At 71.3% G+C, this 44,312-nt stretch carries 40 protein-coding genes and 1 pseudogene; 22 read left to right on the forward strand and 19 right to left on the reverse strand.

Annotation, left to right across the window (positions count from 1 at the left end):
- The first annotated feature begins 239 nt into the window (after positions 1 to 239).
- Positions 240 to 797 (forward strand): hypothetical protein, encoded by a 558-nt coding sequence (locus AB0J66_RS20855; protein WP_364662886.1) that lies wholly within the window; start codon positions 240 to 242, stop codon positions 795 to 797.
- 47 nt (positions 798 to 844) lie between these two features.
- Entirely contained in the window at positions 845 to 1,633 is a 789-nt protein-coding gene (locus AB0J66_RS20860; protein ID WP_364662889.1) for an alpha/beta hydrolase, read from the forward strand.
- A gap of 156 nt (positions 1,634 to 1,789) precedes the next feature.
- Here the strand turns inward: AB0J66_RS20860 and AB0J66_RS20865 are convergent, their stop codons facing one another.
- On the reverse strand, positions 1,790 to 2,641 hold the full coding sequence (locus AB0J66_RS20865) for an AraC family transcriptional regulator (RefSeq protein ID WP_364663005.1): 852 nt from the start codon (positions 2,639 to 2,641) through the stop codon (positions 1,790 to 1,792).
- Positions 2,642 to 2,726: 85 nt separating this feature from the next.
- Between AB0J66_RS20865 and AB0J66_RS20870 the strand changes: the two genes are divergently transcribed.
- Entirely contained in the window at positions 2,727 to 3,692 is a 966-nt protein-coding gene (locus AB0J66_RS20870) for an acyl-CoA dehydrogenase (protein WP_364662891.1), read from the forward strand.
- Between the two features lie 79 nt (positions 3,693 to 3,771).
- Here AB0J66_RS20870 and AB0J66_RS20875 read toward each other — a convergent pair whose 3' ends face one another.
- The 3 genes from AB0J66_RS20875 to AB0J66_RS20885 form a co-directional block, all read right to left on the reverse strand.
- Positions 3,772 to 4,371: a TetR/AcrR family transcriptional regulator gene (locus AB0J66_RS20875; protein ID WP_364662894.1), complete on the reverse strand. Its 600-nt coding sequence runs from the start codon at positions 4,369 to 4,371 to the stop codon at positions 3,772 to 3,774.
- 35 nt (positions 4,372 to 4,406) lie between these two features.
- Complete coding sequence (locus tag AB0J66_RS20880; protein WP_364662897.1) at positions 4,407 to 5,639, reverse strand: MFS transporter; 1,233 nt, start codon at positions 5,637 to 5,639, stop codon at positions 4,407 to 4,409.
- 89 nt (positions 5,640 to 5,728) lie between these two features.
- Entirely contained in the window at positions 5,729 to 6,334 is a 606-nt protein-coding gene (locus tag AB0J66_RS20885) for a TetR/AcrR family transcriptional regulator (protein ID WP_364662900.1), read from the reverse strand.
- Positions 6,335 to 6,395: 61 nt separating this feature from the next.
- On the opposite strand from AB0J66_RS20885, the gene AB0J66_RS20890 reads away from it, so the two are divergent.
- Both AB0J66_RS20890 and AB0J66_RS20895 read left to right on the forward strand, forming a co-directional pair.
- Positions 6,396 to 9,452, forward strand: coding sequence for a glycoside hydrolase family 38 C-terminal domain-containing protein (locus AB0J66_RS20890; RefSeq protein WP_364662903.1), 3,057 nt, complete (start codon positions 6,396 to 6,398; stop codon positions 9,450 to 9,452).
- A gap of 24 nt (positions 9,453 to 9,476) precedes the next feature.
- A complete protein-coding gene (locus AB0J66_RS20895; RefSeq protein WP_364662906.1) occupies positions 9,477 to 9,944 on the forward strand; it encodes an SRPBCC family protein in 468 nt (155 codons plus the stop codon).
- Positions 9,945 to 9,984: 40 nt separating this feature from the next.
- Here the strand turns inward: AB0J66_RS20895 and AB0J66_RS20900 are convergent, their stop codons facing one another.
- Both AB0J66_RS20900 and AB0J66_RS20905 read right to left on the reverse strand, forming a co-directional pair.
- Positions 9,985 to 10,929, reverse strand: a complete 945-nt coding sequence (locus tag AB0J66_RS20900) for an alpha/beta hydrolase (protein ID WP_364662908.1) — start codon at positions 10,927 to 10,929, stop codon at positions 9,985 to 9,987.
- Positions 10,926 to 11,717, reverse strand: coding sequence for an alpha/beta fold hydrolase (locus AB0J66_RS20905; protein WP_364662911.1), 792 nt, complete (start codon positions 11,715 to 11,717; stop codon positions 10,926 to 10,928). The genes AB0J66_RS20900 and AB0J66_RS20905 overlap by 4 nt, the downstream gene beginning before the upstream one ends.
- A gap of 122 nt (positions 11,718 to 11,839) precedes the next feature.
- Between AB0J66_RS20905 and AB0J66_RS20910 the strand changes: the two genes are divergently transcribed.
- Positions 11,840 to 12,592, forward strand: coding sequence for an SDR family NAD(P)-dependent oxidoreductase (locus AB0J66_RS20910; RefSeq protein WP_364662913.1), 753 nt, complete (start codon positions 11,840 to 11,842; stop codon positions 12,590 to 12,592).
- Between the two features lie 44 nt (positions 12,593 to 12,636).
- A complete protein-coding gene (locus AB0J66_RS20915; RefSeq protein WP_364662916.1) occupies positions 12,637 to 15,450 on the forward strand; it encodes a BTAD domain-containing putative transcriptional regulator in 2,814 nt (937 codons plus the stop codon).
- Here AB0J66_RS20915 and AB0J66_RS20920 read toward each other — a convergent pair.
- From AB0J66_RS20920 to AB0J66_RS20935, 4 genes and pseudogenes are all read right to left on the reverse strand, one after another.
- Positions 15,447 to 15,920: a cupin domain-containing protein gene (locus AB0J66_RS20920; protein ID WP_364662919.1), complete on the reverse strand. Its 474-nt coding sequence runs from the start codon at positions 15,918 to 15,920 to the stop codon at positions 15,447 to 15,449. The genes AB0J66_RS20915 and AB0J66_RS20920 overlap by 4 nt on opposite strands.
- A gap of 80 nt (positions 15,921 to 16,000) precedes the next feature.
- Positions 16,001 to 16,840, reverse strand: coding sequence for a carboxypeptidase-like regulatory domain-containing protein (locus tag AB0J66_RS20925; RefSeq protein WP_364662922.1), 840 nt, complete (start codon positions 16,838 to 16,840; stop codon positions 16,001 to 16,003).
- A gap of 170 nt (positions 16,841 to 17,010) precedes the next feature.
- The gene (locus tag AB0J66_RS20930; RefSeq protein WP_364663008.1) at positions 17,011 to 17,235 is read right to left on the reverse strand and encodes a hypothetical protein; all 225 of its coding nucleotides are present in this window, start codon (positions 17,233 to 17,235) and stop codon (positions 17,011 to 17,013) included.
- Between the two features lie 113 nt (positions 17,236 to 17,348).
- Positions 17,349 to 19,073 (reverse strand): annotated as a pseudogene (locus AB0J66_RS20935) (MMPL family transporter); the annotation flags it as partial.
- A gap of 133 nt (positions 19,074 to 19,206) precedes the next feature.
- Between AB0J66_RS20935 and AB0J66_RS20940 the strand changes: the two are divergent.
- Genes AB0J66_RS20940 through AB0J66_RS20950 form a run of 3 tightly spaced genes read left to right on the forward strand, consistent with a single transcriptional unit; the run spans position 19,207 to position 21,466 of the window.
- Positions 19,207 to 19,698, forward strand: a complete 492-nt coding sequence (locus tag AB0J66_RS20940) for a hypothetical protein (protein ID WP_364662925.1) — start codon at positions 19,207 to 19,209, stop codon at positions 19,696 to 19,698.
- Between the two features lie 5 nt (positions 19,699 to 19,703).
- A complete protein-coding gene (locus tag AB0J66_RS20945) occupies positions 19,704 to 20,831 on the forward strand; it encodes a histidine kinase (protein WP_364662927.1) in 1,128 nt (375 codons plus the stop codon).
- On the forward strand, positions 20,828 to 21,466 hold the full coding sequence (locus tag AB0J66_RS20950) for a response regulator transcription factor (protein WP_364662930.1): 639 nt from the start codon (positions 20,828 to 20,830) through the stop codon (positions 21,464 to 21,466). Before AB0J66_RS20945 ends, AB0J66_RS20950 begins: the two co-directional genes overlap by 4 nt.
- A 64-nt stretch (positions 21,467 to 21,530) precedes the next feature.
- Here the strand turns inward: AB0J66_RS20950 and AB0J66_RS20955 are convergent, their stop codons facing one another.
- Genes AB0J66_RS20955 through AB0J66_RS20965 form a run of 3 tightly spaced genes read right to left on the reverse strand, consistent with a single transcriptional unit; the run spans position 21,531 to position 23,281 of the window.
- Complete coding sequence (locus AB0J66_RS20955) at positions 21,531 to 22,040, reverse strand: GAF domain-containing protein (protein WP_364662933.1); 510 nt, start codon at positions 22,038 to 22,040, stop codon at positions 21,531 to 21,533.
- A 26-nt stretch (positions 22,041 to 22,066) separates the two neighbouring features.
- Positions 22,067 to 22,381: a hypothetical protein gene (locus AB0J66_RS20960; RefSeq protein ID WP_364662935.1), complete on the reverse strand. Its 315-nt coding sequence runs from the start codon at positions 22,379 to 22,381 to the stop codon at positions 22,067 to 22,069.
- 60 nt (positions 22,382 to 22,441) lie between these two features.
- Complete coding sequence (locus AB0J66_RS20965) at positions 22,442 to 23,281, reverse strand: response regulator (protein WP_364662938.1); 840 nt, start codon at positions 23,279 to 23,281, stop codon at positions 22,442 to 22,444.
- On the opposite strand from AB0J66_RS20965, the gene AB0J66_RS20970 reads away from it, so the two are divergent.
- The gene (locus AB0J66_RS20970; protein WP_364662941.1) at positions 23,229 to 23,687 is read left to right on the forward strand and encodes a crosslink repair DNA glycosylase YcaQ family protein; all 459 of its coding nucleotides are present in this window, start codon (positions 23,229 to 23,231) and stop codon (positions 23,685 to 23,687) included. The genes AB0J66_RS20965 and AB0J66_RS20970 overlap by 53 nt on opposite strands.
- Here the strand turns inward: AB0J66_RS20970 and AB0J66_RS20975 are convergent.
- The gene (locus AB0J66_RS20975) at positions 23,641 to 27,285 is read right to left on the reverse strand and encodes a SpoIIE family protein phosphatase (RefSeq protein WP_364662944.1); all 3,645 of its coding nucleotides are present in this window, start codon (positions 27,283 to 27,285) and stop codon (positions 23,641 to 23,643) included. The two genes, AB0J66_RS20970 and AB0J66_RS20975, sit on opposite strands and share 47 nt — an antisense overlap.
- 327 nt (positions 27,286 to 27,612) lie before the next feature.
- On the opposite strand from AB0J66_RS20975, the gene AB0J66_RS20980 reads away from it, so the two are divergent.
- Positions 27,613 to 27,918: an antibiotic biosynthesis monooxygenase gene (locus AB0J66_RS20980; protein ID WP_364662946.1), complete on the forward strand. Its 306-nt coding sequence runs from the start codon at positions 27,613 to 27,615 to the stop codon at positions 27,916 to 27,918.
- On the opposite strand, the gene AB0J66_RS20985 is transcribed toward AB0J66_RS20980, so the two are convergent.
- Complete coding sequence (locus AB0J66_RS20985; RefSeq protein WP_364662948.1) at positions 27,919 to 28,341, reverse strand: hypothetical protein; 423 nt, start codon at positions 28,339 to 28,341, stop codon at positions 27,919 to 27,921.
- Positions 28,342 to 28,455: 114 nt separating this feature from the next.
- Here AB0J66_RS20985 and AB0J66_RS20990 point away from each other — a divergent pair, with 114 nt between their 5' ends.
- The 3 genes from AB0J66_RS20990 (at position 28,456) to AB0J66_RS21000 (ending at position 31,690) form a co-directional block, all read left to right on the forward strand.
- The gene (locus tag AB0J66_RS20990) at positions 28,456 to 30,666 is read left to right on the forward strand and encodes a penicillin acylase family protein (protein ID WP_364662951.1); all 2,211 of its coding nucleotides are present in this window, start codon (positions 28,456 to 28,458) and stop codon (positions 30,664 to 30,666) included.
- Positions 30,667 to 30,731: 65 nt separating this feature from the next.
- Positions 30,732 to 31,439 (forward strand): MFS transporter, encoded by a 708-nt coding sequence (locus tag AB0J66_RS20995; RefSeq protein WP_364663011.1) that lies wholly within the window; start codon positions 30,732 to 30,734, stop codon positions 31,437 to 31,439.
- Positions 31,439 to 31,690 (forward strand): hypothetical protein, encoded by a 252-nt coding sequence (locus tag AB0J66_RS21000; protein ID WP_364662953.1) that lies wholly within the window; start codon positions 31,439 to 31,441, stop codon positions 31,688 to 31,690. Before AB0J66_RS20995 ends, AB0J66_RS21000 begins: the two co-directional genes overlap by 1 nt.
- Here AB0J66_RS21000 and AB0J66_RS21005 read toward each other — a convergent pair.
- Positions 31,675 to 32,430 carry a hypothetical protein gene (locus AB0J66_RS21005; RefSeq protein ID WP_364662956.1) on the reverse strand — a complete coding sequence of 252 codons (756 nt, stop codon included), beginning with the start codon at positions 32,428 to 32,430 and terminating at the stop codon, positions 31,675 to 31,677. The genes AB0J66_RS21000 and AB0J66_RS21005 overlap by 16 nt on opposite strands.
- A 77-nt stretch (positions 32,431 to 32,507) precedes the next feature.
- Between AB0J66_RS21005 and AB0J66_RS21010 the strand changes: the two genes are divergently transcribed.
- Positions 32,508 to 32,969, forward strand: coding sequence for a DUF427 domain-containing protein (locus AB0J66_RS21010; RefSeq protein WP_364662959.1), 462 nt, complete (start codon positions 32,508 to 32,510; stop codon positions 32,967 to 32,969).
- Position 32,970: 1 nt separating this feature from the next.
- Here the strand turns inward: AB0J66_RS21010 and AB0J66_RS21015 are convergent, their stop codons facing one another.
- On the reverse strand, positions 32,971 to 35,685 hold the full coding sequence (locus tag AB0J66_RS21015) for a glycoside hydrolase family 2 TIM barrel-domain containing protein (protein WP_364662962.1): 2,715 nt from the start codon (positions 35,683 to 35,685) through the stop codon (positions 32,971 to 32,973).
- A 417-nt stretch (positions 35,686 to 36,102) separates the two neighbouring features.
- On the opposite strand from AB0J66_RS21015, the gene AB0J66_RS21020 reads away from it, so the two are divergent.
- Positions 36,103 to 36,861, forward strand: a complete 759-nt coding sequence (locus AB0J66_RS21020) for an alpha/beta hydrolase (RefSeq protein ID WP_364662965.1) — start codon at positions 36,103 to 36,105, stop codon at positions 36,859 to 36,861.
- A gap of 11 nt (positions 36,862 to 36,872) precedes the next feature.
- Here the strand turns inward: AB0J66_RS21020 and AB0J66_RS21025 are convergent, their stop codons facing one another.
- Positions 36,873 to 37,286 (reverse strand): MarR family winged helix-turn-helix transcriptional regulator, encoded by a 414-nt coding sequence (locus AB0J66_RS21025; protein WP_364662968.1) that lies wholly within the window; start codon positions 37,284 to 37,286, stop codon positions 36,873 to 36,875.
- A gap of 56 nt (positions 37,287 to 37,342) precedes the next feature.
- On the opposite strand from AB0J66_RS21025, the gene AB0J66_RS21030 reads away from it, so the two are divergent.
- Both AB0J66_RS21030 and AB0J66_RS21035 read left to right on the forward strand, forming a co-directional pair.
- Complete coding sequence (locus AB0J66_RS21030; RefSeq protein ID WP_364662971.1) at positions 37,343 to 38,122, forward strand: alpha/beta fold hydrolase; 780 nt, start codon at positions 37,343 to 37,345, stop codon at positions 38,120 to 38,122.
- 109 nt (positions 38,123 to 38,231) lie between these two features.
- Positions 38,232 to 40,613, forward strand: coding sequence for a ricin-type beta-trefoil lectin domain protein (locus tag AB0J66_RS21035; RefSeq protein ID WP_364662973.1), 2,382 nt, complete (start codon positions 38,232 to 38,234; stop codon positions 40,611 to 40,613).
- 73 nt (positions 40,614 to 40,686) lie between these two features.
- Here AB0J66_RS21035 and AB0J66_RS21040 read toward each other — a convergent pair whose 3' ends face one another.
- The gene (locus AB0J66_RS21040) at positions 40,687 to 40,986 is read right to left on the reverse strand and encodes an antibiotic biosynthesis monooxygenase (protein WP_364662976.1); all 300 of its coding nucleotides are present in this window, start codon (positions 40,984 to 40,986) and stop codon (positions 40,687 to 40,689) included.
- A gap of 451 nt (positions 40,987 to 41,437) precedes the next feature.
- Here AB0J66_RS21040 and AB0J66_RS21045 point away from each other — a divergent pair, with 451 nt between their 5' ends.
- The 3 genes from AB0J66_RS21045 to AB0J66_RS21055 all read left to right on the forward strand — a co-directional run bounded on the left by AB0J66_RS21045 (position 41,438) and on the right by AB0J66_RS21055 (position 44,168).
- Entirely contained in the window at positions 41,438 to 42,178 is a 741-nt protein-coding gene (locus AB0J66_RS21045) for an SDR family oxidoreductase (protein ID WP_364662979.1), read from the forward strand.
- Between the two features lie 53 nt (positions 42,179 to 42,231).
- On the forward strand, positions 42,232 to 42,861 hold the full coding sequence (locus tag AB0J66_RS21050; RefSeq protein ID WP_364662982.1) for a TetR family transcriptional regulator: 630 nt from the start codon (positions 42,232 to 42,234) through the stop codon (positions 42,859 to 42,861).
- A gap of 116 nt (positions 42,862 to 42,977) precedes the next feature.
- Positions 42,978 to 44,168 carry an MFS transporter gene (locus tag AB0J66_RS21055; RefSeq protein ID WP_364662984.1) on the forward strand — a complete coding sequence of 397 codons (1,191 nt, stop codon included), beginning with the start codon at positions 42,978 to 42,980 and terminating at the stop codon, positions 44,166 to 44,168.
- Positions 44,169 to 44,312: the final 144 nt, after the last annotated feature.

A 44,312-nucleotide genomic window follows, 5' to 3' on the forward strand; every position in this document is an offset into this window, starting at 1 on the left:
CCGCTCTGCGCCGGTCCACCCGCGCTCTTCCTCTCCACCGCTCCAAGCGCGCGCTCTTCCTCTCCGCCGCTCGAGATCGCGCCGACCCCCTCTCTCGCCGCTTGATCACCGCGTCAGAGAGAACGTTCGGTCTTGACATCTCGACCGCGGCCGGTCATCGTTGGTGGCGACAGAACGTTCGTTCTTGCGAGGTGCTCGCGGGAGGGCCGTTCGTTTCCCGCAGCACCGAGAGGATGACCATGACCGCCATTGCCGCTCCTGCCATCTCCACCACGGCCGCCGCCCTGCGCCGGCTGTACTTCGCCCGCGCCGCCTTCGCCCTGGTCTGGGCCGGCGTGACGTTCGCGGTGGCCGACGAGCTCACCCCGCTCGCCACCACGCTCCTGGTGATCTACCCGCTGGTCGACGTGGCCGCCGCGATCATCGACGCCCGCGCGTCGCGCTCCACCGGATCGCCGGTTCTGCTGTACGTCAACGTCGCGGTCAGCCTGCTCGCCGCGGCCGGCCTGGCCCTCGCCGGTTCGTCCGGCATCCCGGCCGCGCTGCGCGTGTGGGGCGCCTGGGCGGTCGTGGCCGGTCTGGTGCAGCTGTTCGTGGGTGTGACCCGCCGCCGGATGGGCGGCCAGTGGCCGATGATCATCAGCGGTGGCCTCTCCGTCGTCGCCGGCTCGTCGTTCGTCGCGGCCGCCTCGGCCACCGACCCCGCCCTGACCAACGCGGTCGGTTACGCCGTCCCGGGCGCCATCTTCTTCCTCATCGCCGCCGTCCGCCTCGGCCGTACCGCCAAGGAAATCTGACACGCCAGGGAGCCCTGGCTGCCAACTATCGAAAGGTTCGATCTGTCATGCGTATCCGTCTCACCCGCCGGGCCGCCGTCGTCGGCGCCACCAGCCTCGCCCTGCTCGGCGCGGCCGCCGTCCCGGCCGCGGCCATGACGGCCGGCAAGTCCAAGACGCCGAAACCGACCGTCGTGCTCGTGCACGGCGCGTGGGCCGACTCGTCCAGCTGGAACCCCGTCATCCAGCGGCTGCGCCACGACGGCTATCCGGTCCAGGCGATCGCCAACCCGCTGCAGGGCCTGACCAGCGACACCGCCTACGTGACGAGCTACCTGGCCACCATCAAGGGCCCGAAGGTCCTGGTCGGCCACTCGTACGGAGGCGCGGTCATCACCAACGCCGCCACCGCCGTGCCCGACGTGAAGTCGCTGGTCTACATCGCCGGTTTCATCCCGCTCAAGGGTGAGACCATCGGCGAGCTCGCCGCGCAGTCCACCCCGGCCCTGCCACTGATCACCACCCCGGTGCCCGCGGGGGCCGAGGTCATCATCGACCCGGCGAAGTTCCGCGAGGCCTTCGCCGGCGACCTGAGCCAGGACGAGGCGGCCAACCTGGCCACGGCCCAGCGCCCGGCCAACACCAGGGCGGTCACCGACGCCAGCGCGACCGAGGGCTTCCGCACGATCCCGTCCTACGCGCTGCTGACCCGCCAGGACAAGGCCATCAACCCGGCCCTGCAGCGCAAGATGGACACCCGCGCCCGCGCCAAGGTCACCGAGGTCAACGCCTCCCACGCGGTCATGCTCAGCCGCCCCGACGCCGTCACGAAGATCATCGAGCAGGCCGCGCGATGAAAGCTCGCGCTCGGACGTGCGTGAGCCCCACGTCCTGAGCGCGGAAGAGGCGGCGGCCCGCTCGGTTCCCCCCGGAGCGGGCCGCCGTCGTCCCGGCTTTCCTCCCGAGGGGCCTCGCCGTCATGCCGCCGAGATCCCGTTGACCGCGTTCCTTCTCTAGGCGGAGCGGAACCGGCCGGGCGCCACGCCGTAAGCGCGGCGGAAAGCGGCCGAGAAGGCGAATTCCGTCGAGTAGCCGACCTGCCGGGCGATGGCCGCGAGGGGGGCCGGGCTGTCCCGCAGCAGCTGGGCGCCGAGGCTCATTCGCCGGTCGGTCAGATAGGTCATCGGGGGAGTGCCGATCGCGGCGGTGAAGCGGCGCTGGAAGGTCGTGCGGGACATGTCGGCGACGGAGCTGAGCTGGTCGACGGTCCACGGGTGCCCGGGCTGACGGTGCATGGCGTGCAGGGCGCCGGCGATCCCCGGATCGGTGACCTGCGGCCGGTCGGGCAAGTGACGCAGCATCTGCACGACGATCAGGTCGATCAGGGCCGCCCGGGCGGCTTTTGTGCCCGGTTCCGGACGGTCGAAGTCCGCTTGCAGCATCGCGATCAGCGCACTGAGCTCCGGATGCCGGTCGTAGTCGGGGGTGAAGCTCACCAGCCCCGGCAACTGCCGCAGCAGCGGCGGGACCCGCCCGTTGTCCAGCCGGTAGGCGCCGCAGAGGAACTCGAAGTCGGCTTCCCCGTGCGGGGCGGGCGGCTCGACCGTGAAGTCGGGCAGGTCCCGGAGATCACAGGGCCGGTGGGAGAGGCCGTGCACGACACCCGCGGCGGTGAAGATGACATCGCCCGACCGTACGGAGACGGGGTCGGCACCCTCCCGTACGAGCCAGCCCTGGCCGCGCAGGATCACGTGGAAACCCAGGACGGCCAGGACGGGGAAGCGCAGACCCCAGGCGCCCGACTCGGTGATGCGCCGTCCGTCGGCCCGCAGGGAACGGGCACTGGCGATCACCTCCGTGATCATGTCCACGCCGGCCATGGTACGGCGGCGTATGGCATCGGGCCGGGCACGCATGGCCGGGGCGGCGCCGCGCTGGTTCCGTGGGGGCGTGACATCACCACTCGTCGAGACTCTGTCCGCGTACGCCGCGGAAACCGAACAGCAGCGCCGTCCCGCCGCCAAGAGCCTGATCGCCGCGCGCGAGGCCGGCGCCTTCGCCTTGCACGATCGCAGCGCCACCGAGGCCGTCGAGCTGCTCATCGAGATGGGCCGCGGCTGCCCGTCGACCAGCTGGGTCGCCGGGACCTGCCTCACCAGCAAGATCTTCATCCGGAGAGTGCTGGGCGAGGTCGTCGACGCGGACGTGCTGGCCTGCGGATCGGGCACCCCGGGCGGGCGGGGCGAGCGGGTCTCCGGCGGCGTGCGGGTCACCGGTCGCTGGGCCAACGTCTCGGGCTGTGAGGACGCGGAGTGGGCCGGGCTCGCCATCGTGGTCGACGGGACGCCGTCCTGGGTGCTCATGCCCCTGCGGGATCTGCGGGTCGAGCACACTTGGGTGGCGGCCGGCATGCGGGGCACCGGCAGTCACACGGTCGTGGCCGAGGACGCTCTGGTGCCGCCGGAGCGGGTGGCCCCGCTCGACTTCTCCGCCCTGGCCGGCGACATGGTGCTCTTCGGTCTCACCGCGCTCGCCCCGGTCGTCGGCGCGACGCTCGGCGCTCTGGACGTCATAGCCGCGATGTTCGCCTCCGACCGCAAGCCGTACATGTCGGCCCATGCCCGGATGGCGGACTCCCCGTCCGCGCGCCTCTGGCGGGCCGAGGCGACCCGGCTGGCCCGGCGGGCCGAGCGGGCGGCGCTCGAACTGGCCGCGGCCGGTCCCGGTGATCACGGGCTGGCCATGTCCGGGGCGGCGCGCGACTGCCGCTCGGCGATGGAGCTGCTGCTCGATCTGCACGGCGCGAGTGGCTTCGCGGAAACCAATGCGCTGCAGCGCTTCTGGCGCGACGTCGCGGTGGCGAGCCGCCACCCGCACGTCAACGCGTTCCTGGCCGCCGACCGGCTGGCGGCCTGACCGGCGGCGGGCTCGCGCCCGGCCGTGGATGGGCCACCCGCAGCGTCAGCGCGTTCGTGGCCGCCGGCCGGCCGGCGGCCTAACTGGCCGCCTGGCGCTGGCCGTGGATGCGGACCAGGCCCTCGATGCCGCGCAGGAAGGTGTCGACGACCAGGTCGGGGTCGAAGAGGCAGCCGGCGGCCATGGCGCCGTCGCGGAGCATGACGAAGTGGCGGGCGGCGGCGTCGGAGGAGTCCTCGGCGACCTGGGCCATCAGCGTCGTCAGGGTGTCCAGGAACCACTGCCGGTGGGCGATGATCTGCTGGTGCACGGGGTGGTTGACGTCGGGGAACTCCGCGGCGGCGTTGAGGAAGGCGCAGCCGCGGAATCCCGGTCGCTTGATGCCGGCGGCGATGCTGTCGGCGATGGCCAGCAGCGAGTCGGCCGCGGTGGTGTGGGCGGCGATGGCCGCGGTGATCGCGGCGCGGTCCATCTGGTGCACTTCCTGCAGGTAGGTGACGACGAGGTCGTCCTTGCTGGGGAAGTGGCGGTAGAAGGTGGCCCGGGTGACCTTGGCCTCGGCGATGATGCGGTCGACGCCGACCGAGTGGATGCCGTCGGCGTAGAAGATCTGGGTCGCCGTGGTGAGGAGCCTCTGACGGGCTTCGGAGGGCCGGGTCTCGGTTGCGGTACGAGCCATGGGTCCATCATAGCAGGGAGAACGTTCGGTTTAGTTCACCGAACTTTTCGGACCCGGGTGACCCCGAGGGCGCCGAGGATGCCGAAGACGGCCCCGCCGATGAACAGGCCGGGATAGCCGAAGGCGGCGATGACGCCGGGGGCGGCGATGGGGATGAGCGACTGCGGCAGCGACTGGGCGAGGTTGGCCACGCCGAGGTCCTTGCCCGCGTCCTGTTCGCTTGGCAGCACGTCGGCGATGAGGGCGAGCTCGACGGCGAAGAAGGCCCCCACGCCCGCGCCGAGGATGAACTGGCCGAGCAGCAGGACCGGGATCGTGGCGGAGACGGCGATGACGGTGAGGCCGACGGTGGCGATCAGCGAGGACAGGATGACGAACGGCTTGCGCCGGCCCAGCTTGTCGGAGAGCCAGCCCAGCACCGGGGTGACCAGCAGCAGGCCGACCGCGTTGACCAGCACGGCCTGGAAGACCATGGTCGGTGCCTCGTCGTCGCTGACGTTGAACTCCGCGATCAGGAAGTACGTCAGGTAGCTGGTCGCGGTGAACTGCGTGGTGTTCAGGAAGAACCGGGTCAGCCAGGCCCAGCCGAGATCGGGGTGGCGGCGGGGGTTGAAGACGAACGATCCGAACAGGGCCTTGGCGTCGAACTTGTCGACCGGCCGCTCGGTGCGGACCTTGTCGCGGATCGGCGCCACCACGGCGAGCATCAGCACGACGCCGAACAGGCTCGGGATCAGGCTCTGCAGCGGGCCGATCGGGAAGAGCTGCACGAGGAAGGTGGCCCCCACGCCGCCGACGTTCTGGGCCAGGCTGATGAACGAGGCGACGCGTCCGCGCCGATGCGGCTCGACCTGATCGGGCAGCAGCGCGATGAGGGCGGCCAGGGACAGGTTGAGGCCGATCTGGGCCACGCTCCAGCCGAGCAGGACCACCGGCACGGTCGGCGCGAACGCGATGACCGCGATGCCGGCGTAGCCGATGGCGGCCCCGCTGAAGATCCACGGTTTGCGCATGCCGAAGCGGCTCATGGTCCGGTCGGAGAGCCGCCCCGCGAGGGGGTTGGTGACGAACGAGAAGAACGCGCCGACGCCGAGCACGAGACCGAGGTTGGCCGCCGCGCCGTCGACGTCGAGCTCACGCAGGCGCAGGGCGATCGTGACGGCCAGCGGGGGCACCAGGGCGATCGACCAGCCGAGCAGGGCGAGGGGGATGGCCGCGACGGCGTACCGGGATCGCGGGGGCGCGTCTGGGCGCGACAAAATGGACACGGCGGAATCCTCTGAGCTGAGGGAATGCGGCGATGACGGGCCGCGTGAGCGAACCGTAACACCGAATTGTTCCGCGTGGAACTTTTTCTTTACCCGGCCGGCGCGAACAGGCTCTCGAGCAGGGCCATGCCCGCCTGCATGTCGGCTCCGGGGTCGATCAGCCATTGCGTGGACAGGCCGTCCAGGGCCGCGATCAGCAGCGCGGCCGAGGTGTCGAGCGGGATGTCGGTGCGGACCCGGCCCTGCTCGCGGAGGAACTCCAGCAGGCTCAGGGCTTGCCGGCGCAGCGTCCGGTAGCGCTCGCGGAAGAACTCGGCCGAGTGCTCGTTGCCGGGCTCGAGCGCGCGGGCGACCATGCTGTGCCGAAGCGCCATCAGCCCGGGTGCCTGCTGGGCGTAGCTCGCGGCCATGGCGGCGAAACCGGGCTCCCGGTCGTGGCCGCTCTCCTGCGCCTCGGCCAGGGCCTGGCGGTCCTTCTCCCGCAGCACTTCGAGGAAGAGCTCCTCGCGGGTGTCGAAGTAGCGCCGCAGCGCGGCGTGGCTGACCCCGATGGCCTCGCCCATCGCGCGCAGCGAGGTGCCCTCGAACCCGAGGTCGGCGTAGACCTCGACGGCGCGGTCGAGGATCTGCTGCCGGCGAAGGATGCCCTTGGGGTAGCGGCCCCGCGAGCCCGTGCCCGACACCGAGGAAACCATGCCCCCACCTTAGAGAACGCGAAAAGTTCCGAGTGGAACTTTTTGGTGCTACGGTTCCGGCATGCATGACAACGACGGCCAAGCGCAGCTGCGCATCGGCAATGTTCTGAGCACCCGCCTGGGACCGCGCCTCTACCGCCGGGTCTGGCCGCTGACCGTGACCGCGTGGGAAGCGCCCGGCGAGCCGGTCCCCTTCGCCGAGGCGGTCACCCAGCCCTACGAGCCGTTCGCGGCCGGGCAGCGGTGGAGCAAACCGTGGGGCACGACCTGGTTCCACGTCACCGGCGAGGTGCCACCGGACTGGGGCGGCACCGGCACGGCCGTCCAGATGCTGGTCGACATCGGCTTCAGCGGGCTGCTGCCCGCCTTCCAGGCCGAGGCACTCGTCTACCGGCCCGACGGCACGATCGTCAAAGGCATCGAGCCGTTCAACCACGTGGTCGACCTCGACCCGGCCGGCGGCGCCCGGATCGACTTCTACGTCGAGGCCGCCTCCAACCCGAACATGCTCGAGCACTTCTTCGCGACGACGCTGGCCTCGGCGGCCGGGGGAGCGCCGCTGCCGTCCGGGTTCGCCTCACCCCGCCGTACCGACGTGACCCACCTGGGCGACAAAGCGACCGCCGGCACCGACCCTGTCTACACGCTCCGCCAGATCGCCCTCGTCGAGCGCGACCTCGCTGTGGACGCGCTGCTGCAGGACGCCGCCGCCCTCATGGGCCTCATCCAGCAACTCGACGCCGACTCCCCGCGCCGGGCCGCCATCCGGCACGCGCTCGAGCGGATGTGCGACGTCCTCGACCCCGACGACATCGAGAACACGGTCACGGCCGCCGCCGGCGAGCTCCGGACGGTCCTGGCCTCGCCCGCCCACCCCAGCGCCCACTCGATCGTCGCGGTCGGGCACGCCCACCTCGACTCGGCCTGGCTGTGGCCGACCCGCGAGACGGTCCGCAAGGCGGCCCGGACGTTCTCGAACGTGCTGACCCTGATGGACGCCGACCCTGATTTCGTCTTCGCCGCCTCCAGCGCGCAGCAGTTCGCCTGGGTCAAGCAGTTCTACCCGGAGCTTTTCGAGCGGATCCGGGTCCGGGTCCACGAAGGACGTTTCATCCCGGTCGGCGGGATGTGGGTCGAGAGCGACACCAACATGCCCGGCGGCGAAGCGCTGGTCCGGCAGTTCCTGCTCGGCCAGAAATTCTTCCTCCGCGAGTTCGGCGTGCTGTCGCGCGAGACCTGGCTGCCCGACTCGTTCGGCTTCACCCCCGCGCTGCCGCAGATCGCGCTCGGCGCGGGCACCGACAGCTTCCTGACCCAGAAGCTCTCCTGGAACGACACCAACCGCATGCCGCACCACACCTTCCTCTGGGAGGGCCTCGACGGCAGCCGGATCTTCACCCACTTCCCACCCAACGACACCTACGGCTCGGACCTCGGCGCCGGCGATCTGGCCAAGGCCCAGCGGCAGTACGCCGAGAGGGGCGCCTCGAACGTGTCGCTGACCCTGTTCGGCTGGTCCGACGGCGGGGGCGGCCCCACCCCGGAGATGCTGGCCGCGGCCCACCGCAACCGAGACCTCGAAGGCGCCCCGCGGGTCACCCTCGGCTCCCCGGCCCAGTTCTTCGACGAGGCCAAGCGGACGCTGCCCGACCCGGCCGTCTGGTACGGCGAGATGTACCTCGAGGGCCACCGCGGCACGTACACCAGCCAGGCCCGCACCAAGCAGGGCAACCGGCGCAGCGAGCACCTCCTGCGCGAGGCCGAGCTCTGGAGTGCGACCGCGGCCGTACGCGGGCTGGCCGACTACCCGTACGAGGAGCTGGAGTCGATCTGGGAGACGGTCCTGCTGCAGCAGTTCCACGACATCCTGCCCGGCTCGGCCATCGCCTGGGTGCACGACGAGGCCGAGGAGCATTACCGGCAGATCGCCGTACGCCTCGAGAAGCTCATCGGCGCCGCGCAGCGGGCCCTGGCCGGCAGCGGCACGGAGAGCATCGTCTTCAACGCGGCCCCGGTGCCGGCCGGTTCCGTCGCCGCGTTGGGCGCCGATCCGCATGCGGCGGGCGCGGCCGTCCGGCCGGGCCGGTCCGACTCCGGCTACGTCCTGAGCAACAGCCGCATCGCCGCCCGCTTCGACCCGTACGGCCTGCTGGTCTCGTTTGTTGATCTTTCGGGGCGCGAGCTGATGGCGGGGGCGGCGGTCCTGCAGATCTTCCGCGACATCCCGAACATGTTCGAGGCCTGGGACATCGACCGGTCCTACCAGCGGTCGGTCACCGAGCTGCGTACCCCCGACGCGGTCGAGATCGCCGACCGGTCGCTGGTGGTCACGCACACCTACGGCAAGTCGTCGATCGTCCAGCGCTACTGGCTGGCCGAGGACGGCGCCGAGCTGCAGATCGAGACCACCGTCGACTGGCACGAGCAGGAGAAGCTGCTCAAGCTGGCCTTCCCGCTCGACCTGCGGGCCGACCAGGCCGCCTCGGAGATCCAGTTCGGGCACGTGCTGCGCCCGACCTACGTCAACACCTCGTGGGACCACGCCCGGTTCGAGACGGTCGCCCACCGGTGGGTCCACGTGGCCGAGCCCGGCTTCGGCGCGGTGGTGGCCAACGCGTCGACCTACGGCCACGACATCACCCGGACCGTACGCTTCGACGGCGGGACGACGACCGTGGTGCGCGAATCGCTGCTGCGAGGCCCCAAGTACCCGGACCCGCAAGCCGATCAGGGCCTGCACGTCCTGCGGACCGCCCTCGGCTTCGCCACCGAGGTCGTCGACGCGGCCGCGGCCGGTTACCGGATGAACCTGCCCGCCCGCACGCTGGAGAACGCCGCGCACGGCGTCGAGCCGGTCGTGACCGTCTCGGCCCCGTCGGTCCTCGTGGAAGCGGTCAAACTGGCCGAGGATCGCAGCGGCGACCTCATCGTCCGCCTGTACGAGGCGGCCGGCGCCCGCACCCGAACGACGGTGCAGCCGGGTGTCGCCTTCACCACGGCCCGAACGACCGATCTGCTCGAGCGCGCGTCCGGCCGTACCTGGTACTCGCCGGAGAGCATCGAGCTCGAGCTGCGCCCCTTCGAAATCGTCACCCTGCGGATCACCCCGTTCCACTGATCACCGCTGCCGTAGCGTGGGGCGATGACTCGTTTCACCGTCGTGCAGGAAGTCCAGGCGCCGGCCACGGACACCTGGGCCGCCCTGGTCGACTGGCCGCGGCACGGGCAGTGGGCGCCGCTGACCGCCGTCCGGGTCCTCACCGACCGCCCGGACGGGGTCGGCGCCACCTTCGTGGCCCGCACGGGGGTGGGCCCGCTGGCCTTCGACGACCCCATGACCGTGGTCGCGTGGCAGCCCCCGGCCGGCAATGCGCCCGGCGACCGGCTCGGGCGCTGCGAGGTCGCCAAATCGGGCCGGGTCGTGCACGGCCGGGCCTGGTTCACCGTCACCCCACTGCCGGGATCCCGCTCGCGCGTGGTCTGGTTCGAGGAGGTGACCGTCTCGCCCCGCCGGATCACGGCGGCTTTGGGCCCGCTGCTCTCGATCGCCGGCAAGCTCGGCTTCGCCCAGACGTTGCGGGCCTTCGCCCGCGACGTCGAGCGGTCCTAGTGGGGTACCGCGCCCAGTTGTAGGGCGAGGTACCCCGTAGTCAGCGCAGGAAGGTCAGCAGGATCTGGGTCATCTGCCGGGGGTGTTCCTCGTAGATCCAGTGGCCCGAGTTGGCGATCACCTTGCCGGTGACGTGGGTGGCGTACTGGTCCACCTGGGTCTCGAGCGTGCCGCCGAGGCTGCCGCTCGCGCCGACGGCGAGCACCGGCATGGTCAGCTTGGTCTTCTTGCTCGCTTCGGTGTCCTTGACGTCCTTCGGGAAGGCCCGGAACCACTCGAAGCTCGCCCTGAGGTGGGCGTCGTCGCGTAGGTAAGAGGCGAATTCCTTGACGCTGCGGGGGTCGACCGCGCCCTTACGGATCTCCAGCTGGTCGATGAAGCGGTCGACCCAGAGTTCTTCGCGTCCGTCGACGATCTGCTCGGGCAGGCCGTTGGTCAGGCTGAAGAAGCCGAAGTTCCAGACGCTGGCGCCGGTCGCGTTCAGCGCCGGGGCCTTGTAGATGCTGTCGTCCGGGATCGGCGCCTCGCTGAGGACCAGCTTGCGGACCTCGGCCGGGTAGGCGGCCGCATAGGCGTAGGACACCATCGTGCCGATGTCGTGCCCGACGAGCCGGATGCCCTTGTTGAGCCCCAGTTTGACGAGCAGGCCGTGCAGATCGGCCGCCATGGTCTTCTTGTCGTAGCCGCCGGCCGGGGCGTCGCTCTTGCCGGCGCCGCGCAGGTCGGGTGCGATGACCGTGTAGTGCTTGGCCAGCTCGGGCAGCAGGTCGCGCCACTCGTACCAGGTCTGGGGATAGCCGTGCACCAGCACGAGGACCGGGCCGTGGCCACCGCGCGCGTAGTTGATGCCCACGTCGCCGACGCGGACCTTGCTTTCGGTGAAACCGGCCGGGACGCGGGGTTCGACTCCGGCGTGCGCCGAGGCGGCCGGGAAGATCAACGTGCCGGCGACCGCCACCGCGGCCAGCATTGCCCGAAACTTCACAGTCCCTGCTCCTTCAGCCAGGTCAGCGACGTGTCGGCGACCTCGCGCCAGCCGCTGTCGATGGTCAGTGAGTGCCCCTTGGCGGGGAAGTCGACGATGTCGGTGATCGAGTGCGAGTGGCGGTACTGCTGCAGCGTGGCCCGCACGACGGTCTCGGGCACGGTGTGGTCCTTGCCGCCGGCCATCAGCAGCAGCGGGCCGCGGGACTCGTTGCCGGTGTCCACCTTGGCCGGCGAGTGCGGGTTGAAGTTGGCGGCCGCAGCCTCGAACAGGGGCCGGCCGGGCGCCGGGATGGACCAACGGTCGTACAGCGCCTGGGACTCCGCCTCCTCGAGGGCGTTGCCGAAGGCGTAGCGGAACTGTTCGGCGGTCAGCGACACCGCCTTGTGCTTGTTGGTGGGATTGCGCAGCACCGGGAAGCCCGACCGCAACGTGGACAACGGCAGCGGCAGCACGCCCTTGATCTGCGCCGCGTCGATCGCGACCGCGGCCACCGCCCGGTCCTGGCCGAGCAGCTTCTGCGCGATCATGCCGCCGAACGAGTGGCCGACGAGGATCGGCTTGCTGTCCAAGCCCGCGATGATGCCGGCGTAGTGCTCGACGACGTCGTCGATGCCGTGCCCGGCGAGCAGGTCGGGTTCGGCCCGGGTCGCCTCGACGGTCGGCTGGTCGCCGGGCCAGCCCGGCGCGACCGGCTCGTACCCGGCCGCGGCGAACAACTCGATCCAGGGTTGCCAGGACGTGGCGTGCAACCACAGACCGTGGATGAAAAGGACTGGTACTGCCATGGTTCTTCCTTCCGTTCGGCGGTGGCCTCACGGTAGGAAGATCTTGTTGACAAGCAGTGGTCATCCGGTGTTGTTGCGCCCGGCCGCACAGATCGCCCACACGAGCGTCCTACGTTCTCGGCATGAGCAGGGAACGGGTCGCGGTGGTCACCGAGGCGACGACCGCCCTCGGCCGGGCGATCAGTCTGGCCTTCGGCCGGGCGGGGTACGCGGTGATGGGCTCCGGGCGCAGTAACCGGGCTGGTGAGGCGGTGATGCGCTCGATCCGTGACCGGGGTGGCCGAGCGGCATTCCACCCCACGGACCCGGACAGCGAGGAGGCCGCCGCCGCTTTCTTCGCCGTGGTCGCCGCCCGCTACGGCCGGCTGGACGTGGCTGTCAACAACGGCGGTGCCGCTCTGGACGAGGGGCGGCTTTTGGACGTACGCACCGACGCCGTCGAGCGGATGTTCCGGCTCAACGTCCTGAGTGTCTTCTGGGGCATGAAGTATCAGATGCGGCAGATGCTCGCCCAGGATCCGGCCGGTGGGGTGATCCTCAATCTGGCGTCGTCGGCCGGGCTCGAGGGCGTCCCGTTCTCGGCCGGCTACGCCGCGACCAGACACGCGGTGGTCGGCCTGACCCGGTCCGCCGCTCTCGAGTACGCCGGCGACGGCATCCGCGTCCTCGGTTTCGTGCCCGCGTCCGTCCGGCCCGCCCCGCCGGCCGGCGTATCCCTCGCCTGGGCCCGGGACAACCCACAGATAACCGGCTTTGGCCCGGTAAATCGGCACGATTGGCTGGACGGAACGGCGGCCGCTGTCGTTCGTCTCGCCGCGCCGGAAGCGTCCTTCATCACCGAAACCGTCGTCCGCATCGACGGTGGCCCTGCGTGAGGCCCGCGCGCGGTACGGTGACGCGCAGATCATGAGGAGGATCGGTGGCCGCGGAAAAGATGTGGTTCTCCATCCTGGGGCCGGCCCGCGTGTGGCGGGACGGTGACGAGGTCGAGATCAGCACGCCGCAGCACCGGGCCCTGCTCACCGTGCTGCTGATCGCCGCCGGCCGCCCGGTCGGCATGGCCGAGCTGATCGACGTGACCTGGGGCGACAACCCGCCCGGGACCGCGGTCAACGGCATCCACCGCAACATCGGCATGCTGCGGCGCGTGCTCGAGCCGGCGCTGGCCGCCCGCGAGACCGGCCGCTGGCTGGTCCGCGGGGGCAGCGGCTACCGGCTGGCCGTCGACGCGGACTCGCTCGACCTGCTGCGTTTCCGCGAGCTGATCGAGCAGGGCCGCGCGGCCCGCTCGGTGGACCCGTTCGTCGAGGCGCTGGCCCTGTGGCAGGGCTCGCCGGGCGCCGGCTCCGGGCCCGAGGTACGGGAACGCCCCGCGGCCATCGCCATTGACCGGGAATACCAGGCCGCGGCCACCGAGGCGGCGGACATCGCGCTGATCAGCGGCGCCGCCGAGCGGGCCATGGCCACGGTGCGGCAGGCTGCGGATCTGCATCCGCTGGACGAGGCGCTGCAGGCCCGGGTGGTGCTGCTGCTCGGCAGCGCGGGCCGCCAGTCCGAGGCGCTGGAGGTGTACCGGGAGGTCACCCGCCGGCTCGCCGAGGAGCTGGGCGTCGACCCGGGCGAGGAGCTGCGAGCGGCCCAGACCCAGGTCCTGCGCCAGGCCGTTCCGTCCCGGCGGCCGGCCGCGCCCGTCCCGGCGACTTCTGCTCCGGCCGCGTCCGCTCCGGCGGTGGCGCCGCCGCGGCAGTTGCCGCCCGATCTGGCGGCGTTCGTTGGGCGGCGGGCCGAGCTGTCCGACGCGTCGGTGCTGGCGGCGGCGCCGGCGGGGGCGGCTCCGGTCATGACCATCAGTGCCGTGGGTGGCATGGCGGGCATCGGCAAGACGACCCTTGCCGTGCACTGGGCGCATCAGGTCGCCGACCGCTACCCGGACGGGCAGCTCTACATCGATCTTCGGGGTTTCGGGCCGTCGGATCAGATCATGGAGCCGGGTGACGCGCTGGCTTATCTGCTCACGTCGCTGGGCATGGATCCGGCGAAGATACCCACCGGTCTGGCCAACCAGACCGCGGCGTTCCGCAGTTTGGTGTGGGGACGCCGCATGTTGCTGCTGCTGGACAACGCCCGCGACGAGGAACAGATCCGGTCGTTGCTTCCCGGCTCACCCGGCTGCCTGGTGATCGTGACAAGCCGGCGTCACCTGTCGGGGCTGGTCGCCGTCGAGGGGGCCGTTCCCATCACGTTGGGTCCGCTGGATGCCGCGGATGCCCGTGACTTTCTCGGACGGCGGCTCGGTGCTGAGCGGATCGCCCGGGAGAGTTCGGCGGTGGAGGCAATCGTCGAGCTCTGCGGCGGCCTGCCCCTGGCGCTGGCCATCGTGGCGGCGCGGGCGGCGCTGCGCGGGCCGCGCATTCCGCTGGCCACGCTCGCCGCCGAGCTGCAGCGGTCGCGCGGTCGCCTGGACGCCTTCACCGGCCCGGCTTCGTCGATCAACGTGCGGGCGGTCTTCTCGTGGTCCTACGAGCGGCTCAGTGATCGGGCGGCCCGCATGTTCCGGCTGCTGCCCGTCCATCCCGGACCGGACGCCGGGATGCCGACGATGGCCGGCCTGGCCGGCATTTCCATGGAGGCGGCGGCCGAGGCCCTGGCCGAGTTGCTCGACGCCAGCCTGATCGGCGAGGGCGCCCCGTCCCGCTATCGCAGTCACGACCTGCTGCGGGCCTACGCCGCCGAACTCGACGACGAGCAGGACGAGCGACCGGCCGCCCGCGAACGCCTCCTCGACTACTACGTGCACACGGCCTACGCTGCCAACCGTCTGCTGCGCCCGTATCGGCGGCCGATTCCGCTCGACGCCGTCGCGCCCGGGGTGACCGTGCCCGCGATGGACACCGCTTCGGATGCCCTCGCCTGGCTGGCCTGCGAGGAACAGGCCCTGCTGTTGATGGTTGACGACGCTGTCCTGCACGGTTTCGACCAACGGGCCGTCCAGCTGACGTGGTCGCTGCACGCGGCGACGGAGCGAGTCGAGACCGAGCTGCGTCTGGTGCAGGTCGGCTCGGCGGCCGCGGAGCGGCTCGGCGACCGGCTGATGATGGCCCGGTTCGCACTGGGACTGGCCACGCTCTACGTGCGCGCCGACGACATTGACAGCGCCGTACGACATTTCGAGCGTGCGCTGGAACTGAACGTCGAACTCGGTGATCTGGCCGGCCAGGCCATCGTGCATTTCAACATCGTGGCTGTGTACGAACGTCTCGGTCGTTACGCGGATTTCGTCGGTCACGCCAATCTCGCGCTGGATCTCTACCGGCAAATCGGTGATCGCGACGGCGAACTCGCTGTCCTGTCCGCCCTGTGCTGGGCACAAGTCCGGCTCGGTGAATACCGGGACGCTGTTGACCGGGGTAACGAGCTGGTGCGGAACCTTCGTGAGACCGACGACCCGGCGATCAGAGCCAGCACGCTTGACACCATTGGGTGGGCGCATCACCGGATGGGCGAGTATGAGGTGGCGTTGGCCCACTTCGAGGAATCGCTCGACGCGATGCCGGAAAGCGTCATGGCGTCCGGCGAGGCTGCGACCTACGCTCATCTCGGTGATACGCAGGCGGCACTGGGCGACCACGCGGCCGCACTCATCGCCTGGCGACGGGCGCTGGAGCTCGTCGACCACAACGACCTGCCGATGGCCGACGAGCTGCGCGCCAAGATCGAGGCGAACGCGGGTTAGCGGAGAGCATCGAGGGTGGGTGGCGGGCCGGCGACGGTGAGGTCGACGGCCGCCGCCGCGGCCAGGACCGTGCCGAGGTCGAAGGGGGCGGGCGCCTCGTCGGCGTTCAGGACCGCGGTGCCCGCCTTGGTGAAGAAGTTCTCGATGCCGGCCGGGGCGAACATGACGGCCAGCTTCGAGCCCGGTGACCGCACGAGGTACGAATGCGGCACCCCGCGCGGCCCGAGGGCGACCTGCCCGGCCGTGAGGTCGTGCCGCTGATCGCCCACGAAGAACGACACCTCGCCGTCGAGCAGGACCCAGACCTCGTCCTCGCCGCCGTGTACATGCAGTGGCGGTGCATGCCCGACCGTGTCGTCGAACTGCATGACCGTGAGCGTGCCCTGGGTGGCCGACCCGGGGATCAGGATGCGGGCCTTGCCGCCCAGGAACCAGAAGGTCTCACCCGGCGCTGTCGTCGGATCGTGCATGGGTTGTCTCCTTGTCGCGAGTGGAGGTTCGTCCTCCTTCGCCTCACGCTAAGAAGATCTTGTTGTGCAACAGTGCGCCTTTAGTGCGGTCCTAGGCGCAGCACCTCGGTCGGGGCGTCGCCTGAGCCGGCTCCGGTCGCCGCGGGCTTGTTCCGGCGGCGGATCAGCACCAGCGCGAGCGCGCCCACGCCGGCGGCGACCAGCAGACCGCCCAGCGTGAAGAACAGCGGCGAGCTGCCACCCTCGTCGCTGACAGTTTTGAGGTCGAGGGGCGCTGCGTCGGCTGCACTCGTATGCGTGGTGGCTGGCTCGTCCGTCGCCGCATCGGGGGATGGCGTTCGTGTGGTGGGCACGGGCACGGGCACGGCGGCCAGGGACACGGCCACCGTCGCGGTGTCACCGGCCCGGCCCTGGACGGTCTCGCGGTTGGTGCGGTAACCGTCCAGGGTCGCGACGACCGTGATCCGCCCGGCGGCGATCGGCTTGGTGGCGTTCGACTTCATCGCGAACCGGCCGCTGCGGTCACTGGTCACACGGTATTCGTGCCCGGCGCTGTCCCGGATCGTCACGGCCGCCCCGCCGAGCGCCTTGCCACCGGTGTCACGGACGCGGCCGGAGACCCGGCTCACGCCGGACGGCGGCTTGCTCGTGGTGGGTGACGAGGCGCCGGAACCGTGGACGTACACCATCTTGAAGTCGTAGCTGTTCTGCCCGCCGAGGCGTACGGCCACCGAGATGTTGAGACCGCTGATCTCGCCCGGGGCCGCGGCGGGCGCGACGAGCCTGGCCTCGAAGTCCTTGCTCTTACCGGGGGCGAGGTTCGGCTCGGCCCGGCAGCCGGTGGTGCACTGCAGGCCGCCGCCGACCACCACGATGGCCGTCTCGGCCCGGGATCCGGTGTTGGTGACGCGGAATTTCACGCGCACCGTGTCGCCCGGTGACACGTTCTCGGCCGACACGCTCAGGATCCGGATCGGCGCGGGCGCGGCCACCGCGGGTGTCGCCGTCACCATGAGCGCCGCCACGGCCAATGCGAACAAGGCACCTATGCGCGTCGTCACTTTCCTCACCTTTCCTCGAAACAGCGCCACTATGCCCGGCCGGAGCCGGATCGCGCGACCCGGCCGGGGATTCGCGTCGGCCGCGATGAACGGTCGGGGGGCGGCCAAGTCTCGAGCGCCGCGCCCTCGACGTCAATCCGGGGGAGCAGCCGGTCCAGCCATTTCGGGAGCCACCAGGCGGCCCGGCCGAACAGGGAGATGGCCGCCGGCACCAGCACCAGCCGGACGACGAAGGCGTCGACCAGGACCCCCACGGCCAGCGCGAAGGCGATCGGCCGGTGACCGAGTCACCACCGGCCACGCCGCCGCCGAAGACGCCGACCATGATGAGGGCGGCGGCGGTGACGACCTTGGCGCCACGGCCGAACCCGCCGATCACGGTCGCGTCCGGCCGGGCGCCGCGGCGGTGTTCCTCGTGCATGCCGGAGACGAGGAACATCTCGTAGTCCATGGACAGTCCGAACAGGACACCGATCACGATCGTGGGCAGGAAGCTGAGCAGCGGACCGGCCGGGCCGACCCCGAAGACGCCACCCAGCCACCCCCACTGGAAGACCGCGACCGTCGCCCCGAGCGCCGCCCCCAGGCTGAGCAGAAAGCTGAGCACGGCCTTGGCCGGGATCAGCAATGAGCGGAACACCACCATGAGCAGCAGGAAGGCGAACCCGGCGACCAGGGCGAGGTAGAGCGGCAGCGCGTGCGCCAGATGCTCGGAGATGTCGATGGCGACCGCGGTCTGCCCGGTCACCAGCAGCGGCCCGCCGAGGTCGACCGACCGCAGGCGGGTCACCAGATCGGCGGTCGCGGCGTCGGACGGGCCGCTGCCGGGGATGACGGTGAACAACACGTCGCGGCCGTGCTCGCCGGTCGGCAGCACCCGGGCGACCCCCGGAACCTCGGCGATCCGGGTCTGCACCGCCGCCGAGGGGGCGAGCACCAGCAGCGGCCCGTTGGCGCCGGGGCCGAATCCCTCGGCGATCAGGTCGTAGGCGCGGCGGTCGCTGGCCGACGCGGGGTCGTCGCCGTCGTTGGGCAGGCCCAGGCGCATGCTCAGCGCCGGGATCGCGAGCACGCCGAGGACCACCACCGCGGCGACGACGGCGGGCACCCGGTGGCGGACCAGCGACGCCGCCCAGCGGGGCGCGATCCGTACGGCCGGAAAGATCTTCCGCCCCGTGACCCGGTGGCCGGCCAGGCTGAGCAGGGCCGGTGTCAAGGTCAGGGCCATCAGCATGGCCACCAGCACGGCCCCGGCGGCGGCCAGGCCCATCTGGGTGAGGAAGCCGACGCCGGCCACGGCCAGCCCGGCCAGGGCGATGATGACGGTGAGGGCGGCGAAGAAGACCGCCGAGCCGGCCGTGCCGACGGCGTGGGCGATCGAGGCCCGTACGTCCGTCGCCCCCTCCCGCAGCTGCCGGCGATGCCGGTCGAGGAGGAACAGCGCGTAGTCGATGCCGACGGCCAGCCCGAGCAGGATGGCCAGGGTCGGCGCCACCGAGTTGACCGGGGCCAGCGCCGTGGCGGCGTACAGGCCGGTCAGGGAGACCGCCAGGCCGAGGACGGCGGTCAGCAATGGCATCCCGGCCGCGGTCAGCGAGCCGAACGTGACCAGCAGGACGAGCAGCGCGATGAGCAGACCGATGCCGGGGGAGCTGCCGCCGTGCGCCGGCGCGGCCAGCTCGGACGACTCCTCGACCTGGAGCCCGGCGGCCCGCGCGGCCGCCAGGGCCGGGTCCGGGGCGTGGCCGGTGGTGAGGGAGGCGATGCGGCCGTCCGGGGACAGCACCGGCTTCGCGCCGAGCGCGCGGGCCAGGTCGGTCACCGCCGGCTGGTACGCGGTGAGGGTCCGGCCGGGTGGCGCCGCGACCACGACCTTGCCGTCGTCGCCGCCCCCGCCGAACTCGCGGTCGACCCGATCCAGCGTCCGGGTCGACTGCAGGCCGGGCAGGGTCAGCTCGTCGGTCAGCGGCTGGGCCAGACGGACGGCCAGGCCCGCCGTGACGAGCAGAACCGCCAGCCAGGCGCCGATCACAAGCCGGCGCCGGCGGGCGCAGAAGGCGCCGATCCGAGCCAATGTCGCGGCCATTCCCATGGTCCTTTCCCGGTGGAGGTTGTCGCCGTCGATGCTCGGCTCGAGCGCTCGGGAACGACACCACCCACGGGTGAGCGCGCATTACCACCCGTGGGTGGTACTGGCGCCGCCGCCGGAAGCCGATGCTCGGGTTATGACTTCGAGCACCCTGACCAACGCGCTCATCGGCCTGGCCCTGGTGGCCTGGATCTGCTCCCGGCAGCTCCGCTGGCGGGCCGTCGACCCCGGGAGGATGTTCAAGCTGCCGATCGTCCTCGGCGTCGTCGGCGTCGTGTCGATGGCGCAGCAGAGCACCACGATCAAGCCGATCGACGTGGCCGTCCTGGGCGTCTCGGCCGTGCTGGCCCTGGCCTCGGGCACGGTGATGGGCCGGATCGCGCGCTTCCGGCCGTCCCCGCTCGTCCCGGGCGCGGTCGAGACCCGTACGGGCGGGGCGGGGGTCGGCATCTGGCTCGGGCTGATCGCCGCGCGGGTGGTCATCGATGTGATCGGCGCCCGGCTCGGGTCAGAGATGGCCGTCGCCACCGGCGCGATCCTGCTCGTCCTGGCGCTCAACCGGATCGCCGGCGCGCTGGTGATCTCGGCCCGGTTGTCCCACCGGTCGCCGGCGATGGCGGGAAGATAGCAGTCGTGGCGACTCCCGCGGCCCGGCGCCGGACCACCCCGGTCGTGCTCAACCTGGTCGGCCTGGTCCTGGTCGGTCTCGCCTTCGCGCGGGACGCGCTGACCGATGTGCCGCCGGCGCTGGTGGTGGTGGCCTGGGCGGCCTGGCTGCTGTGGGCGGTCGAGGTGGCGCTGCCCGAGCACCGGACCCGGGAACGCGTCGCGCTCGCGCTGCTCATGGTGGCCGGCGGCGCCCTGGTGGCGGCGCCCACCTATGTGACCGGTCTGGTCCCCGGGATCATCGGCATGCTGGTCCTGGCCGGAACGCCCGCGGTGCCGCTGCGCCTGGTCGTCGCGGCCGCGGCCGGAGGGCTCGCTCTCATCGGGGCCGGAGCGTTGATCGTGCCGGGCAGCCGGGAGGAGGTCATCAGTTCGGTGGCCACGCTGCTGGTGGTGAGCCTGGCCGGGCTCGGCCGCCGGCAGCAGCGGAACTCCGAGGTGCAGTCCCGGGCGTTGCTCGAACAGCGGCTGGCCGTCGAGCAGGAACGGGCCCGGGTGGCCGCCCTGACCGAACGGTCCCGGATCGCCCGCGACCTGCACGACGTGCTCGCTCATTCGCTCGGCGGGCTGGTCATTCAGCTCGACGCGGTCGATGCGCTGCTCGAGGCCGGTCGCGGCGGTCAGGCCCGCGACAAGGTCCAGGCGGCCCGGCAGCTCGCCGTCTCCGGGCTCGACGAGGCCCGGCGGGCCGTGAGCGCGCTGCACGAGCCGGAGATTCCGCTCGCCACGGCGGTGGCTGAGCTGGTGGAGGCCCATCGGGCCCTGGGCGGGCAAGTGGCGGTACGCGGTGACGCGAGCCGGGGGACACTCGGTGACACCGCGGGCGCGGCCGTCGCCTGGGCCGTCCGGGAGTTGCTGACCAACGCCCGGCGGCACGCGCCCGGCGGGACGACGACGCTCGACCTGGACTGGGCGGACGGCGCGCTCACGGTCACGGCCACCACGCCCGGGCCGGCCGCCGCGACCGCACCCGGAGGCGGGCACGGCCTGCGCGGCATGCGTGAGCGTGTCACCGAGGCGGGCGGGACGATGACCGTCGACGCGGGGCCGCCGTTCCGCGTGGTGCTGACCCTGCCGGGGAGGATGCCGGGATGATCCGGGTGCTCGTGGCCGACGACCAGGCGACCGTACGGGACGGCCTGGTGACCCTGCTCGAGCTGGCCGAGGGGGTCGAGGTCGTCGGGGCCGCGACGGACGGGCTCGAGGCCGTACGGCTCGCCCTCGACCTGCGGCCGGACGTCGTGCTGATGGATCTGCGCATGCCGAACCTCGACGGCCCCGGCGCCACCGCGCAGATCATGGCCGCCGCGCCGTCGACGGCCGTCCTGGTCCTGACCACCTACGCCGACGACGAGTCGCTGGCCGGGGCGCTGAGGGCCGGCGCCCGCGGCTATCTGACCAAGGACGCCGGGCGGGCCGAGCTGGCCGCGGCGCTGCGGTCGGTCGCCTCCGGTCAGGCGACCTTCGCGGCCGAGATCGCGGACCGGCTCGTGCGCGGCTTCACCGCGGGCGCGCCCCGGCCGGGTCTGCGCGAACGGTTCCCGGCCCTGACCGCCCGCGAGGCCGACGTGCTGGAGGCGATCACACTGGGGCACAACAACGCCCGCATCGCCGCCGACCTGTACCTCAGCGTCGCCACCGTGAAGAGCTACATCAACTCGATCTTCGCCAAGATCGGCGCCCATGACCGTGCCCATGCCGCCGCGATAGCGCTGGGCCGCTCTCAGTAGCTCCGGCTCCGCGTGGCCTCGCCGGTTCCGCTGACCGCGATGGTGCCGCCCCGGTGTTCCACGATCACCCGGTCTCGCGCCGGCGGTATCGCTGCAGGATCGCCACGACGTCCTGCGCGCCGCTGCGCAGTTGCTCGATCTCCTCCTCGGTGTACGCGCGCTCGGCGAGGCCGACGACGCAGTGGGCCCCGACCACCTCACCGTCGACCACCAGCGGCACCCCCGCGTAGCTGCGGGCTCCGTCGACCACGACCAGAGGGTTCGTTTCGTGGACGGGGTGCGCGGCGAGGTCCTGGTAGGTGTGCGCCTCGCCCGTGGTGACCACGTCGGTGCAGAACGACCACTCGGCCGGGGTGCCCTGGACCTCGCTGATCCACGCCGGCAGCCCCGAGGAGCCGGCGAAGAACTGGCTGATGTGCGACAGCAGCGTGACCAGGCTGACCGGGGCGCCGAGCCGGTGTGCGGTGCGCTCGGTGAGCCGGTCGAGTTCCTGTCGCAGCCGCGGGTCGTCGAAGTCGATGCTGGCCAGGACCTCGAGGCGATGTCGGTCGGCGAGCGAGGGAGTGGGTTGCACGCGGTGCTCCCGGGGTCTCGATGGTGTCACTGTGCGGAATGGGCTTGGGCCAGATGCTGGTACGTCGCGATGCGAACCTGCAGGCCTCGTGCGCACAGCCGGATCAGCGGCTCCGCGGTCGCCATCACGGCGAGGAGCCGGTCGAGCGCGGCGGGCGAGCTCTCGTCGCCGCGCAGGCCGGCGGTGAACAGCAGAGTGCGCCAGATGTCCTCGGTGTGCGGCCCGTACATTCCGTGCAACGCGCAGTGCGCCTCAGGCAACGTCGGGCGGGTCATCCGGTAGGGGCCTGTCTCCTTCGAGTCAGGTGGTGTGCCGACCGGTGGGATGGCGGGAACAGTCATGACTTCGTTGTCTCCGGCTGCGAGGTAGGTGTCCGATGACTGTCGCGACGTCGGGTGGGGCTAGGGCTGGATGATCGCCTGGGCTGCCTCGATCCGTGCTCGGAGCTGCTGGAGCGTGCCGGCGGTGAAGGCGGCGGGGGTGCGATGCATGACGCTGATGGTTCCGACGACGTGGCCGCCCGCGTCGGTCAGCGGGACCCCGGCGTACGAGCGCGCCCGGGTGACGGTGGTCAGTGGCGTGCCGGCGAAAGCAGGATCCTCGCGCAGGTCGTCGATCACCGCCTCCGTGCCGTCGCTGACCACGCGGGTGCACGGCGCCCATTCCGCCGGCATGCCGCCGGCTTCCTCGAGCCAGCCTCCCAGGCCGTACGTGCCGCAGACCGCGACCGCGTCGATCAGGACCATGCTGACCGCGGCCATGTCCGCGCCGGCCTCGGCGGCCACCTCGCCGGCGAATCGGTTGAAGCGCGCGGCCATGCGGTCGGAGTACGAGTCCAGCACGCGCCCGACGGCCCGTACCCGGTCCAGGTCACGCAGCCCCTCCCTCGGCGCGGGACACAACAGGTCGCGGACGACCGCGCGGAACTGGCTCAGAGCCGCGGGTTTGGCCAGAACGACGTTGCAGTGGAGCAGCGCGGTGGGCGGCGCGTTCGCGCTGACCATGAGCAACGGCAGCGCCGCTGTCGCCGGGTCGGCGCGGAGCTGCTGGGCGACCTCCAGCCCGGTCTTCCCGGGCATGTAGTGATCGAGAACGCTCAGATCGGGCCGCAGGCCGGTGATCTGCGCCAGCGCGGTGGGGCCGTCCACCGCCGTGTGCACCGTGTGTCCCGCGGTGGTGAGCACAGAGGTGAAAAGCGCCGCGACGTCCGGTTCGTCCTCGGCCACCACAATCATCGCCATCAGCTTCTCCTACGCCAGACGCCGCTTCACCCACCGTAGGCGCGCCGCGGGAGGCGGGAGGAGCGAATGGCCGTTCCCGTTGCCGGCTGCCGGATCTCGTGGCGGCCGGCGCCCGCCCGCCCCGGTGCGCTTCCTGCCCGCCTTCGACGATGTCGTGCTCGGCTACCACGACCGCAGCCGGGTCATCGACGACCAGCACCGCGGCCTGTCCGTCGGCGGCGCCCGCTTCGTCCTGGTCGACGGCCGCGTCGCCGCCACCTGGACCAGCGACGGGGGACGGGTCGTTGTCACGCCGCTGCGGGACCTGACCCGGGCCGAACGGGCCGAACGGGCCGAGGTGGCCGGGGAGGCCGACCGGCTCACTGCTTTCCTGTCGTCGGGTTCTGCCAGCGGCGTTCGATCGTGACGGTGGTTCCCGTGGCCGTCGGCACGACCCGGACGTCGCCGTAGGCGCTCATCAGCATGCCCCCGCGGCCCCGGTCGCGGACCGCCGGCCGGGCCCGCCACCCGCCGAAGTCGCGGACCACGATGCGGACCGTGCCGTCGAGGACGCGTAACTGGACCTCCACTTCGGGCCGGCTCGGCTGCTGGGCGTGTTCCACCGCGTTGTTGACCGCCTCGGTGGCGGCCACCTGCAGGTCGTGCATGAGATCGGGGTCGATCTCGTGGTCGCTCAGGGCGGCCCGCAGGTCACCGCGCATCCGGCCGGCGGCCGAGGGCTCCAGCGGGTACGACCAGGTGGCCTGCAGGTCCGGCCCGTCCGCGGCCGGTGGCCCGCCGGGCGCCCGGCGCCGGCGGAGCAGGACCGCCGCGATGTCGTCGCGCTGCGGCTGCGGCACACCGGCCAGGACGGCGTCCAGGACGGCGGTCGCGGGCGCGCCGGCGGCATCGAGCCCGTCGATCGAGGATGGGGAGCTCTCGACCAGACCGTCGGTGTAGAGCAGCAACTGGCCGCCGGGCGGCAGACTGCCCTCGTTCTGCCGGTACGAGGCCGGGCGGAGGCCGAGCGGCGGCCCGACGGTTCCGGGCAGCAGGTCGGTGCTCCCCTCGGGGCCGGAGAGCATCGGGAGCGGATGCCCGGCGCTGCACCAGGCGAAGTCGCCGGTGGCCGGGCGCAACCGGAGCACGAACAGGGTGGCCGGCAACGGTGTGCCGAGGCGGTTGAGCAGTTCGGCCACCCGCGTGACGACGGTCGCCGGCGCGGCGTCCTCCACCGCGTAGGCCCGGACCGCGTTGCGCACCTGACTGCTCGTCACCGCGGCGCCCAGGCCGTGCCCGGCCACGTCACCGATGCTGAGCACGGCGTCGCCGTCCGGCAGGACCACGACGTCGTACCAGTCGCCGCCGACGCGCCCGGGGGCCGGCCGGTAGGCCGCTTGCAGCTCCCAGCCGTCCAGACCGGGCAGGTCGTCCGGCCGGGTGCTCTGCTGCAGGGTCAGCGCCAGCTGACGGTCGTGTTCCAGCTGCCAGCCGGTCTGCGCCAGCGTGGCGAGCAGGTTGGCCATCGGCTCGAGCACGCTCCGTTCCGCCTCGCCGGGCCGCCGGGCCGCGTCGAGCAGCACGGTGAGGGCGCCGATCGGGCGGCCGTCCCGGCCGCGGATGGCCGCGCGCACGACGCCGGGCCCCTCGGCCGGCGGGCCGGCCGGGCCGGAGGTGAACCGCAGCGCGGGACGCTGGTCGCCGCCGGTCACCACGACCTCGGCCGCGGTGCCCTCGAGCAGCGCCCGGGCCTGCTCGGTGATGGTCTGGAAGACCTCCTCGAGCGCGCGACCGGACGCGATCACCTCGGCGGTGCCGGCGAGCGCGGAGAGCTGCCTCGTGTGGGCGGCGCGGATCCGGGACAGCCGCAGCGCGCTGCGGACGCGCGCCACCAGTTCCGCCGCCGTGAACGGCTTGACCACGTAGTCGTCGGCGCCGGCCTCGAGCCCCTCCACGCCGGACCCGTCGCCCGCCCGCGCCGACAGCATGATCACCGGGAGCGCCCGGGTCGCCTCGTCCCCGCGTACCGCCCGGACCAGGGCGAAGCCGTCCATTCGGGGCATCATCACGTCGGTCAGCAGCAGGTCGGGCGGGAACCGGCGGATCGCCTCGAGCGCCGCCCGCCCGTCCGGCGCCAGCTCGACCTGCCAGCGCTCGCCGCTGAGCAGCCGCTTCAGGTAGGCGCGCATGTCGCTGTTGTCGTCCGCGACGAGAATCCGGGCGCCGTCGCCCTGGGCCGGCACCTCCGGGGTGGGGCGGGGGACGTCGAGCCAGCCGGCCGCTTCCTCGGCCGCCGCCCGCGCGGCTGACATGTCCGGCAGCGGTTGCGCCGTCGCGGCCCCGGCCAGCGGCACGGTCACCGTGAACGTGGTGCCGGCGCCGGGGGTGCTCTCGACGGTGGCGTCGCCGCCCTGCAGCCGGGCCAGCTCGCGGACCAGGGCCAGGCCGATCCCGCTGCCCTCGTGACTGCGGGCCCGCACCCCGCGGACGCGGTGGAAGCGGTCGAACAGCCGGGGCAGGTCCTCCGGGGCGATGCCGATGCCGGTGTCCGAGACGGTCAACCGGGCGGTGGCGCCGTCGGCGGCCAGCCGGACCCGGATCTCACCCACGAAGGTGAACTTCAGCGCGTTCGACAGCAGGTTGGTGACGATCTTCTCCCAGGTCGCGGGATCGACCTCCACCGCGTGCGGCAGCGGCGGGCAGTCCACCACCAGGCGCAGGTCGGCCCGCTCGACCGCCGCCCGGAAGACGCCGGCGAGCTCGGCGGTGTAGCGGGCGAGGTCGATCGGCCGCGGCCGCTGCTCGGCCCGCCCGGCCTCCACGCTGGAGAACGTCAGCAGGTTGTTGACCAGCGAGAGCAGCCGGTGGGCGCTGCGCTGGGCGATCTCCAGCCGGTCGCGCTGGGCCGGCCCGAGCGGTTCGCCGGCGTCGGCCAGGGCGTCGGCCAGCGGACCCATCATCAACGTCAGCGGGGTACGGAACTCGTGGCTCACGTTCGTGAAGAAGTCGGTCTTGACCCGGTCCAGCTCGGCCAGCGCGGCGGCGCGGTCGCGCTCCTCCTGGTACGCCTGGGCGTTGCGGACGGCCACCGCCACCTGCTGGGCGAGCAGCTCGAAGAACGACCGGTAGGTCTCGTCCAGGCCGCGGCTGGGGCTGACCCCGGCCAGCAGCACACCCAGGGGCTGGGACCGCTCGGCCGAGGGCAGTGGGAGCGCCACCGCGGTACGCACCGGATCGTCCCAGGCGCCACCGGTGACGGCCAGCCGGCCGGCGGCGTCCTCGATGTCGACGGGCTGCCCGCCGGCCGCGGCGTACAGATTCCAGCCGTCCTCAGCCGGGTCGACGGTGTCCGGCAGCGCCGCGCCGGCGCCCTCCGCCCCGACGGCGGCGGCCCGGCGGAGCACGGCGCCGTCGCGGAGGTAGATCGCGGCGAACGGGACGTCGATCCGGTGTTCGCCGATCACCGCGCAGAGCTGGGCGCAGACCTGCTCGACGTCGGCCGCCCGGCCGCCGGCGGGCACCGCGAGGTCACGCAGCAGGCGCAGTCGTCGCTCCCCGACCACCTGTTCGGTGACCTCGCTGCACACGGTGAGGATGCCCGCGGTGTTCCCGTCGTCGTCGCGGGCGGGCGCGTGCGAGACGCTGAAGTACGCCTCCTCGCGGTAGCCCGACCGGTCCAGGGCCAGCTGCAACGCCGGCACCCAGCTGGCCACGCCGGTGGTCCGGGCGTCGGCGATCAACGGCTCCAGGACGTCCCAGCCCTCGGCCAGGGTGACCCGGACATCGCCGCCGAGGGCCGCCGGATGTTTGTCGCCGATCAACGCGGAGTAGGCGTCGTTGTAGAGCTGGGTGTAGGTGGGCCCCCACAGCAGCAGCATCGGGTAGCGGGACGACAGCACGATCCGGACGGCCGCCCGCATGCTCTGCGACCAGGTCCGCACGGGGCCGATATCCGTAGCGGACCAGTCGAGCCGGCTCATCAGCAGTCCCGTGGCACCACCGCCGGCGAAGAGATCGTCCGTCACGTCGTCACGCTACCCACGTGGAGCCGGGTAACTCCTGTTCGGGTCACCTGACGTCAGGTGAGCGACTCCTGGCCGATCACGCGAAGGAGGTCGAGGCCGGCGTCGAGGGAGTGGCTCTGCCGCGCGGCAGAGCCCTTCGACCTCAGCGCCGGTGGCGCCTCGCTGGGTGCGACCAGCCGGTAACCGCCGGCCGGAGGGACCGATGTCAGGCTCGGCGACATCGAGGTAGCGGGCGTGCGGTCGCCCGATCGGCGGCAGAATGGCGGGCGGACGATCGTGCGTCCGGTCCGGCCGATGGTGGCCGGCTTCGGGGAAGAAGGTGGGCCAGTGTTCGCTCTCGTCGTGCGTTTCGACTGCCGTGATGAGGCCGCGGCGGCGCGGTTCGATGAGTTGACGGCCACGGTCGTACAGCAGATCACCGAAGGTGAACCCGGCACGCTGGTCTATGCCACCTCAACCGTGGAGGGGGACCCGCTGGCGCGGGTGTTCTACGAGGTCTACCAGGACCGCGACGCCTTTCAGCGGCATGAGGAGGCCGAGCATGTCCGGCGGTTCCATGAGCTGAAGGATCCGTTGCTGACCGGCACTCGGGTCGAGTTCCTACGGCCAGGGCCGGGCAAGGGCCTGGCCTGATCAGTGGTCGAGACCGGTTCGGTCGACCCGGCGGTGGAACCGCATGCCGGCCAGGCCGCCGAGGATGGCTCCGACCAGCGCGGCGATCAGGGCGAGGACCAGGGCGACGATGGCCCCGGCGGTGGCGACGGTGATGACCACGGCCCAGATCCAGACCGCCACTGCCTGGCGGAGGCCGTTGAAGCGGGCCATTCGGCCGGCCACGGAGCCGCCGCGGTAATAGGCGATCAGCAGCACGACCAGCAGGGCGATGGCGCCACCGACCCCGAGTTCGCCCGTGTTCTCGCCGGCTTCACTCTGGGCCTGGCTGATGTCATCGGCGGCGGCGAGACCGACCGCTGTGCCCACGGCCAGTAGCAGGCCGGTCAGGATGACGGAGCGGAGGTGCCGGTAGCGGTCAGCCAGCCGAAGAACGCCGAACACCTGCTGAACAGGTCCGCCCGGTCGGACCGGCCGACTGCCCGTTCACCGATGGGGTAAACGGCCGGACGCCGCGGCGGCCTGTAATTGATCGATGAGTGACGATATGGTGCCGGGATGATGGACCAGGAGGGTTTGAGCCGTCGCCGGGTTCTGGGTGGAGCAGTGGGTGCCGCGGCCGTGGCCGTGGTGGGGCTGCCGCCGGGGGCCGCGACCGCCGCCGGAAAGGACACATCCGAGGTCGCCCGCTGGCGCAAGCAGGCCGCGCGGGTGACGATCACCCGGGACGACTGGGGTATTCCCCACGTGCTCGGCCGGACCGACGCCGACGCGGTGTTCGGGATGATCTACGCGCAGGCCGAGGACGACTTCCCGCGCGTCGAACGCAACTATCTGGTCAGCCTGGGCCGGCTGGCCGAGGCCGAGGGTGAGACCGCGATCTGGCAGGATCTGCGCCAGCGGCTGTGGCTCGAGCCGGGGGAGCTGAAACGCGACTACGCCCGCAGCCCGGCCTGGCTGCGCCGGCTCATGCAGGCCTGGGCCGACGGGCTCAACTTCTACCTCGCCACCCACCCGGAGGTACGCCCGCGCGTGCTCACGCGCTTCGAGCCGTGGATGCCGCTGAGCTTCTCCGAGGGCAGCATCGGCGGTGACATCGAGCGGGTGGCGCTCAGCCAACTCGAGGCCTTCTACACCGGCCGCTCGGTCGAGGCGATCGAGGAGGAGGACCGCGAGCCGCGCGGCTCCAACGGCTTCGCGATCGCGCCGCACCGGACCCGCGACGGGCACGCGCTGCTGCTCATCAATCCGCACACCAGCTTCTTCTTCCGGTCCGAGCAGCATGTGACCAGCGGCGAGGGCCTCAACGTGTACGGCGCCGCGACGTGGGGGCAGTTCTTCATCTATCAGGGCTTCAACGCCGACGCGGGCTGGATGCACACCTCCAGCGGCGTGGACAACGTCGACGAGTTCGCCGAGACGGTCGACACCGGGAAACTGCGCTACCGGTACGGAAACCAGTGGCGCCGGATCACCACGAAGAACGTCACGCTGGCCTACCGGACGGCCGACGGCGGACGGGCCAAGCGCACCTTCACCACGTACGCCACCCACCACGGGCCGATCGTGCGCGAGGCCGGCGGCCAGTGGATCGCCTTCGCGCTGATGAACCGGCCGGTCCCGGCGCTGCAGCAGAGCTTCCTGCGCACCAAGACGCGCAACTACCAGGAGTTCATCCGGGTCGCCGGGCTCAAAGCGAACAGCTCGAACAACACCCTGTTCGCCGACAGCAGCGGCAACACCGCCTTCCTGGTGCCGCAGTTCATGCCGATCCGCGACGACCGCTTCGACTTCCGGCAGCCGGTCGACGGCAGCAATCCGGCCACCGACTGGCGCGGCCTGCACAGCCTCGCGAGCCTGCCGCAGGCGGTGAACCCGCGGATCGGCTGGGCCTTCAACACCAACAACTGGCCGTGGACGGCGGCCGGGCCGGACAGTCCCGACGCCGAGGACTATCCGCGCTACTTCGACCAGGCCGGGGAGAATCCGCGCGGCCCGCAGGCGATCCGGGTGCTCTCGGCCCGGGCCAAGTTCACCCCGCGGACGCTCCGGGACGCTGCTTTCGATCCGTACCTCACCGCCTTTGCCCGTCTGGTGCCGCAAGTGGTCGCCGCCTGGGACAAGCTGCCGTCAGGCAGCGAGCAACGAGCGCGGCTGGCCGGGCCGATCGACCTGCTGCGCCGATGGGACTACCGCTGGGGTTACCAGTCGACGGCGACCTCACTGGCCGTGTTCTGGGGTGAGGCGCTGTGGGCGCCGCTGGCCCAGGCCGCCCGCGACGCCGGTCTGTCCATGTGGGACTACCTGGCCCTGCGCGCGACCGACGCCCAGCGGCTGACCGCGCTCGACGAGGCGGTGAACCGGCTCACCCAGGACTTCGGCGGCTGGCGGGTGCCCTGGGGCGAGATCAACCGGTTCCAGCGCAACGACGGCGCCATCACGCAGACCTTCGACGACCGCAAGCCGAGCATCCCGGTCCCGTTCACCTCGGGCCAGTGGGGCTCGCTGGCCTCGTTCGGGGCGCGGCGCTACCCCGGCACCAAGCGCTACTACGGCACGAGCGGCAACAGCTTCGTGGCCGTCGTCGAGTTCGGGCCGAAGCTGCGGGCCTGGGCGATCACCGCGGGCGGGGCCAGCGGCCACCCGGACTCACCCCACTTCAACGACCAGGCCGTACGCTACGCCAACGGCGACCTGCGCCCGGTCTACTTCTATCCCCGCGACCTGGAGGGGCACATCGAACGGCGATACCGGCCCGGTGACCGCTGACTCGAACGAGCCTGCTCGCCGACCACGACTTCCGCCTGCTGTGGGTCGGGGAGACCGTCAGCCATCTGGGTAATGCGCTGACTGCCACCGCGTTCCCGCTGATCGCCGTGCTCGCGCTCGGGGCCGGCCCGCTCGAGACGGGGCTGTTGGCCGCCGCGCTGTGGACGCCGTGGCTGGTGGCCGGGTTGCCGGTGGGGGCGTGGGTGGACCGGGTCCGCCGGCGGCCGCTCATGATCGCCTGCAATCTGGTGTCGGCCGGGATGCTGCTCAGCGTCCCGGCCGCCTATCGGGCCGGTGTCCTGGGTTTTGGCCAGCTGCTGGTCACGGCCGTCGTCACCGGCACCACGACCGTCTTCTTCGCGACGGCGTACCAGGTCTATCTGCCCACCTTGGTGGGCCCGGCCGACCTGATCGAGGGCAACGCCAAGGTGCAGGGCAGCGAGGCCGCGACCCGGGTCATCGGTCCGGGCGCCGGCGGTTTGCTGACTCAATGGGTGGGCCCAGTGGCCGGGGTGCTCGTCGACGCGGTCAGCTTTCTGGTGTCGGCTGTCTGCCTGCTGCTGATCCGGACGCCCGAGCCGGCCCCACGCCGGCCGGATCGTCAGGAGCCGTTGCGGAGGCAGATCGTCGAGGGATTCCGGTTCGTGGTCCGTGACCCTTATCTGCGCACGATCCTGCTGTGGGGAGCGGCGCTGAACCTCGCGCTCAACGGGTGGCAGGCGGTCCAGGTCGTTTATCTGTCATCGGCGGCGTGGTCGCGTGCAACATCGTGATGAGTGGCTTCCGGCAGGCGTACTGCCCGCCGCGGATGCTCGGCCGGGCCGTGGCCACCTCGATGGTCGTGCTGCACAGCACCATTCCCGTGGGGGCGCTGCTGGGCGGTCTCCTGGGCGAGGTGCTCGGTCTGCGCCCGGCCATGTGGGTCACGACCGCGCTGTTTCTGCCGTGCGCGGCGCTGCTGCTCATCGGCCCGATCCGGCGGCGCCGCGACCTGCCGTCGGCTGTTTCTCAGGGCTTGTCGTAGAGGGATTTGCGGAGCTCGTCGGCCTTGGCCGGTTTGGCGATGGTGACCGGCTTGTCGTAGGTGATGGTCATGGTCTGTTTCATCGCGCCCTTGGCGATGTCGATGCTGATCGAGGTCAGGCGGTTCTGGGCGTCGGTCGTCGCGGTGTAGTCGACCGAGACGCCTTCGCGGAAGCTCAGATTCGGCGCGCCCAGGGGCAGGAGGGTGATGCCGGGCATGATCCACGCCTCGCCCTGGAAGGTGCGCGGGCCGGTGCGCCGGGTGACGGTGACGGCCTGCTCGAAGCGGATCAGACCGCTGGGGTCCTTGGGATCGGCGCCGTAGTATTCGTTGCCGGGCTTCAAGCGGCTGAGATCGGCGTGCACCCAGTATCCGGAGTTGTCCTCACCGCGGTAGCTGTCGGTGCCGATCACGATCAGTTTGCGGAACTTCCGATCCGGGCCGCCGGTCACGACGACGGTCCGGGTGAGCTTGCCGGCCGCGGCGTCCTGCGCCCCGAAGGCCCGGACCTTCTGCCGCTGTGGGTAATCGCCGATCAGGCTGAAGCCGTACGGAGTCTTGAGCAGCCGGCCGACGGCGGCCTTCAGTTCCTCGCGGGGCGTCACCGGCTTCACCGACGGACTGGCACTGACCGAGACGACCGCTGTCGCGCTCGGCGCCGCGGCCGGTGGGCTGGTCCCGCCGCACCCGGCCAGCAGGGCCAGGGCAGCGGCGAACGGCAGTGTCCGGCGAGCAGTCATGCGGTCTTTCCCCCGTGCCATCGACGATCTCGAACGAGGATTAAAGCATCCGGCGCGGCGCGAGAGAGACTGGCGTCATGGAATCGGTTTGGGACTACCCACGCCCGCCGCGGCTGGAGCGGGCCGCCGGGCGGGTGACGGTCGTGCACGCGGGGCGGGCGATCGTCGACAGCGACCGCTGCTGGCGCGTTTTGGAGACCTCACACCCGCCGGTCTACTACGTGCCGCGTGACGAGATCGCGGCCGGGGTGCTCGAACCGGCGACGGGGCGGTCGTACTGCGAGTTCAAGGGCACGGCGAGCTACTGGGATCTCGTGGTCGGCGACGTCCGGGTGTCCCGGGCCGGGTGGTCGTACGAGCGGCCGACGCCCGGCTACGAGGAGTTGGCGGGAGCTGTCGCCTTCTACCCGAGCCGGGTCGACGAGTGCCGGGTGGGCGGGGAGGTGGTCCGGCCGCAGGAGGGTGACTTCTACGGTGGGTGGATCACCTCCGGCATCGTGGGGCCGTTCAAGGGTGGTCCGGGCACGGCCGGTTGGTGAGTCAGCGGCGCAGGACGTCGATCGCGCTGATGACCGGGACGTTTGTGATGGCGGTGAAGCCGATGTCGAGGCCGCGGCCGCCGGAGGTGCGTACGTCCGCCGTGAGGTCGAAGGGCCGGTGCTGGCCGACTCGGGCGACCAGGTCGAGGCGGGGCGCCAGCGGGCGGTCGTTGACCGCGACGTCGAAGACGCGCCAGCCCACCGGGACCTGGACCGTGCCGCCGGGCGCGGGCACCGCGGTGCCGTCGCCGCCGGTGTCACCGGCCGAGGTGATCTCGGCGAAGCGCAGGGTCACCCGGTAGCGGCCGTCGGGGACGTCGAAGCGGTACGCGGTCATGCCCTTGCGGTAGGTCTGGTAGAGCGGGTCCTCGTCGGTGCCGTCGACCCAGTTGTTCTTCATCCAGCCGTACCCGCCGGTGAAGTCGCCGGTGACCGCGCCCCAGCCGCCGGGGGTGTATTCGCGGTCCTCGAGCCACACCGTGCCGTCCGGGTCGACGTACTGCACGATGGCCCCGGCCGAGACGCTCAGCCGGTGGAAGGCCGGGGTCGGCTGGGGAGCGTGGTACGTGAAGTGGACGGTCGCGTCGTCGGTCAGCCGGCCGCCGCGGGCGTGGAGGCGGTTGCGGCCGTCGGTGAACGACACCATCCACGACACGTGTCCGATGGAGTCGGTCGGCTTCTCGCCGAGTGACTTGCCGTTGTGGAAGAGCTCGACCGAGGCGGCGTTGGAATACACGGTCACGGTCTGCTCGCGGCTCCCGACGCCGGCCCGGCGGTTCCACAGATCGGCGGCGATGTGCAGCACATCGACCCCGCGCCAGGCCTGCATCAGGTAGTAGACGGGCTTCGGCCGGCGATCCGACAGCATCAGCCCCTTGGTGTTCACGTGCGGCACCGAGCCCGTACGCGACTCCGAGCCGAAGTCGAACTGCGACCAGTAGGTCGTCCCGGCCAGCCAGGGCCGCTGGTCGATCTGGCGCAGGTACGACTCCAGGTAGAACTGCTGGTACTCGAGACTCTGGTCCTGGTACGGGTTCTGGCCGGCCAGCACCGGAAGGTTTCCGGGCACGACCCGGTGCAGCCGCGCGTCGGAGTCGGCCCCGAACTCGGACACCCAGAGCACGCGGCCGGGATGGGCGGCCCGCTCCCCGTCCAGGTAGGGGCCGAACTGGTCGGCGGTTCCGCCGTACCAGCCCTGGTAGAGGTTCCAGCCCCAGATCATGGGGAGATCCGCGATCCCTGAGGTGTTGTAGGCCGCCGCCTGGTGGCCGACCATCGCGGTCAGCCGGGTGGGATCCTCGGCGCGCAGCAGCGCTTCGCCCTCCGCGAGCATGTCACGGATCCAGGCCTCGTAACCGGTCGGCTGCGGGTCCGGGCGGCGCAGCAGGATCTCGTTCATGGTGCCGAAGACGAGGATCGACGGGTGGTTGTAGTGCTGGCGCGCCATGTCGCGGATGTTGTTCAGGTGATGCTCGGTGAAGGCGCGGGTCATCGTCGCCCGGTTCACCATGGGCACCTCCTCCCACAGGGCCAGGCCGAGCTCGTCGGCGGCCTCGAGCACCGCGGGAGCCTGCGGGTAATGGGCCAGGCGGACCACGTTCGCGCCCATCGCCTTGATGAGCCTCAGATCGCGGATGTGGTCGGCGTCGGAGAGGGCGTTGCCGCGGCCCACGATGTCCTGGTGCCGGTTGGTGCCACGCAGCTGGTACGGCCGGCCGTTGAGCGAGAAACCGGTCGCCGGGTCGGCCGAGAACCAGCGGATGCCCAGCGGCGCGTCCACCCGGTCGACCGGCGTGCGGCCCGACTCGATGACAGTGCGGACCTGATGGAGGTACGGAGACTCGGGTGACCACAGCCGCGGATGCTCGATGGCGGGCAGGAGCAGCTCGAACTCGGCCGTGGCGCCGGGGGCGATCCGGAGTTGGGTCTGCCGCGAGGTCAGCTCCCGCCCGCGGGCGTCGACGACGGTGCTGCGGACCACGGCCGTGGCCGGGCGGGCGGAGTCGTTGACGGCACGGCCACGGACGCGGACGACCGCCCGCTCGGCACTGGCGTGCGGCGTGTCGACGCGGACGCCGGGGGAGGCGTGGTCGAGGACGTCGAAGTGCAGATCGTCGGTGGTGACGAGCCAGACGTTGCGGTAGAGGCCACCGTAGAAGGTCCAGTCACCGGAATACGGCGGGATGTCGTCGTCGTGGCTGTTGTCGACGCGCACCGCGACGACGGTGCTGCCCGCCCGGGCCCGGCGTACCTGGTCGGTGATCTCCACGCTGAACGCGGTGTAGCCGCCGACGTGCCCGCCGACCCGGTCACCGTCGGCGTAGACGTCGGCGACCTGGAACGCGCCCTCGAAATAGAGGAAGACCCGCTTGGCGCGGAGCGCCCCGGTGACTTGGATCCGGCGCCGGTACCAGCCGGGTCCGCGGTAGAAGCCCGGTTCGTCGTCGAGGGCGTCCGCGGCGTTCCAGGTGTGCGGGATCGACACCCGGCGCCAGTTCCGCGTGTCGAGGGAGGGCTGCTGGGCCTGGGCGGGGTCGCCCAGCTGGTGCACCCAGCCGTCGTCGAGCAGCGTCCGTTCCCGTTGCCGGACGGCCTGGGGCGGGCGGCGGTTCTGGGCCGCGGCCGGCAGGGGGAGGAGCGACAACGCGGCGCCGGCGCTTCGGAGAACCGTACGGCGCGTGACCGGCACCTCGGGACGACTGCTCCAAATATTCATGATGGTCAGTCTCTGGAGTGGCCGGCGGCGGGCCAAGCGGTTGCCGCTTGTTGCCCGGCCGGTACGCGTTGGGGCCGCTGGGGTAGGGGCAGGACCCGTACCGGGGGTGGGGCTGACTGCATCCACGATCGGGCGGGCAGCGGGATCGGCGGCGGGGCCGCGGGCGCGAAGGATTGATCTTGTTCCGTTCGGCCCTCCAGGCCTTCACCCTCAAGGAAAACCATGCACAAGAACACATCCGCCCGGTTCCGTCGGTTCGCTATGGCCATGGCCCTCCCCGCCGTGACGGTGGGAGCGCTGGCCGCGTGCGGCGACTCCCCGTCGGAGGCCCCCGCCCCGGCCGCGGCTCCAGCCTCGGCGCCGGCGTCTGCTTCGGCTTCCAGCCCGGCGCCGTCCCCGGCGGCAGCCTCCGTTGCTGTGCCGGCGACGCAGACCCGGATGGTCACCCGCGACGGGCACAAGCTCGCCTTCTACGTCACGCCCGGGCGCGGGCCGGCGATCGTGCTGGACGCCGGTGGCGGCGAGGATCACACGCAATGGAAGGACATCGTTCCGCAGCTGTCGAAGGCGACCGGGGCGGAGATCATCACCTACGACCGGGCCGGTCTGGGCAACAGCGACGAAGTGAAGGGCGCGTGGGACGTCCATGCCGCGGTGTCGGACCTGGAAGCAGGCCTCCGTCAGGTGGGCGTGTCCAAGGACGTGATCCTGGTGTCGCACTCGCAGGCGGGGGAGGTGGCCACCTATTTCGTGCGGGCGAACCCGAAGCTGGTGTCGGGGGCGGTGCTGGTGGACGCGAGCCTGCCGCAGTTCTCCACCGACGAGGAGATCGCGCGGATCGTGGCCGCGAACACCCCACAGATCGAGGCGCTGAAGAAGCAGCCGTCGACGAAGCAGACGCGCCAGCTGATCGCCACGGCCGCGAACTACGGCCCGATGCACATGGCGTACCACAAGGTCACCTGGCCGGACAGCGTGCCCGCGACGGTGATCGTGTCGGAGAAGACGCCGTTCGACGGCTCACCGGTCGACGTTCAGCGCTGGAAGGCCGCGGCGGCCGCGTTCGTGAAGGCCGGCCCGGATCGGACGCTGGTCACCGCGGTGGGCAGCTCGCACGAGATCCCGCAGGACAAGCCGCAGCTGGTCCTCGAGCAGATCGAGAAGATGCGCGGCTGACCCGCCGGGGGTCAGAGCGGCTCGGCCGCTTTGAGCAGCAGCTTGTGGAGGGTTTCCCGCTCGTCGGCGGTGAGGCGGCCGAGGGAGTCGGTGAGGACGCCGTCGACCGCCTCGCCGCCGGCCTGGCGCAACTCGTCGCCGGTCGGGGTCAGCTGGTGCTGCACCTTGCGGCCCGGGCCCTCGACGCGCTCGATGAGGCCGCGGTCGGCCATCCGCTTGGCCAGCTCGCCCATCGACTGGTCGGTCTGGAACGTCAGCTCGGCCAGCCGGTGCAGCGAGGCGCCGGGGTTGGCGTGCAGGTGGCGCAGGGTGTCCCACTGCACCAGGGACAGGCCCAGCGAGGCCAGGCTCTTGTTCGCCGCGCGGTGGTGCCGCCACTGGAGGCGCTTGACGGCCAGGCCGACCTGCTGCAGAGAGGCGCTCATGGGAGCAGGTTATCCCAAGGTTGTGTATATAAGGAACCTGTTATAAGGTTCCTTATATGACTGCTCATGCGTTCCCCGTCGACGCCCTCGGCCGGGTCGAGATCACGGTCACCGAGCGGGGCCAGGGCCACCCCGTCCTGCTCCTGCACGGTGGCGGCGGGCCGCTCACCGTGAACCCCTGGGCCGACCGGCTGGCTCAGGCCGAGCCGGCCCGGGTGCTCACCCCGGTCCACCCCGGCTTCAACGGCACTCCGCGCCCGGCCGCGCTCGACTCGATCGGCGCGCTCGCGAAGGCGTACGTCGCCCTGCTCGAAGCCCTTGATCTTGAGAATGTCACGGTCGTCGGCAACTCGATCGGCGGCTGGATCGCCGCCGAGATGGCCCTGCTGGGCTCGCCCCGGGCCGGCGGCTACGTGCTGGTCGACGCGGTGGGCATCGAGGTGCCCGGCCACTCCGTCGCCGATTTCTTCTCGCTCACCCCGGCCGAGCTCGCGCGGCACAGCTACTACGACCCCGAGAGGTACGGAATCAACCCGGCTCAGCTGCCCCCGGAGGTGCGGGAGGCGATGGCCGGCAACCGTGTGGCGCTGGAGGCGTACGCCGGACGGGCCATGACCGATTCCACCCTGGCCGCCCGGCTGAGCGCGGTCCGTACCCCCACCCTGATCGTCTGGGGCGAGGCCGACCGGATCGGCGACCCCGACTTCGGCCGCGCCTTCGCCGCCGCCATCCCCGGCGCCGAGTTCGTGCTGCTGCCCGAGGCCGGCCACCTGCCCCAGATCGAAGCCCCGGACGCGCTGATCAAGACCGTGTGGGCCTTCGCCGGACGGCCCTGACGCCGGCGGAAAACTGTTATACGAAATCGTCGTGGAAGTCGTCGTTGCGGTCAGCAGGATATTGACGTACGTCATTGGGTGAGAGTTTTCAGCGAAGGGAACCCACCTCATGACAGTGCGACGATCTCGCTGGGCGAACGCGGCGGCGGCGCTGCTGCTGGCCGTCACCGGCGCGCTCGTGGTCAGCGCCTCGCCGGCTCAGGCCGCGACCGCCATCACCGTCAACGGCGCCTCCGGCGGGCGGGTGTTCGACGGCGTCGGGGCGATCAGCGGCGGCGGCGGCAACAGCCGTCTGCTCATCGACTATCCGGAGCCCCAGCGCGGCGAGATCCTCGACTATCTGTTCAAGCCGGGCTACGGCGCGGCGATGCAGATGATGAAGGTGGAGATCGGCGGGGACACCAACTCGACCTCCGGCGCGGAGCCCAGCCACCAGCACACCCGGGGCGCGGTGAACTGCGACCGCGGGTACGAGTGGTGGATGATGGCCCAGGCCAAGGCCCGTAACCCGAACATCAAGCTGGTGGCGTTGTCCTGGGGCGCGCCCGGCTGGATCGGCAACGGCAACTTCTGGTCGGCCGACTCCATCGACTACCTCATCTCCTGGCTCGGCTGCGCCACCTCGCACGGCCTGACGATCGACTACCTGGGCGGCTGGAACGAACGCGGCCGCGACCTCAGCTGGTACAAGAACTTGCGCGCGGCGCTCAACTCCCGCGGCTACTCCGGCGTACGGATCGTCGCCTCGGACGACTTCGGCTGGGGCTCCGCCGACGACGGCGTGCGGGACCCCGCTTTCGCGGCCGCCGTCTCGGTCTACGGCAGCCACTACGTCTGCGGTTACCGCAGCGCGCAGACCAGCTGCCCGAGCACGACCACCGCGGTGAACTCGGGCAAGACGTTGTGGGCCAGCGAGAACGGCTCGGACGACTACAACGGTGGTGCCCCGGCGCTGGCTCGCGGCATCAACCGGGACTACATCGACGGCAAGATGACCGCGTACCTGAACTGGCCCGTCATCGCCGCGGTCACCCCGAACGTCCCGTGGTCGACCACCGGCGTCGCGGTGGCGCCGCAACCCTGGTCCGGCTACTACTCGATCGGCCGGAGCGCCTGGGTCATGGCCCAGACGACCCAGTTCACCGCCCCCGGCTGGCGTTACCTGGACGGCTCCAGCGGCTATCTCGGCGGCAACCGCGCCAACGGCAGCTACGTCTCGCTGAAATCGCCGAACAACAGCGACTACAGCACGATCATCGAGACGATAGACGCCGGCTCGGCCCAGGACCTGCAGTTCACCGTCGCCGGGGGACTGTCGGCCGGGACCGTGCACGTGTGGTCCACCAACGTCCGGTCGAGCAACCCGGCCGAGCACTTCGTCCGCCGTGCCGACATCAACCCGTCCAACGGGAGCTTCGCGCTGACCGTGCAGCCCGGCTACGTCTACAGCCTCACCACCACCACCGGACAGGGCAAGGGCGCCGCGACCAGCCCGGCCCAGGGCGGTCTCGCGTTGCCCTACGCCGACGACTTCGACGCCTATCAGACCGGCCGGGAGGCCAAGTACCTGTCGGACCACCAAGGCTCGTTCGAGGTGACCCCGTGCGTGGGCGGCCGCAGCGGTCAATGCGTACGGCAGATGTCGGAACAGGCCCCGATCTTCTGGACCACCGGCCACGCCGAGCCGTTCACCCTGCTCGGCGACGTCAACTGGCGCAACTACACCGTCTCGTCCGACGTCCTGCTGGAGAAGAGCGGCTACGTCCAGCTCGTCGGGCGGGCCGGCAACTACAACCACGACGGCCCGCAGAACCTCAACGCCTACTACCTGCGGGTGGCCGACAACGGGGCCTGGTCCCTGCGCAGCAACAACACCAGCGGAAGCCAGCGGACCCTGGCCTCGGGCACCACCACCGCCCTGGGCACCGGGCGCTGGCACAAGCTGTCGCTCACCCTGAACGGCAGCACCCTGAGCGCGGCCGTCGACGGTGTCACCCTCGGCAGCGCCTCCGACTCCGGGTGGGTCGCCGGGCAGGTCGGTTACGCCACCGGGCAGGGCGTGACGGCGCAGTTCGACAACCTGTCCGTCACCCCGCTCGCCGGGCCCGGCCCCACCGGCGAGATCCGCGGCGCCGGCTCGAACCGCTGCCTCGACGTCAACGGGCAGAGCCAGGCCGACGGGGCGGTCGTGCAGATCTGGGACTGCAACGGCGGCGCCAACCAGCGATGGACGGCGACCTCGAGCAACCAGCTGACCGTGTACGGAAACAAGTGCCTCGACGCTCCGGGCACGGCCGAGGGCACCCGGGTCCAGATCTACGCCTGCAACGGGGGCGCCAACCAGCAATGGCGGACCAACGCCGACGGCACGATCACCGGCGTTCAGTCGGGTCTGTGCCTGGACGTCACCGGCCAGGGCACGGCCAACGGCACGGCCGTCACCCTGTGGACCTGCAACGGGGGCAGCAACCAGCGCTGGGTCCGGTCCTGAGACTGTCCCCGCCCTCGGCCGGCTGACCTGAGCGGTCGGTCACGCCGAGGGCTGGGGCGGTTCCCGTCGCAGGTCAGGCGATCTCGTACTGATCGCGGTGGACCCGGATGGTGGTGAACTGCTTCAGTGCGGCCATCAACCGGTGAAACGCCTCGGAGTCGCCGTGGGCCTGTAGGGCGGCGACGTTCTGCCACTGCTCCACGATCTGGTACCGGTCGGGGTGCAGGACGTCGTGTCCGAGGTCGAAGCGGAGGCAGCCGGGGTAGGTGTCGGCGGCCGCCGCGTGGGCGCCCGCGAGACGCTCGAACGTCTCCCGGTCCTCTTCCCCGACGGTGTAGGTGAGGATCAGCAGGATCTGGGCGGTGCTGGTCATCGACGGTGACCTCTCATGATCTTCAGGGGGTGGGCGAGCCGCGGCGGCCGTCGTCCCGGTCCGTTCGCGAAGCACGACGCACCCGCGTCGGTGCGGTTCACCGTGACCGCCGCACGTTTCGCCCCGGCGGCGCACTGGCCGCCTGCGCGGGGGCCGTCGGAAGACTCGCGGTCGACCACCCGACGAATGCCCCCGCCCGGCCGCGTCTTAGGGGCGGCGCGGCCGGTAGCTGCTTTGGATTTCGTGATCCGCGCTACAGCGGTCGGGGTCTGACGAGGTGGAGCCGAGCCATCTTCGCAGCTCAAAGCATGTGAACGGGCGTTGGTGCCGGCGGAGGGTTAGTCAAACAATCGCTTGACTTGCTCGTGGTGCGGTTCTAACTTCAATCAAGCGTTTGATTTGTAACGCGGTGCGGCGCTCGGGTGCGGCACCCCGTCGAGAGGGGAACGTCATGGGACAGCTGGACGGCAAGACGGCGCTGGTCACCGGCGGTACGAGCGGAATCGGGCTGGCCACCGCTCATCGGTTCGAGGCCGAGGGTGCGCACGTCTTCATCACGGGGCGCGATCAGCAACGCCTTGACAACGCGGTCAAGGAGGTGGGGAACGCGACGGGCGTCACGAGTGATGTCAGCAACCTGGAGGACCTGGACCGGCTGGCCGCGGCGATCGGGGAGCGTGGGAAAGGGCTCGACGCGGTGTTCGTCAACGCGGGCGTCGGTGAGTTCGCGACCCTCGACGAGGTGAGCTGGCAGGACTACCAGAACACGTTCAACACCAACGTGGGTGGTGTGATCTTCACCGTGCAGAAGGTGCTGCCGCTGCTCAATCCGGGTGCGGCCATCGTGCTGACCGGTTCGAGCTCGTCCGGCAACGGGCAGCCGGCCTTCGGTCTCTACGCCTCCAGCAAGGCCGCGATCCGTTCGCTCGGGCGCACCTGGGCCGGTGAGCTGGTCGGTCGTGGTGTCCGGGTCAACACGATCGTTCCGGGTCCCACCGAGACGCCCGGTCTGGGTGGTCTGGTGCCGGAGAACCCGCAGGGGCTGTTCCAGCAGCTGGCCGGGCGCATTCCGATGCAGCGGATCGGCCAGCCCGAGGAGATCGCCAACGTGGCGCTCTTCCTGGTCTCGGACCAGGCCAGTTACATGACCGGCTCCGAGGTCTGGGTGGACGGCGGAGCCGAGCAGATCTGACGCCGCGTCCCGCGGCGATTGACGGGAAATCAATCGTTTGATTTAATAGCTTCATGGTGGGACGAGCAGATATGCGGCGGGAAGCCGGCCAGCGTACGCGCGAAGGGCTTCTTTCGGCGGCGTTGGATTTGCTGGCACTCAAAGGGCCGGAGGGGCTTTCTCTCCGCGAGGTCACGGAGAAGGCCAATGCCAACGTGGCGGCGGTCAGTTACCACTTCGGCTCGCTCAAGGCGTTGCGCGACGCGGCCGTCGAAAGCGCGATGGAGCGCTATCTCGACGCCCAGCTCGAGGCGCTCGCCCGGCTGACTCCCGATTCGACGCTGAACGATCTTGCCATGGGCTTCGCCCGGCCGATGATGCACGCTCTGGCCGCCGGTGGCGCCGAGCTCGCCATCATGCGCACCGTGGCCCGGGTCGGCATCGACCCGCCCGACGGGTGGGGCCGGCTGACCGACAAGTTCGTGCAGACCCGGTCGGACGCGCTCCGCGTGCTGACCGCTCGGCTTCCTGACGTGGGCGAACAAGAATTGATCTTCCGTACGCGGTGCATCGCCGGCATGTTGAACTGGCTCGCCCTGGCCCCGATCGGCGCCGAGCTGGCCTCCGAGTCCCCCGAGCGGATCGAACGTCTGCTGGTTCCTGTTCTGGCCGGAGCCCTGGAAGGCAGGTCCGCCTCGATCTGAGTGACCACCCGGTCGTTCAGCCAGCCTGTCGTGATGCGGCTCACCGTCACTGAACTGCGAAGACGGGTCGCCGTCGACCCGAGTAACGACCAGTAGAAAGCGACAGGGGTCTTGACATGACCAACGTATCGACGCCTGACGTGAAGCAGGCCGGCAATCGTACAGCGTCCTGGGCCGGCGTCGTTTCGCTCGGCCTTGGCGTCTTCGCCCTGGTGATGGCCGAGTTCCTGCCGGCCAGTCTGCTCCCGGCCATCGCCGCCGATCTGGGCGTGAGCGAGGGCACGGCCGGTCAGGCGGTCACCATGACGGCCATCGGGGCGGGGCTGGCGGGCCTGTTCCTGCCGGCCCTGCTGCCCCGCACCGACCGGCGCCTGGTGCTGATCGGGCTCACGGCGGCGGCCATCGTCTCCGACGTGCTGGTGGCCTTCGCTCCCAATCTGATCGTCCTGCTGGCCGCGCGTCTGCTGATGGGCGTGAGCCTCGGCGGCTTCTGGGCCGTCGCGATCGCCATGTCGGCCCGCCTCGTGCCCAGCGAATACCTCGGCCGTGCCGTCACCGTGATCAACGCCGGCGTCTCGGTCGCCACCATCGCCGCCGTCCCGCTCGGCACGTGGCTCAGCGCTCAGTGGGGCTGGCGCCAGGTGTTCCTGCTCGCGGCCGGGGTCGCGGTGGTGGCACTGCTCGTGCAGGCAGTGACCCTGCCGCGCTTCATCCCGGAGGCGGCCGGCAGCCTCCGGGTCCTCGGCGAGACGTTGCGCTCGCGCGGGGTCCTGTTCGGACTCGGGGCGATCCTCGTGGTCGTGGCCGGACACTTCACCGGCTTCACCTACATCCGCCCGGCCGCGGAGAGCGTGTCGGGGATCGACGCGGCCGGGCTGGCGTTGCTGCTGTTCGTCTACGGGATCGCGAACGTGGCCGGGACGGCGGTCAGCGGGGTGCTGGCCGACCGCGTTCTCCGGGTCGCCGCGCTGCTCTTCCCCGCTTTGGTCGGCCTGGGCATGCTGGCCATGGTCCTCACCGGCGGCACGCGAGCCGGGCTGTTCATCGCCGCCGCCCTGTGGGGGTTCGGCTTCGGCGGCGTCCCGACCACGGCCCAGACCTGGGCCGGCCGGACGGATCCGGAGCATCTCGAGCAGTTGGGCGGGGTGACCGTGACGGTGTTCCAGATCGCGATCGCCCTGGCCGCGATCGGGGGTGGCCTGTTGGTGGACCACATCGGGGCGACCGCCCCGCTGGTCGCGGGCTGCATCGCCGCCATCGCCGGTGGGTTGCTGCTCGCCACCGCTGTGCGGTCCCCAGCGCGCTGACTTCGCGACGCGACCTCGAACGCCCTGCGGCGCCGGCACCGGATCAGCGCGCCATCGCCGCCATGGTGCTGGTGGTGGCGTTCCAGGCCGAGGTGACCCGGCTCATCCAGCTCTACATCGTCGGCGTCTTCGTCTCGTTCACGC

The sequence above is a fragment of the Actinoplanes sp. NPDC049598 genome (assembly GCF_040675435.1).
Lineage (GTDB): Bacteria > Actinomycetota > Actinomycetes > Mycobacteriales > Micromonosporaceae > Actinoplanes.

What these genes read in the sequence shown, in the direction of transcription:
- AB0J66_RS20855 (WP_364662886.1), top strand. Translation starts at nt 240, where the DNA reads ATGACCGCCATTGCCGCTCCTGCCATCTCCACCACGGCCGCCGCCCTG.
- AB0J66_RS20860 (WP_364662889.1), top strand. Translation starts at nt 845, where the DNA reads ATGCGTATCCGTCTCACCCGCCGGGCCGCCGTCGTCGGCGCCACCAGC.
- AB0J66_RS20865 (WP_364663005.1), bottom strand. Translation starts at nt 2,641, where the DNA reads ATGATCACGGAGGTGATCGCCAGTGCCCGTTCCCTGCGGGCCGACGGA.
- AB0J66_RS20875 (WP_364662894.1), bottom strand. Translation starts at nt 4,371, where the DNA reads ATGGCTCGTACCGCAACCGAGACCCGGCCCTCCGAAGCCCGTCAGAGG.
- AB0J66_RS20885 (WP_364662900.1), bottom strand. Translation starts at nt 6,334, where the DNA reads ATGGTTTCCTCGGTGTCGGGCACGGGCTCGCGGGGCCGCTACCCCAAG.
- AB0J66_RS20890 (WP_364662903.1), top strand. Translation starts at nt 6,396, where the DNA reads ATGCATGACAACGACGGCCAAGCGCAGCTGCGCATCGGCAATGTTCTG.
- AB0J66_RS20895 (WP_364662906.1), top strand. Translation starts at nt 9,477, where the DNA reads ATGACTCGTTTCACCGTCGTGCAGGAAGTCCAGGCGCCGGCCACGGAC.
- AB0J66_RS20905 (WP_364662911.1), bottom strand. Translation starts at nt 11,717, where the DNA reads ATGGCAGTACCAGTCCTTTTCATCCACGGTCTGTGGTTGCACGCCACG.
- AB0J66_RS20910 (WP_364662913.1), top strand. Translation starts at nt 11,840, where the DNA reads ATGAGCAGGGAACGGGTCGCGGTGGTCACCGAGGCGACGACCGCCCTC.
- AB0J66_RS20920 (WP_364662919.1), bottom strand. Translation starts at nt 15,920, where the DNA reads ATGCACGATCCGACGACAGCGCCGGGTGAGACCTTCTGGTTCCTGGGC.
- AB0J66_RS20940 (WP_364662925.1), top strand. Translation starts at nt 19,207, where the DNA reads ATGACTTCGAGCACCCTGACCAACGCGCTCATCGGCCTGGCCCTGGTG.
- AB0J66_RS20950 (WP_364662930.1), top strand. Translation starts at nt 20,828, where the DNA reads ATGATCCGGGTGCTCGTGGCCGACGACCAGGCGACCGTACGGGACGGC.
- AB0J66_RS20960 (WP_364662935.1), bottom strand. Translation starts at nt 22,381, where the DNA reads ATGACTGTTCCCGCCATCCCACCGGTCGGCACACCACCTGACTCGAAG.
- AB0J66_RS20965 (WP_364662938.1), bottom strand. Translation starts at nt 23,281, where the DNA reads ATGGCGATGATTGTGGTGGCCGAGGACGAACCGGACGTCGCGGCGCTT.
- AB0J66_RS20990 (WP_364662951.1), top strand. Translation starts at nt 28,456, where the DNA reads ATGATGGACCAGGAGGGTTTGAGCCGTCGCCGGGTTCTGGGTGGAGCA.
- AB0J66_RS21000 (WP_364662953.1), top strand. Translation starts at nt 31,439, where the DNA reads ATGAGTGGCTTCCGGCAGGCGTACTGCCCGCCGCGGATGCTCGGCCGG.
- AB0J66_RS21005 (WP_364662956.1), bottom strand. Translation starts at nt 32,430, where the DNA reads ATGACTGCTCGCCGGACACTGCCGTTCGCCGCTGCCCTGGCCCTGCTG.
- AB0J66_RS21010 (WP_364662959.1), top strand. Translation starts at nt 32,508, where the DNA reads ATGGAATCGGTTTGGGACTACCCACGCCCGCCGCGGCTGGAGCGGGCC.
- AB0J66_RS21015 (WP_364662962.1), bottom strand. Translation starts at nt 35,685, where the DNA reads ATGAATATTTGGAGCAGTCGTCCCGAGGTGCCGGTCACGCGCCGTACG.
- AB0J66_RS21025 (WP_364662968.1), bottom strand. Translation starts at nt 37,286, where the DNA reads ATGAGCGCCTCTCTGCAGCAGGTCGGCCTGGCCGTCAAGCGCCTCCAG.
- AB0J66_RS21030 (WP_364662971.1), top strand. Translation starts at nt 37,343, where the DNA reads ATGACTGCTCATGCGTTCCCCGTCGACGCCCTCGGCCGGGTCGAGATC.
- AB0J66_RS21035 (WP_364662973.1), top strand. Translation starts at nt 38,232, where the DNA reads ATGACAGTGCGACGATCTCGCTGGGCGAACGCGGCGGCGGCGCTGCTG.
- AB0J66_RS21040 (WP_364662976.1), bottom strand. Translation starts at nt 40,986, where the DNA reads ATGACCAGCACCGCCCAGATCCTGCTGATCCTCACCTACACCGTCGGG.
- AB0J66_RS21045 (WP_364662979.1), top strand. Translation starts at nt 41,438, where the DNA reads ATGGGACAGCTGGACGGCAAGACGGCGCTGGTCACCGGCGGTACGAGC.
- AB0J66_RS21050 (WP_364662982.1), top strand. Translation starts at nt 42,232, where the DNA reads ATGGTGGGACGAGCAGATATGCGGCGGGAAGCCGGCCAGCGTACGCGC.
- AB0J66_RS21055 (WP_364662984.1), top strand. Translation starts at nt 42,978, where the DNA reads ATGACCAACGTATCGACGCCTGACGTGAAGCAGGCCGGCAATCGTACA.